General features: G+C 39.4%; 42 protein-coding genes (1 of these 42 running past the window's edge). 15 read left to right on the top strand and 27 right to left on the bottom strand.

The annotated features are described in order from the left end of the window. The 8 genes from HWV58_RS17920 to surE form a co-directional block, all read right to left on the bottom strand. Positions 1 to 2,212: the 5' portion of a GH92 family glycosyl hydrolase gene (locus tag HWV58_RS17920; protein ID WP_175635397.1), read on the bottom strand. Its footprint begins 56 nt before the window's first position; 2,212 of the gene's 2,268 nt are visible here — the first part of the coding sequence; it begins with the start codon at positions 2,210 to 2,212; its stop codon lies off the left edge, out of view. 101 nt (positions 2,213 to 2,313) lie between these two features. Further along, positions 2,314 to 4,758 carry a glutaminase family protein gene (locus tag HWV58_RS17915; RefSeq protein ID WP_175635396.1) on the bottom strand — a complete coding sequence of 815 codons (2,445 nt, stop codon included), beginning with the start codon at positions 4,756 to 4,758 and terminating at the stop codon, positions 2,314 to 2,316. Between the two features lie 314 nt (positions 4,759 to 5,072). Further along, the gene (locus HWV58_RS17910; RefSeq protein ID WP_235972764.1) at positions 5,073 to 6,716 is read right to left on the bottom strand and encodes a RagB/SusD family nutrient uptake outer membrane protein; all 1,644 of its coding nucleotides are present in this window, start codon (positions 6,714 to 6,716) and stop codon (positions 5,073 to 5,075) included. Between the two features lie 10 nt (positions 6,717 to 6,726). Further along, positions 6,727 to 9,759: a SusC/RagA family TonB-linked outer membrane protein gene (locus HWV58_RS17905; RefSeq protein WP_235972763.1), complete on the bottom strand. Its 3,033-nt coding sequence runs from the start codon at positions 9,757 to 9,759 to the stop codon at positions 6,727 to 6,729. Between the two features lie 328 nt (positions 9,760 to 10,087). Next, a complete protein-coding gene (locus HWV58_RS17900) occupies positions 10,088 to 11,092 on the bottom strand; it encodes a LacI family DNA-binding transcriptional regulator (protein ID WP_175635394.1) in 1,005 nt (334 codons plus the stop codon). Between the two features lie 204 nt (positions 11,093 to 11,296). Next, on the bottom strand, positions 11,297 to 12,403 hold the full coding sequence (gene lpxB, locus HWV58_RS17895) for a lipid-A-disaccharide synthase (RefSeq protein WP_175635393.1): 1,107 nt from the start codon (positions 12,401 to 12,403) through the stop codon (positions 11,297 to 11,299). A 168-nt stretch (positions 12,404 to 12,571) separates the two neighbouring features. After that, positions 12,572 to 12,844 (bottom strand): stationary phase survival protein SurE, encoded by a 273-nt coding sequence (locus HWV58_RS17890; RefSeq protein WP_175635392.1) that lies wholly within the window; start codon positions 12,842 to 12,844, stop codon positions 12,572 to 12,574. 9 nt (positions 12,845 to 12,853) lie between these two features. Beyond that, positions 12,854 to 13,699, bottom strand: coding sequence for a 5'/3'-nucleotidase SurE (gene surE / locus HWV58_RS17885; protein WP_175635391.1), 846 nt, complete (start codon positions 13,697 to 13,699; stop codon positions 12,854 to 12,856). A gap of 221 nt (positions 13,700 to 13,920) precedes the next feature. On the opposite strand from surE, the gene HWV58_RS17880 reads away from it, so the two are divergent. Further along, positions 13,921 to 16,854 (top strand): M16 family metallopeptidase, encoded by a 2,934-nt coding sequence (locus HWV58_RS17880; protein WP_175635390.1) that lies wholly within the window; start codon positions 13,921 to 13,923, stop codon positions 16,852 to 16,854. 186 nt (positions 16,855 to 17,040) lie between these two features. Here HWV58_RS17880 and HWV58_RS17875 read toward each other — a convergent pair whose 3' ends face one another. The 3 genes from HWV58_RS17875 to acs form a co-directional block, all read right to left on the bottom strand. Next, positions 17,041 to 18,045 carry an LLM class flavin-dependent oxidoreductase gene (locus tag HWV58_RS17875; protein ID WP_175635389.1) on the bottom strand — a complete coding sequence of 335 codons (1,005 nt, stop codon included), beginning with the start codon at positions 18,043 to 18,045 and terminating at the stop codon, positions 17,041 to 17,043. Positions 18,046 to 18,203: 158 nt separating this feature from the next. Next, positions 18,204 to 18,389, bottom strand: coding sequence for a CsbD family protein (locus HWV58_RS17870; protein WP_025145117.1), 186 nt, complete (start codon positions 18,387 to 18,389; stop codon positions 18,204 to 18,206). A gap of 171 nt (positions 18,390 to 18,560) precedes the next feature. Beyond that, positions 18,561 to 20,459, bottom strand: a complete 1,899-nt coding sequence (gene acs, locus HWV58_RS17865) for an acetate--CoA ligase (protein ID WP_175635388.1) — start codon at positions 20,457 to 20,459, stop codon at positions 18,561 to 18,563. A 358-nt stretch (positions 20,460 to 20,817) separates the two neighbouring features. Between acs and rpmB the strand changes: the two genes are divergently transcribed. From rpmB to rimO, 5 genes are all read left to right on the top strand, one after another. After that, positions 20,818 to 21,051: a 50S ribosomal protein L28 gene (gene rpmB / locus HWV58_RS17860; protein WP_010599806.1), complete on the top strand. Its 234-nt coding sequence runs from the start codon at positions 20,818 to 20,820 to the stop codon at positions 21,049 to 21,051. Between the two features lie 44 nt (positions 21,052 to 21,095). Beyond that, positions 21,096 to 21,278, top strand: coding sequence for a 50S ribosomal protein L33 (rpmG, locus tag HWV58_RS17855; RefSeq protein ID WP_010599807.1), 183 nt, complete (start codon positions 21,096 to 21,098; stop codon positions 21,276 to 21,278). An 85-nt stretch (positions 21,279 to 21,363) separates the two neighbouring features. Beyond that, a complete protein-coding gene (locus HWV58_RS17850; RefSeq protein WP_010599808.1) occupies positions 21,364 to 21,519 on the top strand; it encodes a DUF4295 domain-containing protein in 156 nt (51 codons plus the stop codon). An 83-nt stretch (positions 21,520 to 21,602) separates the two neighbouring features. Beyond that, positions 21,603 to 22,565: a signal recognition particle-docking protein FtsY gene (gene ftsY, locus HWV58_RS17845; protein ID WP_175635387.1), complete on the top strand. Its 963-nt coding sequence runs from the start codon at positions 21,603 to 21,605 to the stop codon at positions 22,563 to 22,565. 126 nt (positions 22,566 to 22,691) lie between these two features. Continuing rightward, positions 22,692 to 24,023, top strand: a complete 1,332-nt coding sequence (gene rimO / locus HWV58_RS17840) for a 30S ribosomal protein S12 methylthiotransferase RimO (protein WP_175635386.1) — start codon at positions 22,692 to 22,694, stop codon at positions 24,021 to 24,023. 291 nt (positions 24,024 to 24,314) lie between these two features. Here the strand turns inward: rimO and HWV58_RS17835 are convergent, their stop codons facing one another. The 4 genes from HWV58_RS17835 to HWV58_RS17820 form a co-directional block, all read right to left on the bottom strand. Then, entirely contained in the window at positions 24,315 to 24,659 is a 345-nt protein-coding gene (locus HWV58_RS17835) for a hypothetical protein (RefSeq protein WP_175635385.1), read from the bottom strand. Positions 24,660 to 25,057: 398 nt separating this feature from the next. Then, complete coding sequence (locus HWV58_RS17830) at positions 25,058 to 26,056, bottom strand: NAD(P)H-dependent glycerol-3-phosphate dehydrogenase (protein ID WP_235972762.1); 999 nt, start codon at positions 26,054 to 26,056, stop codon at positions 25,058 to 25,060. Positions 26,057 to 26,130: 74 nt separating this feature from the next. Beyond that, entirely contained in the window at positions 26,131 to 27,468 is a 1,338-nt protein-coding gene (locus HWV58_RS17825) for an efflux RND transporter periplasmic adaptor subunit (RefSeq protein ID WP_175635384.1), read from the bottom strand. Between the two features lie 76 nt (positions 27,469 to 27,544). Next, on the bottom strand, positions 27,545 to 28,957 hold the full coding sequence (locus tag HWV58_RS17820) for a TolC family protein (RefSeq protein WP_235972761.1): 1,413 nt from the start codon (positions 28,955 to 28,957) through the stop codon (positions 27,545 to 27,547). A gap of 19 nt (positions 28,958 to 28,976) precedes the next feature. On the opposite strand from HWV58_RS17820, the gene HWV58_RS17815 reads away from it, so the two are divergent. The 4 genes from HWV58_RS17815 (at position 28,977) to HWV58_RS17800 (ending at position 35,957) form a co-directional block, all read left to right on the top strand. Further along, positions 28,977 to 29,633, top strand: a complete 657-nt coding sequence (locus HWV58_RS17815; protein WP_175635383.1) for a polysaccharide deacetylase family protein — start codon at positions 28,977 to 28,979, stop codon at positions 29,631 to 29,633. Positions 29,634 to 29,789: 156 nt separating this feature from the next. Beyond that, positions 29,790 to 30,413, top strand: a complete 624-nt coding sequence (locus HWV58_RS17810; RefSeq protein ID WP_175635382.1) for a hypothetical protein — start codon at positions 29,790 to 29,792, stop codon at positions 30,411 to 30,413. Between the two features lie 302 nt (positions 30,414 to 30,715). After that, entirely contained in the window at positions 30,716 to 33,481 is a 2,766-nt protein-coding gene (locus HWV58_RS17805) for a bifunctional aconitate hydratase 2/2-methylisocitrate dehydratase (protein WP_175635381.1), read from the top strand. Between the two features lie 193 nt (positions 33,482 to 33,674). Next, complete coding sequence (locus HWV58_RS17800) at positions 33,675 to 35,957, top strand: aconitate hydratase (RefSeq protein ID WP_175635380.1); 2,283 nt, start codon at positions 33,675 to 33,677, stop codon at positions 35,955 to 35,957. A gap of 107 nt (positions 35,958 to 36,064) precedes the next feature. Here HWV58_RS17800 and HWV58_RS17795 read toward each other — a convergent pair whose 3' ends face one another. The 6 genes from HWV58_RS17795 to HWV58_RS17770 form a co-directional block, all read right to left on the bottom strand. Beyond that, positions 36,065 to 36,535: a putative signal transducing protein gene (locus tag HWV58_RS17795; RefSeq protein ID WP_175635379.1), complete on the bottom strand. Its 471-nt coding sequence runs from the start codon at positions 36,533 to 36,535 to the stop codon at positions 36,065 to 36,067. A gap of 111 nt (positions 36,536 to 36,646) precedes the next feature. Further along, positions 36,647 to 37,984: a GH1 family beta-glucosidase gene (locus HWV58_RS17790; RefSeq protein WP_175635378.1), complete on the bottom strand. Its 1,338-nt coding sequence runs from the start codon at positions 37,982 to 37,984 to the stop codon at positions 36,647 to 36,649. A gap of 103 nt (positions 37,985 to 38,087) precedes the next feature. Beyond that, on the bottom strand, positions 38,088 to 39,482 hold the full coding sequence (locus HWV58_RS17785; RefSeq protein WP_175635377.1) for a c-type cytochrome domain-containing protein: 1,395 nt from the start codon (positions 39,480 to 39,482) through the stop codon (positions 38,088 to 38,090). 7 nt (positions 39,483 to 39,489) lie between these two features. Continuing rightward, the gene (locus tag HWV58_RS17780; protein WP_175635376.1) at positions 39,490 to 40,422 is read right to left on the bottom strand and encodes a sugar phosphate isomerase/epimerase family protein; all 933 of its coding nucleotides are present in this window, start codon (positions 40,420 to 40,422) and stop codon (positions 39,490 to 39,492) included. Between the two features lie 212 nt (positions 40,423 to 40,634). Then, complete coding sequence (locus tag HWV58_RS17775) at positions 40,635 to 42,146, bottom strand: DUF1501 domain-containing protein (protein ID WP_175635375.1); 1,512 nt, start codon at positions 42,144 to 42,146, stop codon at positions 40,635 to 40,637. Between the two features lie 9 nt (positions 42,147 to 42,155). Next, a complete protein-coding gene (locus HWV58_RS17770) occupies positions 42,156 to 44,888 on the bottom strand; it encodes a DUF1553 domain-containing protein (protein ID WP_394354257.1) in 2,733 nt (910 codons plus the stop codon). Between the two features lie 188 nt (positions 44,889 to 45,076). Between HWV58_RS17770 and HWV58_RS17765 the strand changes: the two genes are divergently transcribed. Beyond that, the gene (locus HWV58_RS17765; protein WP_175635373.1) at positions 45,077 to 45,961 is read left to right on the top strand and encodes an AraC family transcriptional regulator; all 885 of its coding nucleotides are present in this window, start codon (positions 45,077 to 45,079) and stop codon (positions 45,959 to 45,961) included. 11 nt (positions 45,962 to 45,972) lie between these two features. Here the strand turns inward: HWV58_RS17765 and HWV58_RS17760 are convergent, their stop codons facing one another. Then, positions 45,973 to 47,787, bottom strand: a complete 1,815-nt coding sequence (locus tag HWV58_RS17760) for a MutS-related protein (RefSeq protein WP_175635372.1) — start codon at positions 47,785 to 47,787, stop codon at positions 45,973 to 45,975. A 42-nt stretch (positions 47,788 to 47,829) separates the two neighbouring features. Here HWV58_RS17760 and rlmH point away from each other — a divergent pair, with 42 nt between their 5' ends. Further along, positions 47,830 to 48,303, top strand: coding sequence for a 23S rRNA (pseudouridine(1915)-N(3))-methyltransferase RlmH (gene rlmH / locus HWV58_RS17755; protein WP_090501206.1), 474 nt, complete (start codon positions 47,830 to 47,832; stop codon positions 48,301 to 48,303). Positions 48,304 to 48,555: 252 nt separating this feature from the next. Here rlmH and HWV58_RS17750 read toward each other — a convergent pair whose 3' ends face one another. Next, positions 48,556 to 49,095 carry a DUF5606 family protein gene (locus tag HWV58_RS17750; protein ID WP_175635371.1) on the bottom strand — a complete coding sequence of 180 codons (540 nt, stop codon included), beginning with the start codon at positions 49,093 to 49,095 and terminating at the stop codon, positions 48,556 to 48,558. A gap of 137 nt (positions 49,096 to 49,232) precedes the next feature. Beyond that, complete coding sequence (locus HWV58_RS17745; protein ID WP_175635370.1) at positions 49,233 to 49,694, bottom strand: peptidylprolyl isomerase; 462 nt, start codon at positions 49,692 to 49,694, stop codon at positions 49,233 to 49,235. A 236-nt stretch (positions 49,695 to 49,930) separates the two neighbouring features. On the opposite strand from HWV58_RS17745, the gene HWV58_RS17740 reads away from it, so the two are divergent. Together HWV58_RS17740 and HWV58_RS17735 are read left to right on the top strand one after the other, a co-directional pair. Continuing rightward, complete coding sequence (locus tag HWV58_RS17740) at positions 49,931 to 51,112, top strand: asparagine synthetase B (RefSeq protein WP_175635500.1); 1,182 nt, start codon at positions 49,931 to 49,933, stop codon at positions 51,110 to 51,112. Between the two features lie 286 nt (positions 51,113 to 51,398). Next, complete coding sequence (locus HWV58_RS17735; protein ID WP_175635369.1) at positions 51,399 to 52,130, top strand: porin family protein; 732 nt, start codon at positions 51,399 to 51,401, stop codon at positions 52,128 to 52,130. Between the two features lie 79 nt (positions 52,131 to 52,209). On the opposite strand, the gene HWV58_RS17730 is transcribed toward HWV58_RS17735, so the two are convergent. From HWV58_RS17730 to lpxK, 3 genes are read right to left on the bottom strand one after another with little or no spacing between them, the layout of a single operon-like run. Next, the gene (locus HWV58_RS17730) at positions 52,210 to 54,219 is read right to left on the bottom strand and encodes a putative porin (protein WP_235972760.1); all 2,010 of its coding nucleotides are present in this window, start codon (positions 54,217 to 54,219) and stop codon (positions 52,210 to 52,212) included. Between the two features lies 1 nt (position 54,220). Then, the gene (locus HWV58_RS17725; RefSeq protein WP_166207296.1) at positions 54,221 to 55,036 is read right to left on the bottom strand and encodes a purine-nucleoside phosphorylase; all 816 of its coding nucleotides are present in this window, start codon (positions 55,034 to 55,036) and stop codon (positions 54,221 to 54,223) included. Then, positions 55,008 to 56,069 (bottom strand): tetraacyldisaccharide 4'-kinase, encoded by a 1,062-nt coding sequence (gene lpxK, locus HWV58_RS17720; protein ID WP_175635368.1) that lies wholly within the window; start codon positions 56,067 to 56,069, stop codon positions 55,008 to 55,010. Before lpxK ends, HWV58_RS17725 begins: the two co-directional genes overlap by 29 nt. A 202-nt stretch (positions 56,070 to 56,271) precedes the next feature. Here lpxK and HWV58_RS17715 point away from each other — a divergent pair, with 202 nt between their 5' ends. Next, on the top strand, positions 56,272 to 57,411 hold the full coding sequence (locus HWV58_RS17715; protein WP_175635367.1) for a sterol desaturase family protein: 1,140 nt from the start codon (positions 56,272 to 56,274) through the stop codon (positions 57,409 to 57,411). The last annotated feature ends 260 nt before the right edge of the window (positions 57,412 to 57,671 follow it).

Here is a 57,671-nt window from a genome sequence, read left to right as displayed (position 1 = left end):
GTTTAACATTCATTTCTAATTTTAGCACCCCTCCCTTTAACAAATCGCTGTGATTGATGAAGTTTTTTGTGAAGTTTTTACCATTAAGTGTCGCCGATTTAATGAAAACATGGCTGGCATCGTTGGCCGGTGCTTCGATCACGAATTTTTTACCGTTTTCTAAATTAATGGTCGTTTTTTTAAATACCGGGCTTCCCAAAACATATTCGCCTGTACCGGGGGTTACACTGTAAAAGCCAAGCGCACTTAATACATACCACGATGAGGTTTGTCCCTGGTCTTCATCTCCCGGGTAACCGTTTTCGGTGGCATCGTACAGTTTACGCATCACCTCACGGGCATAAAACTGCGATTTCCAGGGTTGGTTGGCATAATTATACAGGTAAACCATGTGTTGTATGGGCTGGTTACCATGGGCATATTGCCCCATGTTGGCCATAACCATTTCGGTCATTTCGTGTATTAAGCCACCGTATGAGCCTACATTTACCTTATTGGGCTCGCTAAAAACTGAATCAAGTTTTGCGGTAAAGTTTTGGTATCCGCCCATTAAATCAATCAGGCCTTTGGTATCCTGAAAAACCGACCAGTGATAATGCCAGGCATTGCCTTCGGTAAAAGGTCCACCCCATTCTGTCGGGTCGAAATTACGCGACCATTTTCCACTCGCATCTTTACCACGCATAAAACGGGTAGAGGCATCGTAAACATTTTTATAATTGTACATCGGTTTTTCAAAAACCTCCATGTAGTGCTTATCCCCGATCATTCTGGCCAAATGGTAGGCACAATAATCATCGTAGGCATACTCTAAAGTTTTAGCTGTTGCTTCTCTGTATTTTGGATATGGCACATAACCCAGCTCATTATATTCTTTTACGCCATCCCTGCCATTTGCCGGCCCCCAAGGACCTTTGTTCATGGCTTCGTGGTAATAGGCATCCAAAGCTTTTTTAGGATCAAATGTCCTTATTCCCTTTGCCCAGGCATCGGTTAATAAGGAAATGGCGTGGTTTCCGATCATACTTCCGGCTTCACTCGGGAAAGACCATGATGGCAGCCAGCCGCATTGCTGATAAGCATCAAGCAGGGCCTGTACATAACGGCCATGCATTTCGGGCTGAACCAATGTATTTAATGGAAATTGAGCCCGGAAAGTATCCCAAAAACCAGTATCGGTAAACATGTACCCATCATGTACTTTACCATCGTAAGGACTAAAATAATAGGGTTTGCCTGCTTCGTTCAGTTCATAAAACTTTCTCGAAAATAAACTCGCCCTGAAGAAGCAAGAATAAAAGGTTTCCATATCGGCTTTCGATCCACCTTCTACTTCAATTTTTCCGAGCGATTTATTCCATACCGCAGCAGCATTAGCTTTGGTATCTTCCAGATTTTTATCGTTGCCCAGTTCTCTCTTTAAATTCAGCTCGGCCTGTTTTAAACTGATATACGATGAAGCAGTTTTAATCTGCACTTTTGTTCCGGCTTCGAACTGCACAAAGGCACCTTTGCCCAGCCCCTCTGCTGAAGTAGAATCGGCAGAAACCGAGTTGTTTTTGTTTTCCCAGGTTCCGTACGATTTAATGGGTTGATCGAACTGAATTACAAAATAGCTCTTCCAGCCTCTTTTAAACCCTTCGCCATTATTTACCCAGCCTGTAATTTTATTATCTTTCGGAAAAATCTTTACACCGCTTAACCGGTTGTAACCATCTAAAACCAGAAAACTTCTTTTACCTTTTGGATAGCTGAAACGCAGGTGCGCCCCACGCTCTGAAGGCGAAATTTCGGTGGTTATATCGTTTTCGAACTTTACTTTATAATAGTTTGGTTTAGCTATTTCGTTGTTATGGCTAAATTTTGTTTCGCGCTTGTTTTCATCAACTACCAACTCATCAACAACCGGCATTAAAGAAAATACAGCATAATCTCTCGTCCACGAACTGCATTGGTGTGCCTGCTGAAAACCTCGTATTTTATCTTTAAAATACTGGTATTTCCAGCCGTCGCCGTTTCTACCGGTTTGGGGTGTCCAGGTGTGCATACCAAATGGTAATGCGGTTGTGGGATAAGTGTTGCCGCGGGTCAATTCGTGTTTGGAATTGGTTCCCTGCAAGGTGTTTACGTACTGTACCCAATCTTTTTGCTGTGCCAATAACCCCTTGGCAGAGAGGCAAAAAAGAACGGATGCGATTAATTTAATTTTCATTGTTTGTTTGTGTGTTTATTTTTTGCGCTTTTAAAAGCGGCATATCTTAAAAAACCAGCATGTACAATCAGTTTTATACTGCAGGCCATGCTGGTTATAGCTTATTTAATTTCCCATTTATCGGCCAGCATTTTAATAAAATAGCCGCCGACTACGCTCCTCGCCTGGAAGCCCGTCATTTTGCCATTGGTGGTTTCGTGCCAATCGCTTAAGGGTACTTTACTTTGGGTTTCGGTTGCAAAACGGTATACCGGACTTATAAATTTCCTGAAATCTGTGTCGTTATCAGCCAAAGTAGCCGTCCACATAATCCAATCCGATTTGGTATAGGTCCTGCGGCTGTCGAGCGGCAAGCCAAAATCTTTCTGTTTGGTTAAATAGAAATTGATTTCCTTTTTGTAAACCTCTTTCGGGAACAGGTCCAGTTTTAGCAATTTATCCCATACCAGATTATATTTCTGGCTCCAGGTATTTTTATCGTTAAAGGTTAAGGCATAATGATCGCCATCATCAGCCATTTTCATCCAGTTTTGAGCCATTTGCAAAGCTGCCGTTCTGTATTTAGTGGCCACATCGGTTTTACCCAGTTGTTGTGCCATTTGTGCATAACCGCCGAGTGCTACAATTGCCTTTACTGATAAGTTTGCATTGCGGGCCAAATGACCGGCAAAATCATCGGTACAAAGCTGGTTTGCAGGATCAAATCCCTCTCTTAATAAATAATTGGCCCATACCGACATTACCTCCCAGTGTTTTTCGGCATATTTTGCATTACCTTCGGCTTTGGTAATGGCAGCGGTTAAAATAATCATGTTACCGGCTTCTTCTACAGGCATATCTTCGCCATAAGTTTGTCCGTTGGCCAAAGGATAGGTACCCAAATCGTGTGCTGCGAAAGGCTTTTTCCACTTACCACTTTCGGAGTAGTAGAAAATACCGTTGAGCATACCTTTTAGCAATTCGGGATTGTACACCAAAAATTGTGGTGCTGAAGGATAGGTCACATCTACGGTATTGATAGAGCCGTTACTGAAATTTTCTTTGGATAGGAAAAGGATATCGCCATTTGGGGCATAAACAATTTTGTGCGCAGCAATGGCCTGTCGGTAAGCTAGTTTACACAGATCGGCGTATTCTACCCCTCCGGCTTTTTTGGCATCAGCATATAATTTAGCATCAAATGCCGTGCATTCAGATTTTAAGGCCGGATATTGCGCAGCAGCTTCAGCAAGTTGATCTTCAAAATTCTGACCGCCCGCCTGTCGCCAAACGGGTGATAGTTTTTCGCCAAAGTATTCTACAGATTTTAAATCGTCGTAGCCCAGCATTACATATTTTTCTACCACAGCAGAAGAAACAGTGCCAAAAGGAATCACATTGCTCAGGCTTAAATTTTTGGTATTTAACACCTGGTTTTGTGCAGAATACTTTGCCGCAAGAAAAGCTTTGAGGCTTTCGTTTGGTGTACCGATAAACTGAGTGGCTTTAAATTTTGTAGGAACGGCCACATACAGGTAACCCCAATCGATACGCAGGTCATCGCCACGTTTTTTCAATATGGGTTGTGCTACAGTACCTGTTTTTAATACCGATAAGTTGTTGCTGGTATTTTTCCATGCCGAAACGGGTTGGGTAGGATTATTTACCGCAATGTTAGATGAAGCACTGAAGTAAACATCAACCTGATGTGTTTTGCCATCCGTAGCATTTACGGCATAGCTGATATAACTAATCGGGCGAGCTGTTAGTTTGATATTATTAGCCAATAAAGGCGAGGTAAAATCGACCTTTAAATTTACCGGCCCACAGCTGAAAGTATATTGTGTGCTGGTGGCCTGAATGTTTACATGGGTTTGCGTGGCTACGTCTGTTTTAATATCTGATGCCTCTTCTTCTACAATACCGGCATCTAGATGACGACCACCTGCTGTATTTTTAATGTAGATAGCCAATATATTTTTGCCTTTTTGCAGCGTGCCATGCTCAATTGGAAGGTAGGCATAATCTGAAACCCAGCCATTTTTTCTGTAAATAACCTTACCATTTAGATAAACGATTACATTATCATCGTGGTTAAGCTTTAAATATTTTTTAGTGGCAGAAACATTGGTCAGATCGAAAGTCCGGCGGAAGTAAAGATCGTTAGTTGTCCATTTTGTTTTGGCATGATCGTCATCGCCAAAAGGTGCTTCTGCTTTTTTCCAGTCAGTATCGTTGTAAGTGTTGCTTTCCCAACCCACCTGAGGTTTATCAAAGCTGTAGCTTGCCTGGTATTTCGATTCATCAGCAGCTGGAAGTATGGTTTTGAAAGTTTTGCTTTCCTCGCCCAAAAAGCGGTATAGTTTGCCATCTACTTTTATAATGCCCAATAACGACTGCTCTTTGCCAGTCCAGTGTTTGGTAACGGAGTTGTTAAGACCATCGCCAAAAGACCAAATACTGAAATAAGCATCGTGGGTAATTAAGGGATAAGCGGGGGCCTTATCTTGTGCTTTAACCATTAAATTAAGCAACAAGCAAAGTGTTAGTAAGGAAAGTTTTCTCATAAATTAATATTTGGTTTCATTGCAGTTGATAAAACGTTTTACCAGTTAATTCGTCAAATATCTTATGCCGAGCCTAGTTAAGCTAATGCAGATAATGCTGGTTTAAATGTCGTTTTTACAGTTATAAAAGCCTAAACAAAGTAAAACGTTTTACTAAATCAATATTAGTAAAAAATAATACACTTTTCACCGCTTCAATTCGTAACATATAGGTTACACAATACGAATGTAAATGCGACTGTTACAAGGCAATAAAAAAGAAGCCGCAGCATAATTATCTTATACTGCGGCTTTCTTCTATACTAAGCTATTGATTAATTATAGCCTGGATTTTGGGTTAAATTTCCGTTTAGATCTCTTTGATTCTGCGGAATTGGATAAAGTGCCTTAGTAGCAGTAGATGCTGTATGATCCCACCATGTACCAGTAGCAAATTTACCAAAACGAATTAAATCATCTCTTCTCATGCCTTCAAAAATAAATTCTCTGCCCCTTTCAACAAGTAATTCATCCATAGTTAGGGTTGCTGGCGTATAAGCTCTTGTTGTCCAATCTGCAACCGCATAAGCGCGTTTTTTACAATCGTTAATTAACTGAACTGCTTCAGCCGTGGCAACTCCACCATTTTTACGCATAATCGCTTCTGCTTTGGCAAAATAGATCATGGTTAAACGGTAAATGTTCCAATCCGTATTATTATAGTTAGGATCAATTGCTGGTGCGCCGCCGGGCCCAGGAACCTGGTTGCCCAATTTATATTTATTGAAACGAACGCCCGAATTTTCTTCACCCTCACTCATATTGCTTAGTGTAGAACCAGTTTTGTTTTTACGGATATTATCTACAAATGATAACTGAACATTCGTATATTCTTCAGAACCCGTAATTGGGGTTGTTCCATCAGAAAACTTAACCATTGGCCCTTCCAATAACCACCCTCTTTTTCTTAAATCAGCATCCTCATATGTGGTAAAAACCCCTGGTATTAAAACAATACCGTCGTTACCATTTCTACCACCGCCATAAATATCCTGCTGTTTAAAATGATAGAATTCACCTGCCCATGAAGGTTCGAAACCTGCAACTTTGTAATCATATGCAATTGAAAAAATCACCTCTTTAGATAAATCGTTAGTGGTTTTGAACTGATCGGTAATATTTGGATCTAATTGCATTGCGCCATTCTGACCTCCGCCCTGGTTTGCTATTAATTTATCCGCAGCAGCAATGCAATCATCCCAGCGCGGGGTTCCAGTCCATACTTCAGCATTTAAATAAAGTTCTACTAACATGGCATATGCACCAGCCTGAGTCATACGACCTAACATTGCACGGGATAATTTAGGCGCCTGATCGATATTCGCTTTAATTTCTGATTCAATAAAGTTGAATACTTCTTTGCGTGATTTTGTTTCTGGTTTAGCAGGTATACCCACTTGTGTAACCACTGGAATATTACCGAACAAGTCCATCAACTTTAAATAATGGAAAGCCCTTAATAATTTCAATTCAGCAACGTAGGCATTTTTTTCAACTTGTGTAATACCCATTAATGAAATATCACGTTTCTCGATATTTTCAATTGGATCATTACACAGTCCCATACCCCAGAACATTAAAGACCATGCGCGGTTAATCCCACTTTCGTCTGTAGTCCAGGTGTGGTAATGCAATCTTTTCCATTTACCACCATCTTCACCGTGGCGTCCCTTTGTAGGCCATGCCAGCTGATCGCCGGATAGTTCAGCCAAACGCCACCACCCATCCTGGCCTGATGGCGTAACCCATGCATTGGCGTGAGTATATGGCCTTAAAACAGCTGATAGTACCTCAGTTTTATTATTATAGAAGTTATTTGTTAATAACTCACTGTAAGCGTTCTCATCTAACTTTGTACAGGCATTTGTTAAACATAAAACACCTGCGAGTAAGCTATATATAATTGATTTATTTTTCATTTTTTTATCTTTAAAATCCAACATTTAAACCGAACAAGAATGAACGTGTACTTGGATATGCACCACTATTATCAACACTTGGGCCTAAGCCAGTATCACTGATATAATCCGGGTCGCTACCAGTATAACCAGTAATGGTTGCCAAATTTTGTCCCGTAGCATAAACGCGCATGTTTCTAATTAATTTGGTTTTTAATTTGAAATTATATCCTATGGTTACTTCGTCTAACTTTACGTAGGTTCCTTTTTCCAAATAGTAGTCCGAATACATATAAGTATCATTGATCTGGCTGTATTTATCGAAAGTGCTTTTTAATAAGTTACCAGCCCATGTTTTGTTTGCATATGAAAGTGCATTTCTGTTTAAGATATCATAATCGAATTTACCTCTTAAGAAAACACGTAAATCAAATCCCTTATATCTAAAGTTATTAGCTAGAGATGCATAATATTTGGGGATGGCATTACCTATCATTTGTAAATCTGTTACATTTTTATCTTTCGAGTTGTTGATCTGTGCATTTGGCACAGCCTGACCGTTTCTGTTATAAAATAACCATTTACCGTCGGAAGTAAAACCAGCGAATTTTTTACCCCAAAATTCACCCAATGCGCCACCTTCGTAAGTAATAATCGCATCTCCTAAAGCACCTGCACCACCAATTGCACCAAATGGTTTGTATGCAATTTTGTACTCATCATTTGAATAAGAATCTAATTTATTTCTTAATGTACTAGCCGTTGCATCAATACTCCAGCTGAAATCCTGTGTGTTAAATGCTGCATAACTTAGTGCTAATTCGATACCTTTCGAAGATATCGTACCCACATTAGTATAAATTCTATCTTGAATAAATGGAGGTTGCGGAGAAGTATAGGTATCTAATAAATCTTTGGTTGTACGTTTAAATAAATCGATCTGACCAGATAATTTATTTTTCAGTAAGCTGAAATCTACTCCAATATTTGTTTCTTTTTTAGTTTCCCACCTTAGGTTTGGATTTGGATTCCTTGTTGGTCCATAGGTTTCGGCATATGTTCCATCTGGATAAAGGTATCTTCCTCCACCACCAAGCGTTACCCTTGAAGCGTTGTTTGCGAAACCACTATTACCGGTTTCACCATAACCAGCTCTAAGCTTTAAACTACTAACCCATGAGACGTTTTTCATGAAATCTTCCTGAGCAATATTCCATGCTCCCGAAATTGCAGGGAAATTACCCCATTTGTTGTTATTACCAAAACGTGATGAACCTTCTCGTCTTAAAGTTGCAGTTAATAGGTACTTACCATCATAGTTATAATTAATTCTGCCAAAGAAAGCGATTAAAGTATTATCATTTCTATTAGAAGCCATGCTTGCCTTACCGAGTGCAAGGGCAGTACCTTGTGAAATGTTATCTTCATGAAACAAATCATTAATGAATCCACGGTTAGACATGCTTGAAGATTCTTCCATATAATAACGGTAGCTATAACCCGCCAATGCAGTAAAATTATGCTTTCCGAAGAAAGTTTTATTGTATTGTAAGGTCGGTTCTAATGCCCAGGCTTGCGACAGAAAATCAGCTTTTCCTGCATAGCCACCACCTTTATACGCAACATCTGTTTGCTCCATCGAGTCCTCACTTGCTTTAAGCCTGTAAGCACTGTCATAGCGATTGTCGCGAGTAACAGAACCAAAAACTGATGCTTTTAAACCAGGTAAGATATCCAAATCAGCCTTTGCATCTGCAGAACTGGTTTGCTGTTTACGATAATTGGTTTCCTGGTTAATCCGGGCAAATTCATTTCTGCTGGTCAAATCAAATCGATATGTACCATCAGAGTTATAATTGGATAATGTCGGATTTTTGGTTTGCTCACTCTCCCAACCTTCACCACCTAAAAGATTGGCTTTGTTAAAATTCGTAACTAAATTAACCTGAATTTTTAATCTATCGTCTAATCCTGTTTGATTAATATTAAACCTTAAAGTATACTCTTCCCGAGTGTTTGCTTTGGCAATGCCTTCAAGATCACGATAGTTTAAACTCGCTCTATAACTCGTTTTATCACTACCACCACTAAAGTTTAAATTATGGTTTTGAGAAGTATTATCGTGGTTAATTAACTGATCAACAAAATCTGTTTCATGACCAAAATCTGTAGTCTTTAACTGCCCTGTTGCAATTTTCTCCTTATACTCTGCAGGAGTTAAAAAATCTAGCCACTTATTATAATATTCTTTTCTTACATACGATGAATAATTAAACTGTGGAAGTCCAGGTTTTCCCTTCTTAGTTGTAATTAAAATTACACCAGCATTTGCTGTCGAACCATAAATTGCAGCAGCAGAACCATCCTTTAAAACATCGATTGATTCGATATCATCTTGCTGCAATAAATCAGGGTTACCACCAGGAATACCATCAATTACAAACAATGGACTTGCACTTCCGGTAACACTTACAACTCCACGTAACTGTACATTAACACCACTATTAGGATTTGAGCCGCTAGCCCGCGTTAAGACTAAACCTGCAACCTTGCCTTGAATAAGGTCCAATGCATTTCTAGAACCACTTTGTCTGAAGTCTTCAGCACCAACGTGTGCAACTGCCGAAGTTACTTCCTTTTGTAATTGTGTACCGTATCCAACAGCTACAACAGTTACCTCCTGTAGATCAGTATTTTTTGATACTGCAAATTTTACATTGATTACCGACGACTCGCGAACCGTAATATCCTGTGTTTCGTAACCAATATAGGTAAAACGAAGTACCTGTCCGGCGCTGGCTTCGATCACAAACTTTCCGTTAGCATCGGTAACAGTTGTTTTTCCGGTGCTTTGGTTTTTAATTCCCGCTCCCGGTACTGGCAGACCGCTATCATCAACAACGGTTCCGGTTACATTTTTTTGCGCTTGAATACGCCCGGCGGGCACGTTTCCATTCAAGAACCTCTGTGTACCTTCCCACTCCGGATTCATTGAAAACGCAGGACTATTTAGCAGCACAATGGCAGCAGACAGCCCCGTAATTTTGAGTAAATTAATTTTCATTAACGGTTTTGTTTTAATTATAAATGATTAGTTATTGTTTCTGGTATTGGTTATCTGCGAAAGCGAAGGTCAGGCAATGGTTATGTTGCCTGATACCTATGTTTATTTTGTTAAAGGTTTGATTGGATAAAATCAGAGTCCCATAACAAGACTCATCCCTATGTTTATACAATCCCTTAAAAATCAGTAGGAAACTGGTTTAATGCTCATAAAATTTATTCCGGCTATGCTAAAACGTTTTAGCGCGTCAATAATAGCAATTCTAAATCGTAATAAAACGTTTTAGTAAGTAAAAAAAATATGACAATTACCCGGAAGCAGGTTTTTATTAGTCTCTAAGCACTAAACGGGCTGGGATAATTACCTCTTCTGCAGGTAATTTGCTTTTTGAAGAAAGTCTGCTTAAGATAAGTTTGATAATGGTTTCGGCTATTTCTTCTAAGGGCTGCTGGATAGCAGAAATACGGGGAGTATGCAATTCAAAAGCTTCATGGTCATCGTAAGCGATAACGGCAAGGTCATCTCCTACTTTTTTATTGATCTGCTTTAAGGCTTTTAAACCACTAATTGCCAAATAGTTGGTAGCAAACAGTACAGCATCTATGTCTTTATGCTGAAGTAAGCCCTGAATCTGGGCAATGGTTTCATTTTCTTCCTGGTTAAAATGAATTTTTAAAACCAGGTCTTCGTTGTATTTGATTCCGTTATCTTCCAGCGCTTTTTTATAGCCTTCCAAACGCTCGGTAATCTGTTCTACATTAATATCGATAGTTACCAGAGCAATGTTCTTTTTACCCTGATCGATAAAGTTTTTGATGGATTGGTAAGAGGCATTAAAATGATCAGCACCTACGTAACTGGTACTGATATCGGGTAGGTTCCTATCGAAAAGAATTACAGGGTTGCCATCGTTCATCAACAGCTGTATATCTTCTTCAATTCCCTTAATTGGCGAAATAATATAGGCATCAACCTTACGCGATTTAAACATGTTGATTAGCTCTTTCGCCTTATCTACACTGTTTTCGGTGCTCGAATAGATAATTTTATATCCTTTTTTGTAAGCTTTATCTTCAATTAATCTTGCTATCCTCGAAAAGAAGGAGTTTGAAATATCTTCGATAATCAGGCCAATAATATTCGAATTTCCGGTACGCAGGCTCCTGGCGATCTGATTTGGTTTATAACCGCTTTCTGCAATAATTTTCTCAACTTTCTCTATAACCGCCTCGCTAATCGATTTCTCTTTTGCTTTTCCGTTAATGATAAAAGAAACTGTAGTGATGGATACGTTTGCTTTAACGGCAATGTCTTTGATAGAAAGCGATTTCATGTGCTGGGGAGTTCTATTAGGTTAATATTTCAAAACTAAACAAAAATTATAGTTTTTAAATTTTTGCCAACTTAAAAGCTGCAATTTAACATTTTTTATGTTAATCGTTTTAGAAAGAAAGAAGTGGAGTAATTATTGAATGAATGCGTAAATTTTGAATGAGTGAATAAGTATTGTGCCAGAAAACATTCAATCATTCAATAATTACGCAGATAGATAACCTTTAATCAGTCTTGCTGTTTTTGCCGATGCCCCTGGTTTTCCCATCAATTCTAAAAGTTCATCGTAGCCCGCCAGCATTTCACTTCTGCCTGCACCTCCCAGTATTAAACCTAACGCTTCGTCTATGTTTTGGGTATTACAATCTTCCTGAATCAGTTCAGTCACGATTTTTTTATCTACAATGAGGTTTACGAGCGAAATAAACTTAATTTTTACCAGCAAGCGTGCAATGGCGATAGAAATGGTACCACCTTTATACACCACCACTTGTGGTATTTTAAACAAAGCAGTTTCTAAAGTGGCTGTACCCGAAGCTACAATGGCAGCATGGGCCTGGTGCAGCAGGTTGTAGGTATTATTAAAGATTAAAACGGCTTTTTTACCACCTATAAATTGTTGGTAATATCCGGCACTAAAGGTTGGTGCGGCGGCAATTACGAAAGTATAGTCATTATGATTTTCGATCACACTTAACATTACCGGCAGTAACCGTTCTATTTCCTGCTTCCGGCTTCCGGGCAATAGGGCAATAATTTTTTCATCGCCTAATTCGTGCTTCCCGCGAAAGGCAGGATCGGGTGTGAATTGTGCAATTTCATCTAACAAAGGGTTACCAACATAATCTACCTCCATACCCCAGCTTTTGTAAAAAGTTACCTCGAATGGCAAAATACAAAACATGTGGTCTACAATCCTTTTTATTTTGAGTACACGTTTCTGGTTCCAGGCCCAAACTTTTGGCGAGATATAGTAACAAACCTTTATACCATGCGCTTTGGCAAACTCAGCAATTTTGAGGTTAAAACCCGGAAAATCGATCAGAATCAACACATCTGGTTTCCAGGCTAACAAATCTTGTTTACAGGTGCTGAGGTTTTTAAAAATGGTACGCAGGTTTAAAATAACTTCGGTAAAACCCATAAAAGCCATATCGGCATAATGTTTTACGAGCTCTCCTCCTTCTGCAGCCATTTTATCACCACCAAAATAACGGAATACCGCTTCGCCATCTTCAGCTTTTAGGGCTTTTATTAGGTTTGCACCATGTAAATCGCCTGATGCTTCTCCGGCTACGAGGTAGTATTTCATAAGTTGTTATTGTTATGTAAGATGTGGGATGGATAATGGAAGATGTAGGAACAATTCCTGTCATCTATTTCACCCGTCTTCTGTCCTGTTATTTTTAACATAAGATTTGAGATAGCAGCAATGAAAAAAATCCCCATCTTCCATCTTACCTCTTCCACCTTCCATCCTCTAAAAGACTTTATAGGAAAAAAAAGCAAAGGCACACAAAAATGTAGCGGCCAGTATGCCTCTTCCAATATTTTCTTTATTGTATTTAAAAAAATATTGCATGGTATATGCGTTTACGGCAATGCCTCCAATATATAACAAATCGGCTTTGGCCAAAGAAGCTACATGGTGAATGATATACCACGCAAGGGAACATAAAATTACCGGAACCAGTAAACCAATTGCCAAACCAACCCATACTGAATTATTCAATGCTTTTAATCGATCGTTCATCACCTATGATTAACCTAAATTAATGCCATCGGGTGCCGAAACCTTGGTGGCCATGCCTACCTGTTTCGAAGCATTTCCGCCGGTAAAATTCCAGGTGTTTATCGTTTGGATGGCGTGGTGCGCAGTTAAATCGAACTGTACTGGAACAATAGATACATAGCCGTTTTCTAAAGCCCAGACATCGGTATCTTCTCCCTTATCAAAGTTTTCGAAAACACCTGTAAGCCAGTAATACGGACGTTTGTATGGATCGGTTCTTTCTTCAAACTCTTCCATCCACTTGGCATTGGCCTGGCGACAAACTTTAACCCCTTTCAGGTTATCGCCTTTAGGGAAATTAACATTTAAAAGGGTGCCTTCCGGCAAACCGTTTTCAAGAAGCTGTTCGCAAATATTTTTTATGTAAGGTTTGGTATGACTAAAATCAGCATCAGCAGCAAAATCATCTAAAGAAAATCCAACTGATGGAATCTTTTCGATGGCACCTTCAACCGCTGCCGACATGGTGCCTGAATACAGCACATTAACTGAATTATTTAAACCATGGTTTATTCCGGATACACACAAATCGGGCTTTTTACCCTTAAAAATTTTATTAACAGCAATTTTAACGCAATCAACAGGTGTACCACTGCATTTATACATTTCAACCCCTTCGTAAAGCTCAACCTTATCAAAACGGATTGGTTTGCCAATGGTAATGGCATGTCCCATCCCACTCTGCGGACTATCGGGAGCTACCACAACCACATTGCCCAGCTCTTGCATTACTTCCATTAAATTCTTAATACCAGTAGCTGTAATTCCATCGTCGTTTACAACTAAAATATTTGGTTTTGTGCCCTGCTTTGTCATGCCGGTAAAAATACAGATTATAAATTCAAGGCACAATAAACAAGGCTTTATATGCCAAAATCATTTATTCCTGCCTATTTAGTTCTGAAATGAAAAAGTATTTCATAACGTAACAGAAAGGATATATATTTGAACAAATAACTTATTAAAAATGAATGCTGTATTTATCAGATCGTAAAAAACAAAATACAAGCGCATTATCATAAACCAAAACCATTTCAATGAAATTCAAACTATTTACTTTGGCTTGTTTTCTGATTACGGGTTCTATTGCGAAAGCGCAGACCACCTATCAATGGAAAACAGGGACCTCGGGCGGATTTACGTATAAATATGTAACCAACGACCCGACTAAGACACGTTTTTACACGCTAAAAAACGGTTTGACAGTAATTTTATCGCAGAACAACAAAGAGCCGAACATTACCTATAAAATGGCTGTTAGGGCAGGTAGCAACACCGACCCCCGCACCAACACAGGTTTGGCCCACTATTTAGAGCATCTCTTGTTCAAAGGAACCGATAAGTTTGGAACACTGAACTATGCCAAAGAAAAACCACTTTTAGATAAGATCGAATCGCTTTACGAAGTTTATAACAAAACTACCGATCCGGCTAAGCGTAAAGAAATTTACAAAGAAATTGATAAAACTTCGGGCGAAGCTTCGAACTACTCTATTGCAAATGAGTACGACAAGATGATGAAATCAATCGGTAGCAATTCTACAAACGCACATACTTCTGTAGAAGAAACTGTTTATGAAGAAGATCTTCCATCAAATGCTATCGATAAATTCCTGGCTGTACAGGCCGAACGTTTCCGTGCACCGGTTTTCCGTATTTTCCACACCGAATTAGAGGCGGTATACGAAGAGAAAAACATTGGTATGGACAACGACGGACGTAAAATGTACGAAAAAATGCTTTACGCTTTGTTTCCTACACACAATTACGGTCAGCAAACTACCATTGGTACCATTGAGCATTTAAAAAACCCTTCGTTAATCGAAATCAGAAAATATTACAACAAATATTATGTGCCAAATAACATGGCCCTAATCATGTCGGGTGATATTAATTATGATGAGTTGATTAAAAAAATCGATAAAGATTTTGCCTACATGGTTCCAAAACCATTTACGCTTTATAATCCAGCTCCCGAAAAACCTTTAACTCAGGTACAAACTGTTGACATTTACGGTCCGAGTGCCGAGAATTTGTATGTTGCTTACAGAGGTTTTGCGCAAAACACCCACCAAAGTTTATTGTTAGATTTAATCGGCAGCATTTTATCTAATGGTAAAGCAGGTTTAATGGATATCAACATCAACAAACAACAAAAAATGTTGCGTGCAGGTGCGGGTTATAACTCGATGAAAGATTATGGTATTTTCATTTTATCGGGATCTCCAAAAGCCGGACAAAGTTTAGAAGAGGCTCAAAAATTATTGTTAGAGCAGGTAGAACTGCTTAAAAAAGGTGAGTTTGATGAAAGCCTGATCAAAGCTACTGTTGCCAACATCAAGTTAGCTGAATTGCAAGGTTTTGATAACAACGATGTGCGTGCTGATGCTACGATGAATGCCTTTATCCAGAACAGAGGCGCTGAGTGGGATAAAACCTTAGCTTCTACTGATGCCATGGCCAAGATAACCAAAAAGGAAATTGTAGATTTTGCCAACAAGTTCTTCATCAACAACTATGTTTCTATTTTAAAACATAAGGGCGAAGATAAAAGCATTGTTAAAGTAGAAAAACCAACAATTACAGCTGTTAAAACCAATGTAAACGAGGTTTCTCCATTTACTAAAAACATTATTGCCGCTCCGGTAAAACCAATTGCACCTAAGTTTTTAGATTATACCAAAGACCTTAATTTTGGTAAAGCGGGTATTGCAGATGTAATTGCAGTACAAAATACCGAAAACGGAATTTTCCGCATGAGCTACCGTTTTGATATGGGTTCTTATAACTACAAATTGTTGCCTTATGCTGCACAATACCTGTCGTTCTTAAGTACAGATAAATATTCGGCAGAAGATATTAGTAAAGCTTTTTACAACATTGCCTGCAGCTACAACATCAACGTAGGTACTGATGTAACTACGGTTTCCATCAGTGGTTTACAAGAAAATTTCGAAAAAGCAGTTGCTTTAGTAGAAGATGTTTTGGCTAACTGCAAACCAAACGAAAAAGCTTTAGAAGATTTAAAAGGCCGTTTATTAAAATCAAGAGAAAACGCCAAGCTGAACAAATCATCTATCTTGGGTGGTTTAATGAGTTATGCACAATATGGTGCGGTTAACCCTTTCAACTACGGTTTAACTAATGATGAGATTAAAAACATGAAATCGGCTGATCTGATTTACATCTTGCATAATCTAACCAATTACAAACACACCATTACTTATTACGGTCCTAAAACACTAACTGCATTCTCGGCAGATATTGTGAAAGCACATCCTTTGGCAAAAGAATTTACCGATGCTGCGCCAATTAAGAAATTTACCTACACCAAAACAGATTCGACTAAAGTTTACTTTGCCGATTATGATATGGTTCAGGCAGAAATCCGTTGGGTACGCAATGCTGGTTTATACGATCCGGCTAATTCGGCAAAAATTGCTTTATTCAACAATTATTTTGGTGGTGGCATGGGTTCGGTAGTATTCCAAACCATCCGCGAATCTAAAGCCTTAGCTTATTCTACTTTCGCAGTATATTCTTCGCCAAACAGTAAGGATAAAGAAAATGCAATTATTGCTTACGTAGGTACACAGGCTGATAAAATGAACGATGCAGTAGCAGGAATGAATGATTTGTTAACGACTTTACCTGAGTCTGATAAATCGTTCGCACTTTCTAAAACCAACTCATTAAATGGCTTAGAAACCAGCCGTATTACTAAAGATGGTATCATTTACAGCTATCTTTCTGATAAAAAACTTGGTTTCGACCATGACTCGAGAATCGATGAATATGCGAACTTAAAACCGCTAACCTTTAATGATGTAAAATCGTTCCACCAGAACAATCTTTCGGGCAAACCTTACAGCTATTGTATTGTTGCTTCTGAAAAGAAAATCAATATGGCCGATTTAAATAAATTTGGTCCGGTAACTAAATTAAGCCTTGAGCAGATTTTTGGGTACTAGTTTTAAGGTAAAGCTGAAAGGCTAAGAGCCAATAGACTAAAGCGGGAAGCTTGGATGCCCTAAGATGTCTAAGGTGGTAAGCTAAAAGCTCAAAAGCTGAAAGACTAAAGCTGAAAGCTAAATTATTAATAAAAAAGCGTTCTGATCAACTGTCAGAACGCTTTTTGTTTTAGGTCATGCCTACAATTATCCGAAAACGCTGGCAAACAGCTTATTCGAATGCAATTTTGCCTCGTGATCGTAAATATGCGAAGTACTCATGATTTCGTTCACCCCATGTTTGGAAATGAAGCTATTCAACTCTCCTTTTATAGTTTTGGTACTGCCAATAAAAGAATAGTATAACATTTGTTCTACCGCTTCTTTTTCCAGCTGATCCCAGTAAGCATCTATATTATCGACAGCTGGCTTTAACAGTTCTCTTTTACCAGTAATTACCCCTAAAAACATTCTTTTAACAGAAGTAGCCAAACGGTTGGCTTCAGCATCGGTATCGGCAGCTACCACATTTACACAGGCCATAACATAAGGCGCCGATAAAAACTGAGAAGGTTTAAAGTTATTGCGGTAAATGGCAATGGCCTGTTCAAAGTAAGCAGGTGCAAAGTGACTTGCAAAAGCATAAGGTAAACCTTTTTCTGCTGCAAGTCTGGCACTATCTGTACTCGATCCCAAAACCCAAATCGGAATATCAAGTCCTTCGCCGGGAATAGCGCGTACACTGGCCTTATTGTTTTCGGCCGAGAACAACCTTTGCAATTTATCAATATCGTTCGGAAAACTATGCACAGCATGCATATTTTCGCCCCTGATGGCCATAGCAGTAACCTGATCGGTTCCAGGTGCCCTTCCCAGCCCCAGATCGATACGGTTAGGATAAAGCGAACCCAGCGTACCAAACTGCTCAGCTACAATTAATGGTGCATGGTTAGGCAACATAATACCGCCAGAGCCAACGCGAATTGATTTTGTTCCACCTGCAATAAAACCAATTAACACGGCAGTAGCCGAACTGGCTACCCCAGCCATATTATGGTGCTCGGCAAACCAATAACGCCGGTAACCCAAATCTTCTGATTGTTTAGCCAGCGCTAAACTTGTTTTAAAAGTATCGGCGGCGGTATGACCATCTAAAACAGTGGCCAGATCGAGCACCGAGAAAGGTATATTTTTTAATAAATTCGAATCCATTGTAATCGGGAATTTTAATACCAGCAAAAGTATTCTTAAAACCAGCAAGTGCCTGCAGTTGCCGATACTTATGACCTAAAGCATACATTAAGGAAGGGCAATAAAACAAAGAAGCAGTCAAAAATTTTGACTGCTTCTACCCTCCTATATTACTGCTATTAAAGGGAATTAATCCATTTCACCAATTCTTCCCTACCTTTTCCCGTTTTTTGTTGCAGCTTTCCCAACAACTCATCATCCTGACCTTCCTCATGTTTCAGATCGTCGTCAGTTAAATCGGCATAAGCTTGTTTAACTTTCCCTTTTATTTCATTCCACTTTCCTTTTAATTCTAACTTATCCATGCTCGTATGTTTTTCTAAATGTGATGTTTATACCTAAAAGAACAGTTAAAGCCTCTTATTGTTTTGAAAAAAGCAAAGAAGAATCAGATACCTCACTGCTATTTAAAATTTTAAGCAAAAAAAATGCCTCCGGAGTTTCCGGAGGCAGGTAATATTTATCGTTTCTAAAAACTATTTTAAGGTTTTGGCTGCTTCGATAATTTCTTCTACAACTGCCGGATCTAACAAAGTAGATGTGTCGCCTAAATTGCTGGTATCGCCTTCGGCTATTTTACGCAATATCCTGCGCATTATTTTACCCGAACGGGTTTTTGGTAATCCGGATACAAATAAAATTTTATCGGGCTTAGCAATGGCACCAATTACTCGGGTAACGGTTTGGAGGATATCCTTTTTTGATAAGTCGGCTTCGCCATGCATTTCAGGATAAATTACAAAAGCATAAATACCTTGTCCCTTTACATCATGCGGATAGCCCACAACAGCACTTTCTACCACACCGGCGTGCATATTAATTGCATTTTCTACTTCAGCAGTACCAATCCGGTGTCCTGAAACATTTAATACATCATCCACACGGCCAGTAATGCGGTAATAACCATCTGCATCACGCAAACAACCATCGCCTGTGAAATATAGGTTTTCGTAAGTAGAAAAATAAGTCTGCTTGCAACGTTCGTGGTCGCCATAAGTGGTACGTAACATACCTGGCCAAGGGAACTTAATGCATAGGTTACCCATTACATCGTTTCCTTCTATTTCCTTACCATTCTCATCAACTAAAATAGGCTGAATACCCGGCAAAGGCAAAGTAGCAAAACTTGGCTTGGTTGGGGTTACGGTTGCAATAGGCGAAATCATGATTCCACCGGTTTCTGTTTGCCACCAGGTATCTACTATTGGCGCATTACCTTTACCAATTTTCTCATCGAACCAGTGCCATGCTTCTTCGTTAATGGGCTCTCCAACCGATCCCAATACCCTGATGGTACTCAGGTCTTTTCCATTTAACGGTTCATCGCCATAACTCATTAAAGAGCGGATAGCTGTTGGCGCAGTATATAACGTGTTTACTTTATGTTTTTCTACAATATCCCAAAAACGAGATGGTGATGGATAAGTTGGTATCCCCTCAAACAATACAGAAGTAGCACCTTGCGAAAGCGGCCCGTAAACAATGTAAGAGTGACCGGTAATCCAGCCAATATCGGCCGTACAGAAATAAACTTCGCCCGGCTGATAATTAAATACATTGGAGAAAGTATAACCTGCATACACCATGTAACCGCCACACGTATGTACCACACCTTTCGGTTTACCGGTAGAGCCCGAAGTATAAAGAATGAAAAGCATATCTTCTGCATCCATCTCTTCGGCCTCGCAAATGTCGTTAACGTGCTTTACCTCATCTTCCCACCATACATCCCTACCTTTCAACATTGAAACAGGAGTGCGGATATGCGTTAAAACAATACATTTTTCTACGGTTGGGCAGCCAATTAAAGCATCGTCTATTACATCTTTAAGTGGAATCTGCTTGTTGCCACGATACGAACCATCGGCAGTAATTACCAGTTTACATTTCGAATCGTTAATGCGATCGGCAATAGATTTAGCCGAAAAACCACCGAAAATAACCGAGTGAACAGCACCGATACGCGCACAAGCCAAAACAGCAATGGCCAGCTCGGGCACCATAGGCATGTAAATACAAATGCGGTCGCCTTTTTTTGCACCATTACGTTTTAATACGTTGGCAAAGCGACAAACGCGCTCGTGCAACATTTTATAAGTATAGGTAACCGACTCTTCATCCGGATTATTTGGTTCCCAGATAATGGCTGGTTTATCGCCATTAAGTGCAAGATGACGGTCTAAACAATTTTCAGTGATATTAAGCTTTGCGCCTTCGAACCATTTGATATTCGGTTCGTTAAAATTCCACGATAATACCTTGAACCAGGGTTTGCGCCATTGAAAATTTTGCGCAACCTCACCCCAAAACTGTTCAGGGTTTTCTACGCTTTTCTTATAATCTTCTTCGTATTGCTTAAAAGATGTAATTTGCATTGCTCGTTTTATATTTTGGATTAGTGCCGGCTAATTTAAATAAATAATAACAAGGAGAAATAGTTAAATTGTATCAAAATAAATATCAAACGTTTGATCAAAAATATTTATTTTTGAAATAGTGAGGATTTTATAGGATAAACTGTCTATTGGCTATTCGCTTTCAGGCAAGGGGTGTTTCCCCTTGGTTAATTTAAAAAAATCACTTATTAACCAACATGGTAAATATCTTTGCGGCTATTTAATATAAATTATAAAAATAATTAGCTAGGCTCTTGCCTTTTACAATTATTATTCAGATATTTGCACACTCTTAAAAAAATTAAGCGACGATATTTAACAACTATATTTACAAGTCATGTCAAGAGTTTGTGATTTAACAGGAAAAATGGCAATGAAAGGTAATAACGTATCGCACTCGAACGTTAAAACCAAACGCAAATTTTATCCGAATTTGAAACTTCAGAAATTTTATATCCCTGAAGAAGACCGTTGGATTACGTTGAAAGTTTCTACTTCAGCGATTAAAACCATCAATAAAGTGGGTATTAGCGAAGCAATCAATCGTTTCGTAAAAAAAGGATTTTTGTAAAAAACATTAACTGTTGAGATTAACAGTTTACAATTAATATTAAAATGGCAAAAAAAGGTAACAGAGTTCAGGTTATTTTAGAATGTACTGAGCACAAAGAAAGTGGCATGCCAGGTATGTCTAGATACATTTCTACCAAAAACCGTAAAAACACTACTGAGCGTTTAGAATTGAAAAAATTCAACCCGGTATTGAGAAAAGTAACCGTACATAAAGAAATAAAATAATTGAATGATAGATTGATTAAATGATTGAATTAAAAAATTCTGTCATTCTAACATTCTCCGATTCGATCATTAAAATTATAAGAACATGGCAAAGAAAGTAGTTGCAACCCTTAAAACAGGTACAGGTAAAGAATATTCGAAAGTAATTACAATGGTGAAATCACCTAAAACTGGTGCTTACTCATTCAAAGAGCTTATCGTACACAACGACCACGTAAAAGATGCTATTGCATCTAAATAAGGTTAATATTTTTTAATATTGAAAATATTACAGGCCGTTCCGTTTCAACCGGAAGGGCTTTTTTTGTTATATAAAATTTAGATATGGGTTTATTTGATTTTTTCAAAAAGAAAGAAACTGCACCTGAAGCCCAGGAAGCATTAGATAAGGGCTTAGAGAAAACAAAAGACGGTTTCTTTAATAAAATTACCAAAGCTGTTGCCGGAAAATCATCTGTTGATGATGAGGTACTCGATAACCTGGAAGAAGTTCTGGTAACCTCTGATGTGGGTGTAAGTACAACCTTAAAAATCATTAAACGTATTGAGGACCGTGTTGCACGCGATAAATACCTGAACACTTCTGAACTGAATTTTATTTTACGTGAAGAAATTCAATTGCTGTTGTCAGAAAACAACAGTAACGATTTCCGCCAGTTTGAGTATGGCAACCACAAGCCTTATGTAATTATGGTTGTTGGTGTAAATGGGGTGGGTAAAACGACTACCATTGGTAAGCTTGCCCATAAACTTAAAGAATCGGGACTTAAAGTTGTTTTGGGTGCTGCCGATACTTTTAGGGCTGCTGCAGTTGATCAGATTAAACTCTGGGGCGAACGTGTAGGTGTTAGGGTTGTAGCCCAGGCCATGGGATCAGATCCTGCCTCTGTAGCTTTCGATACCTTACAATCGGCTGTTGCCAACAACGAAGATGTAGTAATTATCGATACCGCCGGTCGTTTACACAACAAAATTGGTTTGATGAACGAGCTGGGCAAAATTAAACAGGTAATGCAAAAGGTGGTACCAGGTGCGCCACACGAAATATTATTGGTACTGGATGCCTCGACCGGCCAAAATGCCTTTGAACAGTGTAAACAGTTTACCGAAGCTACCGATGTAAATGCTTTAGCCATTACTAAATTAGACGGAACAGCCAAAGGTGGTGTGGTAATCGGGATCTCTGACCAGTTTAAAATTCCGGTTAAATATATCGGCGTAGGGGAAAAAATAAACGACCTGCAACTATTCGATAAAAAGGAGTTTGTGAATAGTTTATTTAAATAACCGATCAAAACATCCGTCATGCTGATTTTATATCAGCATCTCTTGTTTAAAAAATTAAAGACCCTGAAATAAATTCGGGGTGACGATCTCCTTACTTATAACAATAGTAAAGATTAAGTGTAAAAGATGAATACTAAAGTAGTACGCAGTAAAATAACAGCTAAACAACCTAAAATCAACGTGATAACTTTAGGTTGCTCTAAAAATATATACGATTCGGAAGTATTGATGGGCCAGTTGCGTGGCAATAACCTAAATGTTACCCACGAATCTGATAAAATGGGCAAGGATGATATCGTGGTGATTAATACCTGCGGTTTTATCGATAATGCCAAGCAAGAATCCATTGATACCATCCTGCAATTCAGCGAACTTAAAGAGGCCGGTAAAATTGGTAAGGTTGTGGTTACAGGCTGCCTTTCTGAACGTTATAAACCCGAACTAGAATCGGAAATTACCAACGTTGATGCCTTCTTCGGTACCAACGATTTACAAAACATATTGCACGAACTGGGAGCCAATTACAAACATGAGCTTATTGGCGAACGTTTACTCACTACCCCAACTCATTTTGCCTATTTTAAAATAGCTGAAGGCTGTAACCGTCCCTGTTCATTCTGTGCTATTCCGCTAATGCGTGGCAAGCACATGAGCAAGCCAATGGAAGAGCTGGTGAACGAAGCCAAAATACTGGCTAAAAACGGTACCAAAGAGTTGATATTAATTGCCCAGGATCTTACCTATTATGGCCTGGACCTGTACGGTGTGCGTAAGTTAGATGAACTGATGCGTCGTTTATCGGATGTACCGGGCATTGAGTGGATCCGCCTGCAGTACGCCTACCCTTCTGGCTTCCCGATGGAAATTTTAGACGCTATGAATGAGCGCGACAACATCTGCAAATATCTGGATATGCCATTACAGCACATTACCGATAACATGCTAAAATCGATGCGCCGCGGCACCACCAAGCAGAAAACCATTGATCTGGTTAATCAGATTCGCGATAAGGTACCAAACATTGCCATGCGTACCACCTTAATATGCGGTTATCCGGGCGAAACTGAACGCGATTTTGAAGAAATGAAGGAATGGGTTGCCGAAACTAAATTTGATCGTTTAGGCTGCTTTACCTACTCGCACGAAGAAAAAACACATGCACATACTTTGGTTGATGATGTACCTGAAGAAGTGAAACAACAGCGGGTTGATGATATCATGGAAATTCAGCAGGGTATTTCATTTGATATCAACCAGGAAAAAGTAGGCAAGACTTTTAAAGTACTGATTGATAAAAAAGAAGGCGATTTCTTTGTGGGCAGAACAGAATTCGATTCGCCTGAGGTAGATAATGAAGTGTTAATTGATGCCGCTACAGGCTACGCGGCCAACGGAAGCTTTGTTAACGTTAAAGTTGATAGAGCCGAGGATTTCGACTTGTACGGAACGATTGTTTAATCAGATATAACTGTTTAAAAATCCCGAAAGCAAGCTTTCGGGATTTTTAGTTTTAGGGCTATTGTGTTAATTCATCCCCTTATAATAAAAAGAGGCTGTATCACTAGTCTTAGTTTCCCTTAGAAGTTTACCATATTGAAGATGGCAACATGCTCTCTCTATGCACCATTGACCAACCCACTAATAATATCATCATTGCGAGAAGGAACGACGAAGCAATCTTTTATATCAGCGATTGCTCATAGAGATTGCTTCGTCGGCTGAAAAAGCCTTCTCGCAATGACGAATAATCTAGTTTTTAGGTGCCGGCCTGTCTTTAATCTGGCTTGCTTTTAACCAAATTTTGGCACCTTTTGCGTTTACATAATATTTTTCATTCTTTCCGTTGATGTAAACATCCGAACCATCGGGTGCCATTTTACCTTTCCAGGTTTTATCGGCTACTTTCGAGCTTCCTTTTACAGCAACTTCGGCAGTTTTATTACCAACAGATTTAGCTCCTTTACTAATGGCTTTACCTGTATGGTCTAATGCTTTACCAACTTCGGTTTTCTTCTTTTCTTGTGCGTTTACGCTAAGGGTTACACCGCCAATTAAGGCCATTGTTAATAAACCCAATACAAATTTCTTTTTCATGACAGCTATATTATTTTTTATCATAACAGCGCCGTATGATTTTTGTTTGCTGCACAGCAACAAATTAAATAAACCTTATTGAAGCGGCTATACTTTTTGTAATGCCGGCAAAGTACTGAAGCTTATTAAGCACTGATATAAAATTATAGCAGCGGCCTAAGCTCAACCGCACAAAAAGATAGTAGCGGAAAGAAGGGCTGCTGTAACCGATAAGTACAAAACCTGCTTTACAAAAATTATGTTCACTAGCCTTTTTATTGCATTAAGATTGCCAGTCAAGCTGGCAATCACGTACAGTGTAGCGGGATTTGCAAAAGCTGGATCTACACGATAGCTGCGCTTAGGGGATGCCGCTTCGCCCGGGGCTAAGTACATGATAAAATGCAGCGAAGCCAGGTTTAATTCAGCTTTTCGGCCAGTAATTTCATTTCTATTTGCGGCGAACGTTTCTCGTAAATGATGCTGTGAACAGCCTTACAAATGGGCATATCAACATTATACTCCTGGTTTTTGATGTGCATGCACTTGGCAGCATAATAGCCTTCGGCTACCATATTCATTTCTAACTGTGCCGATTTTACGGTATAACCCTTGCCCACCATGTTACCAAATGTACGGTTGCGGCTAAACTGCGAGTAGGCTGTCACCAATAAATCGCCCAGATAGGCCGATTCTTTAATATCGCGGTCGATGGGATGCACCACATCGACAAAACGTTTAATTTCGCGGATAGCGTTGCTAATCAGCACGGCCTGAAAATTATCTCCATAACCTATACCATGGCAAATGCCGCTGGCCACCGCATAAATATTTTTCAAAACCGCAGCGTACTCCGTCCCGAAAATATCGTCAGAAACATTGGTTTTAATGTAACGGGTATTTAAAATTGACGCAAATGCTGCTGCCTTCTCGATGTCGGTACAAGCTATGGTGAGATAAGATAGTTTTTCTAATGCTACTTCTTCGGCATGGCAAGGTCCGCTAACTACTAAAATATCGTGGTAAGGAATATTGTATTTTTCGTGCAAAAATTCGCCGATGATGAGATTATCTTCAGGCACAATGCCCTTAATGGCAGATACTATTTTCTTGCCTTTTAAATCGTCAGCCGTTATGGTAGACAGCGTTTCCTTTAAAAAGGCTGCAGGTACGTTTAAAATAACGAAATCAGCCGATTTGATAATCGAACTGATATCAGATGATATGTTTTCCTGACTGAGCTTTAACTCAACAGAACTGAGGTAATGCGGGTTGTGTTTAAATTTTTTAATGTGTTCAATGGCCGTCTCGTTACGCATCCACCAAAAAATCTCTTTCTCAGATAAATTATCTGCAAGCATTTTTACGATGGCAGTAGCCCAGCTCCCGCCCCCTATCATTGCTATTTTAGGTACCATGATTATAAAATAAAAATCCCGGTTTAATGTTTTAAACCGGGACAATTTAATTATTTATTATGGTTAAATATACCTTACTTCTTAGCGTCTTTGCTAAACAATTGGTCTTTAGATGTTTTTTCTACAACCATGCCGTCTTTCAATTTGTTCTGAATAGCAGAATAAGGACCAGTTACAATTTCAGCACCTGTTTTAACACCCGATTTTACAATGATAAACTGATCGTTCTGAATGCCTGTAGTTACTTCGGTCTTTTTAACTTTTTTACTTTTTGCATCGTAAGCATAAACATATTGCTTAACCTTTTTATCGGTAAGTTTAGATTTTTGTTTATCGGTATTTTCCTGATTGCCCTGGTTATTGTTACTACCCGATTTTGCATTATCGGTAAATACCGACTGAATTGGAATGGCTAAACCAGTTAACGATTCGCTTTCGATATCAACGGTTGCTGACATACCCGGACGGAAAATAGATTGTTGCTTACCTTCCATTTCTTCGCTGATTCTGATCTTTACCGAGAAGTTGGTAACCTGATCAACAGAAGTAGATACTGCAGTCCCAACCGCTGTTGAAGAACTTGCAATTTCGGTAACAACCCCTCTGAATTTTTTATCAGAGAAAGCATCCACTTCGATTGAAGCTTTATCGCCAACTTTAACACGGGTAATATCGTTCTCATTTACATCAACATTAACTTCCATTGATGATAAGTTAGAAATACGCATAATTTCTGTACCCGCCATTTGCGAAGTTCCTAAGATACGGTCACCCAATTCGATTGATAACTTAGATACCACGCCATCCACAGGGGCATAAATGGTAGTTTTAGCTAAGTTAGCTCCTGCTTCTTTAACATTTGCACCAGTTTGCTCTAAAGTAAACCTGGCACCGGTTACATTCTCTTTAGCACTGGCTAAATTAGCTTTAGCCGTTAAAAATGCAGCTTTAGCCGAATCGAACTCTGAAGCAGAAATTACCTTTTTATTAAAAAGCTCTACATTACGTTTATAAGTAGCCTCTGCATTTACGAAATTAGCCTGATTTTGGGCAAGCTGTTGTTGCGCTGCCGCTACGCTGGCTTTTTGTGCATTGAAGCTAGCCACTGTTCTTTCGTAACCCGATTGCAATACATCCGGACGTACTTTACAAAGCAACTGACCTGCCTTAACAATATCGCCTTCTTTAACTTTTAGTTCAACCACCTCACCCGATACCTCAGAGCTTAATTTAACCTCGGTTTCTGGCTGGATTTTACCACTTGCCGTAACTGTTTCTACAACAGTTTTATCTGATGCTTTTTCTGTAGTTACTTTTTCGGTTTTATTTCCCCCAATAACTCCAGTTAGAGAGAGTATAACCAGGAGCGCCACGATAGCAACTACGGTAATAATAATATGCTTCAGTTTCATAATTTATGTATTGTATTTCGTTTGTTTTATTAAAGTTGTAATGTTTTAAAGTTACCTTTTACCTTCGGCTTTAATCTTAAAAAGTAATTTGTTTACCTAAGTAGTAATCGATAACCTTAGCCCTGAAAATAAGGTCATACTTTGCTTGTATAAAATCAATTTCAGCCTTGTTTCTATTGGTTTGAGCTGTACTGTAATCTAATGAGTTTACCAAACCTACATTGTAACGTTGCTCAACTACATAAAAAGCATCTTTTTGCGCATTGAAAGCATTTTGGGTAGAGGTATAACGGCTTTCTGCAGCTTTCAAATCGGTTGTGGCCTGAAAAATAACTTTATTCAGGTTATTCTTAGCCAGTTGTTCCTGAACTAAATTATTCTGGTAAGTAATTTTGGCTTTACGTACACTCGAGCGTGCAGAAAACCCATTAAAGATAGGAATTTGAAGGCTCATGCCTATGCTTTGTCCTAATCTTTGATCTATTTGATCTGCAAATGAAGCCTGAGGCGTTAACCCGTTATAGTTAAATTGATAAGAATATGAAGTGTTTAACCCTGCACCAAGGCTTAGCGATGGCGAATATGCGCCTTTTGCAACAGCGATGGCTTGCTTTGATGCTAATGCTCTTAAACTGGCCAACTTAATATCAGGAAAAATATTCAGGGCATTGTTATAAATTTCTTCCGCACTTACCGTTGTTGAGGCTGTTTTGATGTTATCAATCAATGGTGCCTGTACTACAAATTTTTGACTGGGTTGCATTTCCATTAACTGCCCTAATGTTAGGTATGAAATTGAAAGTGCATTTTGTGCATTCGTTAAGTTAAGCTCAGCTGTTGCTGCCTGAGATTTAGCTTGAGAAACATCAGCCAGTGTTTTGTTACCAGCATCAAGCAAGGCATTTTCTCGGGCAAGAGTCTTTCTGGCAATATCCAACTGGTCTTTAGAAGCACGCTCCAGATCTGTGTTATATAATACCTGAAGATAGGCATTAACAACATTTAAAATCAAATCGTTTTTAACCTTCTCTATATTGCTCTTATCGGCATCTAAAAGAATTTTGTTCTGCCTGATCTGGTTTATTTTGGTAAACCCCTGAAATAAATCAACGTTTGTACTCAAATTACCACTTGTATACAACGATGTCTGATTGGTAACCTGGAAAGTTGTTTGATCCAAACCACGTCCGAAGGTTAAATTAGGGTTTACACTCGCATTTAAATTAGGATAAAGCGCATATTTTGATTGTGTTAAGTTTTCCTCAGATATAGCAGCGCTGAATTGAGCTTGTTTAATGGTAAGGTTATTTTTTAACGTATTTTCAACAGCTTGCTGAATGGTGATTACTTGTTGGGCATTGACAATATTGACAAAACCGAGCGCAGCAACAAAAGTAAAACCGGTAACTAACTTCTTCTTGGTAAACATCTTCATAATTTGTTTCAAATCTATATAAACAACTTTAATAATTTCAATCTGTACAGGCATTTACTAACTTTGAGCTTAAATGTACCTGATCAAATCACCGCTTCTGCTAAAATGGTATTATCCATCACTGTTATGGAATAAATCCCGCACCGAAAAAGTTATTTATCTGACCTTTGACGATGGACCCATACCCAATGTTACAGATTTTGTATTAAAAACTTTAAAAGTCTTTAATGCAAAAGCTACATTTTTTTGCATCGGCGATAATATTGTAAAACACCCCGAAGTTTTTGAACGTGTAAAAACCGATGGGCATGCCATTGGCAACCACACTTTCAACCATTTAAAAGGGTGGAAAACCGATGATGAAACCTATCTCCAAAATACATTAAAATGCCAGGAACTCACCCAAACCAATCTTTTCCGACCTCCTTATGGAAGGATTAAGAAAAGCCAGGTTCGGAGTTTGGAGTCGTTAGTTTGGAGTCCGGAGTCCAACTCCCAACTGAAAACTGAAAACTCCCAACTGCAAATTGTAATGTGGGATGTACTCAGCGGCGATTTCGACGTTAATCTTTCGCCCGAAAAATGCTATCAAAATGTGATTAAACATACCGAGAACGGCTCTATTATTGTTTTTCACGATAGTTTAAAAGCATTTGATCGTTTAGCATACACACTTCCCAAAGTTTTGGCCTATTTCTCTGAAAGGGGGTTCACTTTCGCTACGCTTTAGCGATAGTTATGCCAGAACTGCTTATGCCTACCACAATTGACAAAAACAAGCTTCTAGCCTGATCGGCAATTTCCAGCTGTTCAAAAACGGACAAAACTGTACGGAATTGAACGGTTATGGAAACCTACTATTCCTGGCATCTAATGAAAAAGAACTATGAAACCGCTTCAATTAACGCTTTACATTTTAATTTCCTCTTTTTCAATTTGTTTTTTATCGTGCCAAACCAGGCCAGATAAAAGTTATAGTAGAATTCCTGCAAACCTCTCAGATACCAAAGATATAATAAGCGCAATTGAGCCTGATAAAAAATATGATTACTGGGCATGCGTCCTCAGCAATCCTTCATTAACTATTCCAAGAACAGAAATCATAACAGGCAGAGGAGATATTAAAGAGCTATGGAGAATCAAATTCACACCACCAGAAACAGGATTTAAAAGTGAACTGTTCTATGGCTTTTACTATATTATTTATTTAAAAAATAACCATGTTGGTGTGGTAAGGAATGAAGCCGAGCTAATCAATTTTATAGGAAAAGTAAACAGCTTGGATAAGGCATTACTTATTGCAAAAATAAAAGGCTTAGATGTTGATTACAGCCGTCCAATTGGCAGTTCTTTCAAAAAGGTTAAAAATGGTTTCGAACTCTATCTTGTAAAATTTCATAAATGCCCGGTAAAAACCGAACCTTATAAGGTTAATATCGATTCTCTTGGAAAATTAACGTCAAAAAGCTTAGGCTTTTATTACAATATCAGCAACGTTTGTGAAGATTAAACTTTAACTGTAATTTTCTTTAAGAACAAGGTCATTTAAGATACAAAGCACATAGAAACGATAGTAACCTAAAGCATTTTATAACTCGAAATCCTTAGGCAACCACCTAGTTTAGAACAATTCCAAATTACGTAATCAACTGCTTAAATTGCATTTAAAGCTTGCTTTTTGTTATTTTTGTTTTATCCAAAAATTCATTTTTTTGGTCGATAACCACAAATTAATTACAAATAATAGTATTCTTTTGGGAAAGGTGTATTTTATTACGCAAAACTTAGCGAAAAAAGAATAAAATATCTAAGATGAGTATTTATAACGATTATATCCAGGAGATTGAGGAGAGAAAAATCCAGGGTCTTCACCCTAAACCTATTGATGGCGCCGAATTATTGAGCGAAATCATCGATCAGATCAAAAATGTAAATAATTTTAACAGAGCTGATGCTGTTAATTTTTTCATCTACAATACCCTGCCGGGCACTACTGGCGCAGCTGGTGTAAAAGCACAATTTTTAAAAGAAATTATTACCGGTGAAACTGTTGTTGCAGAAATTACACCTGATTTTGCTTTCGAATTGTTATCGCACATGAAGGGTGGCCCTTCTATCAAAGTTTTATTGGATATTGCTTTGGCTGATAATGGTGATAAAGCACACAAAGCAGCTGATGTACTTAAAACACAGGTTTTCTTGTACGATGCTGATACCGATCGTTTAAAAGAAGCTTACAATAACGGCAACGAGATTGCTAAAGAAATATTAGAAAGTTATGCTAAAGCCGAATTCTTTACTGAATTACCGGCTGTTGCTGAAGAAATTAAAGTAGTAACCTTTATTGCTGGTATTGGCGATATTTCTACCGATTTATTATCTCCGGGCAACCAGGCGCACTCGCGTTCTGATCGTGAATTGCACGGTAAATGCATGATTACACCAGAAGCTCAGGAACAAATTCGTGCATTACAGGCACAACACCCCGATAAAAGCGTAATGCTGGTAGCCGAAAAAGGCACCATGGGCGTAGGTTCTTCACGTATGTCGGGTGTAAACAACGTGGCACTTTGGACAGGTAAACAATCGAGCCCTTATGTTCCGTTTGTAAACATTGCACCAATTGTAGGTGGTACCAACGGTATTTCCCCAATTTTCTTAACCACAGTTGATGTAACCGGTGGTATTGGTATCGACCTTAAAAACTGGGTAAAGAAAACGGATGAGAACGGTAATGTTGTCCGTAATGAAAATGACGAGCCTGTTTTAGAGCAAGCGTTTTCTGTTGAAACCGGAACCGTGCTTACCATCAATACAAAAACTAAAAAATTATACAGCGGAGATCAGGAGCTGATTGATATTTCAAAAGCTTTAACTCCTCAAAAAATGGAATTTATCAAAGCAGGTGGTTCTTATGCCATCGTTTTCGGTAAAAAAATCCAAACATTTGCTGCCAAAACTTTAGGTATCGAGGCTCAATTGGTATTTGCACCAGCTAAAGAAGTATCTATCGAAGGTCAGGGTTTAACTGCTGTAGAAAAGATATTCAACAGAAATGCTGTAGGTTTAGCACCAGGCAAGGTGCTACATGCTGGTTCTGACGTTCGCGTAGAAGTAAATATTGTAGGTTCGCAGGATACTACCGGGTTAATGACTGCTCAGGAATTAGAGGCAATGGCTGCTACAGTTATTTCTCCGATTGTTGATGGCGCTTATCAGTCAGGTTGCCACACGGCATCTGTTTGGGATAAAAAAGCACAGGCAAACATCCCTAAACTGATGAAGTTTATGAATGAATTTGGTGTGATTACTGCCCGCGACCCTAAAGGCACTTATCATTCAATGACCGATGTTATTCACAAAGTACTGAACGATATCACCATTGATGAGTGGGCAATTATTATCGGTGGCGACTCGCATACCCGTATGTCAAAAGGGGTAGCTTTCGGTGCCGATTCGGGTACTGTAGCTTTAGCACTGGCAACCGGCGAGGCTTCTATGCCAATTCCGGAATCGGTAAAAGTTACCTTCAAAGGTGAAATGAAACAACACATGGATTTCCGTGATGTGGTTCATGCTACACAATTGCAGATGTTGCAGCAGTTTGATGGCGAAAACGTATTCCAGGGTCGTATCATCGAGGTACACATCGGTACTTTATTAGCCGATCAGGCCTTTACTTTTACTGACTGGACTGCAGAGATGAAAGCAAAAGCTTCTATCTGTATTTCTCAGGACGATACTTTGATCCAGTCTTTAGAAATTGCCAAAAACCGTATTCAGATCATGATAGACAAGGGTATGGACAACCATAACCAGGTTTTACAAGGTTTGATCAATAAAGCCAATAAACGTATTGAAGAGATTAAAACTGGCATCAAACCAGCTTTAACACCAGACGATAATGCCAAATACTATGCCGAAGTAGTAATTGATCTTGATCTGATTCAGGAGCCAATGATTGCCGATCCGGATGTGAATAACGCTGATGTGTCTAAACGTTATACGCACGATACCATCAGAGACTTAACTTACTACGGTGGCGATAAAAAAGTGGACCTTGGTTTCGTTGGCTCATGCATGGTGCATAAAGATGACTTGAAAATCGTTTCTCAAATGTTGAAAAACATAGAAACACAAACTGGTAAAGTAGAATTCAAAGCGCCGTTGGTAGTTGCCGCTCCTACCTATAACATCATCGATGAATTGAAAGCAGAAGGTGATTGGGAATACCTGCAAAGATATTCTGGATTTGAGTTCAGCGATGCCTTACCTAAAAGCACAGCGCGTACCGAGTACGAAAACATCATGTATTTAGAGCGCCCGGGTTGTAACCTTTGCATGGGTAACCAGGAAAAAGCGGCTAAAGGTGATACGGTAATGGCTACTTCAACGCGTTTATTCCAGGGCCGTGTGGTAGAAGACAAAGATGGTAAAAAAGGAGAGTCTTTACTGGCATCTACGCCGGTGGTTGTTCTATCAGCGATCTTAGGTCGTATTCCAAGCATCGAAGAATATAAAGTAGCAGTGGAAGGCATCAACTTAACCAAGTTTACCCCTATTTCTACAAAACAATAAGAAACAAAAAAACATATCATTTGTTAAATACACGAAAAGGCTATCCGAGATATCAGATAGCCTTTTCCTTTGTGCAAATAGTTGCATAGAATGGTTTTAAATAACACATTATGACAAATCTCAAAAATAAGTGTGTTTAAAATTGTTTAATTTAGATAGTACCTTATTGACACTAATTATAAAAAATTAAAGTATGGCTTTTGATATAGACATGATTAAAAAGGTTTATGCAAACTTTGGCAGCCGCGTTGAGGCTGCGCGTAAAGTTGTTGGCAGACCTTTAACCTTATCTGAAAAAATATTGTATGCACACCTTTGGGATGGAGATCCTAAAACGGCGTTTAAACGTGGTACCGACTACGTAGATTTTGCTCCAGACCGCGTAGCGATGCAAGATGCTACCGCACAGATGGCTTTATTGCAGTTTATGCAGGCTGGCCGTCCGCAGGTTGCTGTTCCCTCTACGGTTCACTGTGATCACTTAATTACGGCTAAAGAAGGTGCTGCAATAGATTTACCTCATGCCAAAACGGAGAGTGCAGAAGTTTTTGATTTCTTATCATCTGTTTCCAACAAATATGGCATCGGTTTCTGGAACCCCGGAGCTGGTATTATCCACCAGGTTGTTTTAGAAAATTATGCTTTCCCGGGTGGAATGATGATTGGTACCGACTCGCATACGGTAAACGCAGGTGGTTTAGGTATGGTTGCCATTGGTGTTGGTGGTGCTGATGCCTGCGATGTTATGGCTGGACTACCATGGGAACTAAAATTCCCTAAGTTAATTGGAGTAAAGTTAACCGGTAAATTAAACGGCTGGACTGCTGCCAAAGATGTGATTCTTAAAGTTGCCGGTATTTTAACTGTTAAAGGTGGTACAGGTGCAATTGTTGAATATTTTGGCGATGGTGCTACTTCAATGAGCTGTACCGGCAAGGGCACCATTTGTAACATGGGAGCTGAAATCGGTGCAACCACTTCTACTTTTGGTTACGATGAAAGCATGGAGCGTTATTTACGCGCTACAGGCAGAAATGAAGTAGCCGATGAAGCCAACAAAATCGCGGCTTACCTAACCGGTGATGATGAAGTTTATGCTGATCCTGAAAATTATTTCGATCAGGTTATTGAGATCGATTTAGATACTTTAGAACCTTACTTAAATGGTCCTTTCACACCAGATTTAGCTACTCCCGTTTCGCAAATGAAAACCGAAGCAGAGAAAAACGGCTGGCCATTAAAAGTAGAATGGGGCTTAATTGGTTCTTGTACCAACTCTTCTTACGAAGATTTATCGAGGGCAGCATCTATTGCCAACCAGGCCATTGCAAAAGGTTTGGTAACCAAAGCCGAATTTGGTATTAACCCCGGTTCTGAGCAGGTACGTTACACTGCAGACCGCGACGGCTATTTAAAAACTTTCGAAGATTTAAATGCGACGATCTTTACCAACGCCTGCGGACCATGTATTGGTATGTGGGACCGTACTGGTGCAGAGAAAGCAGAAAAAAATACCATTGTACACTCGTTTAACAGAAACTTTGCTAAACGCGCCGATGGAAACCCAAATACCTATGCTTTTGTAGCTTCGCCAGAAATGGTTGCTGCCATCGCAATCTCGGGTAATTTAGGATTCAATCCTTTAACCGATACTTTAACAAACGATAAAGGCGAGCAGGTTAAATTAGACCCGCCTACCGGTTACGAATTGCCTACTAAAGGTTTCGCGGTAGAGGATGCAGGTTTCCAGGCTCCGGCTGCTGATGGTTCAAAGGTACAGGTTTTGGTTTCTCCTACTTCTCACCGCTTACAATTGTTAGATCCGTTTGCTCCTTGGGAAGGCACTGACCTTAAAGGCCTAAAATTATTAATTAAAGCCAAAGGAAAATGTACAACCGATCACATTTCGATGGCTGGTCCGTGGTTAAAATTCCGTGGTCACCTGGATAATATTTCTAACAACATGTTAATTGGTGCGGTAAACTACTTCAACGATAAAACCGATACCGTTAAAAACGAACTGACCGGAGAGTACGGCCCTGTGCCGGCAACGCAGCGCGATTACAAAGCTGCTGGCTTAGGTTCGATTGTTGTGGGTGACGAAAACTATGGTGAAGGATCATCGCGCGAGCACGCAGCGATGGAGCCACGCCATTTAGGCGTTCGTGCAGTACTGGTTAAATCTTTTGCCCGTATCCACGAAACCAACCTTAAAAAACAAGGTATGCTGGGCTTAACTTTTGCCGATAAAGATGATTACGATAAAATCTTAGAAGATGATACCATCGATATTTTAGGCTTAACTGAGTTTGCTCCTGATAAACCATTAACCCTGGTATTACACCATGCAGATGGTACTACAGAACAGTTTCCTGTTAACCACAGCTATAATGCCCAACAAATAGACTGGTTTAAAGCTGGTGGCGCGTTGAACATTATCAGAGCTGAGGCTGCTGCAAAAGCTGCGCTTCAATAGTCTTAAAGTCCGGAGTCAGTAGTCCGAAGTCTGGATGTATAATATCAATCCCGTTTTGTTAAATCAGAACGGGATTTTATTTTAAAGGCCTTGTTAAATTATTCCTTTTAAGGTTTGTACTCTTCTCCGTTTACCAGCGGCTCTTTAAACTCATAACCACAATCGTAACAGTGGTAACACTTATTGGCTTTAATGGGAGTGGTTAGTGTTAAAAAAGCTAATATGGTGGCCCATACACTATATTTTTTATCTGTTGCCATTCCATAACCTACATTTTTAGACCCACATTGCATACAAGCAATCTCATTTTCTTCTTCATCGCTATCAGCAAAAGTTTCATCATCTGGTTCAAAAAGTGTAGTCTGATCGTCAACAAGCAAATCGTTAATGGCTTCAACATCGTTTTCGAAAACGATTAACTTAACGCCACCAATGGCCTGATTATATAAAGGGTTTAGTGTAGCCACATTCTCATCGGCAAGGAAGCAGGCAAACCCACTATCTTCTAATCTGGCTTTGATAATATTGGCTTCTATGGGGTTATAATAGGTGCTGTAAACTATAGTTCTGTCGTTCATGGATTGAGCTTTCTGGTTAGCAAAAATATAAAATCCTTATTAAGATATAGATTTTCAAAATTTGTTACCGAAAAGCTTAGTAATAATACCTTAGCAGACCCCCGGGGAAATTTAGGCTTTTAAAAACTCCTGCCACCAATAGCCAGAATACTTAATAGTTCGTTTCAAAGTATGAAAATCGGTATAAACCAGGCCAAACCGTGCATTAAAACCTTCAGCCCATTCGAAATTATCCATTAATGTCCAGGCCATATAACCGGTTATATTGATACCCTCGTTCTTAGCCTTTAATAAAGCACCTAAGTATAGCTTAAAATAGTCGATCCGCTCTGCGTCTACAACGTTTCCATTGGTTAGTTTATCATGATAAGCCGCACCGTTTTCGGTGATCATTATATTTTTGATATTGGGATAGCTGGCAAACTGCTTAATAATATTGTAAAAGCTGTGGGGATTTATTTCCCAGCCCATAGCGGTGTGTGGCTTTTTCCTGCCTTTTGCTTTCACTTCCCAGGCTTGTATTACCGGAATAAAGGCATTGTATTTTACGGTTAAAGGAAAATAATTTTGCAGGCCGATAAAATCGAAGTCAAACTTCATCCTGTCCTGCAATCGCCAGGTACCATATTCCATCTGAAATTTCTCGAGTACATCCCAATCGGCCGTTGGGAAACCCATGCCCTGAGTAGGTTCGACAAATAAACGGTTCATTAAACAATCTACGCGTTTAGCAGCCAGTATATCATTATCGCTTTGGGTGTAAGGCAGTATTTCGGAGCAGGAATAGGTAGTGCCAATATTGGCTTTAGCCACCTCGGCACGTAAAATTTTTCCGCCTTCGGCTTGCGCCAGCGCTGTATGCAAAACCGCCGGAAAGAAATTGCTCAAGCCTGTTTTACCGGGAGCATGTACGCCCAGCATGTAGCCCAAAGAGGTATAGCCGAAAGGTTCGTTCAATACAATCCAGTTTTTTACTTTATCGCCATATTCCAGCGCACAAATGCTCACAAAAGCGTTAAAGGCTGCATTAATGCTAAAACTCGTCCAGCCTCCTTCATCTTCAAGTGCCTGAGGCAAGTCCCAGTGATAAAGGGTAACATAAGGTGTAATGCCCTGGGTATGGCACTCATCGATCAGGTTATGGTAAAAGCGGATTCCTTCCTGATTTACCTCTCCCCTTCCCTGCGGCAAAATCCTCGACCAGGCAATAGAGAACCTGAACACTTTAAAGCCAAGCAGCTTTACCAGTGCAATATCTTCTTCATACCGATGGTAAAAATCGCAGGCAGGATCTAATTTATGGTTCCTTTTAATTTTGCCGTTTTTTGCAGCGAAAGTATCCCATATGGAAGGGCCTTTGCCATACTGGCTTGTTGCGCCTTCGATTTGCGCGGCAGCTGCAGCCACACCCCAGGTAAATTTCGGACCAAAATCACTTGCCTTAATCATTGTTATCCATTAATTGCCATAAGTTGCAAGTTTAATATTAACAAATCATTAATTGTCAGGCTAATAGTTATTTTAACCTATTTCTTACCAAAACAGTACATCCTTATGGCGCTTTTACAACCGCAGTGTCTTGCGCCAGCATTGGCAGTTTGTAATTACCGGTATCTAAACTTACTTTGGGTAATAGTTTCTTTATTTTCAATAAATCGGCCTTCTTTACATTGGTTTGGTACAAATATAAAAACTTCAGATTTTTAAGTTTTTTAAGCTGATCAATACCATTGGCTGTAACCTTTGTACCTACCAGACTAAGCGATTGCAACTGATCTAAATCTTTAAGCTTCGCCAATCCGGCATCGGTAATTGCCGTATAGTTTAAACTCAGCCGGGTTAAGTTTTTACAATCTTTAATTACCTCGAGTGTTTGATCGGTAACCTTTCCGTTTTCCAGCTTAAGCCAGGTTAGCTGTTTTTTTATCGATTTGATTAAATCCTGAACCTCTTTACCCATCGAAACTGCGTTGACAAAGTTAGCCGATAAATAATTGGTATTTTGCGCAACCGGAAAAACCGAGATACCCAAACTGGTAAACTGCCGTAATACCTTCTCATCAACTGCGCTCACTTCTTCCGATGGAATTTCACTGGCTTTAGCTTCTCCGCTTACCGTTTCACCTTTTTGTAAAGCAGCCAAAACAGGTTTGATGATTTCGGGCTGTGGCAATTCTTTAAATTTCTTCTTAAAATCAGCACCATTATCAATCCACCATTTTAATAGAGCAACTTCGTTTGGTGTTAGTTGAGGTTTCTCTTTTGGTGCCATGTGATCTTCATGCGTGATAGGAAGCAACAACCTTTTAATCAATTCACTTTCATCGGCAATGCCTTTTATCAATGTATGCCCGTCTTCGCCACCTTTTAGAATAAATACTTCCTGATCGAGACGTAATTTCCCTTTTTGTTTTTCGCTTCCATGACAACTGTAACAACGGCTTTTTAAAAGCGGCTGAACGGCATTCTGATAAACAAAAGCCTCCTGAACATTGGCAATCGGTGGAATTGCTGCACCACCCTTCGCACCGTCTGATTTTAATGGTGCGGTTAAATAATCGGCACCATGGGTTAACGAGCCTCCCAAATGCCCGGTAATAGAAATCAGGATAATTAAAATGCCACTAAAGCTCCCTAATATCACATTAGATTTTACTTTTTGATAGATCACTAGCAGGATGAGCGATAAAACTGCCACACTGATCCCCATCCATTGGTGGTTACTCACCAGTTTGCCGTCATAATCTCCGCCATTGGCTAAAGAATATCCGGTAAGACAGGAAACAATTGCACTAAGCATGCCCAGTAAAAGCATGATGGGGAGTGCAGATTTTAAGCTGGTAAATCTTGTCCAAAACGACAAAATGATACAAATACAGGCAAGCAGTAATATACCGATTGGAAGATGTACAAAAACAGGGTGAAAGCGGCCGAAAAACTCTAACATCTTTTAATTATTGGTATCTCTTTCTTAATAAATTCATCATGTGCACATTTATTGCCCATTGATCGGCAACAGGCTGGCGGGTATAAGGCAAGGTAGGCATGTAATCTGCAGGACCAAATTCGGTTAGTATCGTCATGCGCTCTCCATTTTGCTTTTTGCGCGCAATTACCTTGTCCCACCAGGCCAGGTGGGCTTCCAATACTTTAGTCCACTCGGGTGCCCGCGGATCGTTAACTTGCGGCCCTTCGGGATGCCCTACCCTGGAATGGATATGATCTGTTTTTTCTAAAATGAAATCGATGGTTTGTTTTTGATCTGACAATAAACTTTCGTGCACATTACACCAGTGCGAAATATCTAAGGTAAACCTAACCTCCGGATTTTTATCGGCGAAATTCTTAGCAATAGGTGCCGCAAACATCATTCTGCCACGGTGTGTTTCGTGGTAAATGGGAATCCCCGAAGACTTCCTTTTGGCGGTTACATAATCAATAATCTGCTTATTTTCTTCGTAGCTAAAATAATCTTTACCCGAGTGGCAATTGATATACACCGGCTTTTGATCGGTATTGGCACATATTGCATCTAAACTACTTTTAAAAGAAGCAAAATGCTCTTTAATATTCGATTGCGATCCGGCACATAAGAATCCAACTTCTAATTTATGTTTTTTTACCGCATCGAAAAGTTCTTTAACTGCGTTGGCTTCACCCGGCCACCACACCTCAATGCCATCGTAACCTTCTTTTTTCGCCGCTGCACAAAACTCATCTCTTGTACCTTCAAAGCCCCAATCGGTTTGCATAAACAATAACTGGTAGCCTGCTTTTGCTTTTACATGTGTAATGTCACTTGCATTGATATTATTAATTGGTGCCAAAAATGAGGCTGCCGTTACAACGGCTGTGTTTTGTAAAAATTTTCTTCTGGTTTGAGACATATTTTATTGGTTCATTATCGTTGGTTCATTCGTTCAATCGTCAATGGTTCATTGGTTCAATAGTTCATTAGTCATTGGTTTATACCCAATCCCTAAGTTCGAACTGGAGAGCTACTGTAAGAATGAGCAGTCTATCTATTGATTCATGGGTTATTGATAATTGCTAACTGCAAATTGTTAACTGTTAACTGGTTTTGATTATTGATTACACTTTAAGCTACAATCTCCGAGATTACCTTACCACCCACATCAGTTAGCCTGAACGGACGCCCCTGGAATGGGTAAGTAAATTGTTCGTGGTTAAAGCCTAGTTGATTTAAAATGGTAGCCTGAATATCAAAAGCATCAACTTTTCCACTAATGGCGCTATAGCCAATTTCGTCGGTTTCGCCGTGTGTAAATCCTTTTTTTACACCGCCACCGGCCATCCAGATGGTAAAGGCTTCGGTGTGGTGATCTCTTCCTTTAAACGGATTTTGTATACCATTCCGGTTTTCCATCATTGGTGTACGGCCGAATTCGCCACCCCAAACCACGAGGGTTTCTTCTAAAAGACCACGCTGTTTTAAATCGAGTAATAAAGCGGTAATTGGCCTGTCAATGCTTCTGCACTTGTTTTTGAGCCCAATATTGAGCGAGTTATTCGGATTATCGCCATGCGCATCCCAACCCCAATCGAACAGCTGAATGTAGCGAACCCCTTTTTCTACCAGTTTACGTGCCAGCAACACGTTATTGGCAAAGCACGATTTGCCAGGCTGTGTACCATACATTTCGTGAATATAGGCAGGCTCATCGTTGATATTCATCACATCAGGTGCCGAAATCTGCATGCGGTAAGCCATTTCGTATTGGGCTATCCGCGATAAAATTTCGGGGTCGTTATATTCCTGATATTGTTGTTCGTTGGCTTTGTTAATGGCATCGATAGAGGCTTTGCGCAAATCGCGGTTCATGCCGTCCGGATCTTTGATAAAAAGCACGGGATCGCCCTCGCTCCGGCATTGTACACCCTGGTAAACGGAAGGTAAAAAACCACTGCCCCAAACACTTTTTCCGGCATCGGGGAAACTTCCTCCGCTGGTAAGCACTACGTAACCAGGTAAATTCTGATTTTCGGAACCTAATCCATAAGTTACCCAACTGCCCATACTCGGCCGGCCTAAACGTGGCGATCCGGTATGCACCAATAGTTGTGCTGGTGCGTGATTAAACTGATCGGTTTTTACCGCTTTTAAAAAGCTCACATCATCTACCATCGTAGAAAAATGTGGCAGGTTATCGCTCACCAATGCGCCTGATTGCCCGTGTTTGGCAAAATTGGCCTGTGGCCCCAGCATTTTGGGCACACCGGTAATAAAGGCAAATTTCTTACCAGCCAGTAACGAAGGCGGACAATCCTGACCATCCATTTTCATTAATTCGGGTTTAAAATCGAATAACTCCAACTGTGATGGCGCACCTGCCATGTGCAGGTAAATTACGCTCTTTGCCTTACCTACCAATGGCGGCGATTTTGGCAATAGCGGATGTGCCGGATCGTAAGCAATTTTGGTTTGCGGACTTGAAAAAAGATTGCCACAACTACCTAACAACGAGCCCATCGCAAGGGCACCTAAGCCCATGGCACTTTCTTTTAAAAAATGTCGTCGCGAATGCAGGCGGGCATTGGCCTCATGTGCTTCCTTAATTAATCTGTGTGCATTTAGCTCATCTCTTGTCATAACCGTCGCTTAATTTTTGGTAACTACCTCGTCCAGGTTTAACATGGCATTCGCCACTAAAACCATTGCTGCCTCTTCTGGTTTAAATTTCTTTTGTTTATCGCCCATAAATGCTGATGCATTTGAAGCATTGTTTTTAAAGGCTACAAGAGCTTTTGCATATAATTCTTCAAATACTTTCAACCTGTTTTGAGGAATAGATTTATACAGCATTAACTCATATGCCTTCGAAATTTTAGCTGCATTAGAATTCCCTCCTACTTTTTCCATACGCAAGGCCAATTTTCTGGCTAAATCAATATAAACGCTGTCGTTTAGGGTAACCAATGCCTGCAAAGGTGTATTGGTGCGAATACGCCTTGGACTGCAGACTACTCTGGATGCGCCATCGAAAGCAATAGATGAAGGATATGGCGCAGTACGCTTCCAATAAGTGTAGATTCCTCGTCGGTATTGATCTTCGCCTCCACTAGTTTGCCATTTTGCCCCATTGTATGGCGAAAACCATATGCCTTCGGGTTGCCACGGCATTACCGGCGGACCATACATTTTATTACTTAGAACCCCGCAAACGGCTAAACTTTGGTCTCTGATCTGCTCGGCACTCAGCCTCACCCTCGAACCACGGGCATAAAACTTATTAAACAGGTCTTTTTCCTTTACTTCTTCGGTTACTTTACTATCCTGACGGTAAGTAGCCATCATCACCATTTCTTTAAGCATCTTTTTAACGCTCCAATGGTGTTGGTGCATAAACTGATAGGCCATAAAATCAAGCAGCTCCTGGTGGGTTGGTGTCATACCCTGCGTGCCCATATCTTCTAAGGTTTCTACCAAACCTGCACCATATAGCTGTTCCCATAAGCGGTTTACCATGGTTCTCGATACCAGCGGATTTCGCTTATCGGTAAGCCACATGGCAAGCCCCATTCTATTATCGGGTGCATTTTTGGGCATCGCAAAAGCTAAAGAATTGGGTACGCCAACTTTTACTTCTTTACCTTTAGATGTCCAGGCACCACGCTCAAACACATAGTTTTTACGCTGCATGCTTAGTGGGTTTTCTACCATAACAGGCGTTGTTGATACCTGAGCATTCATCAAATCGGTAAAGGTCTTTTTCTTAGCTAAATAATCTGGATTACCTTTTCCGGGAAACTGTTTGGTAAAGTAAAACCAGTCGAAATACACCATAAACTCATCCGGATTTTTTACCGATGGATTGCTATATTTTAGATACACATCTTTTACCCCACTTTGCTTAGGGAAATCGACCGTTATATTTTCATAACCTTTGGTCTGCGCTACTTTCCACGATTTTATAGCCGGCCCGTTAGGCGAACCTAAATGCAGGCTCATGGTGCCATTTGGTTTGCTGCAATTGTAACGCAATATCAGTTGATCAACATTTTGAAGATTAACCGATTTTAACCTCGCAGATGAACTGTTTTTAAAGAACAGTGCAATGTTGTGATTACCAATTACCGAATTCACCAACTCATCGGCTGTTGTAGAGTTTATGGTCGGCTGACCAGTTTTTAAAAATAATGCTACCTCATCGGCCCGTTCTTTACCAGCTACATTTTTAACCCAGCTGGTTAAATGATTAAGTTCATTTGTAAGACTGTCGTTAAAATTCTTAAGTAATGGATATTCTGCCGACACATCTTCATCCCGCGTATTGTTAAAATACGACATGAATTTATAATATTCATCGTGCTTAAAAGGATCGTACGGATGGCTATGACACTGCACACAAGAAAAAGTAGTACTCATTAATCCTTCCCAGGTGGCATTTACCCGATCCAGCACTGCTGCTGTTCTAAATTCTTCATTATTTGTTCCCCCTTCATCGTTTGTAGGGGTATTACGGCTAAATGCTGTAGCGATGTACTGGGCGTCTGTTGGATTTGGAAATAAATCGCCTGCAATCTGATCGGTAATAAACTTATCGTAAGGCATATCGGCATTATAAGCCTTAATTACCCAATCACGGTAGCTCCAGATATTGCGGTTAGGATCGCTCTCATAGCCTTTTGTATCGGCGTACCGGGCAATATCCAGCCACATAGAAGCCCAGCGTTCGCCAAATTTGGGCGATGCCAGTAAACTATCTACTAAAACATTGTAGGCTTTTTGTTCATCTTTACTATTCAGGTAAAATTTCGCCAGTTTATCTGATGGATAGGTACCAATTAAATCTAAACTCACCCTTCTGAGCAAAGTAGCCTTATCAGCAGTTTTAGCCGGCTTCAGCTTATTTTCTTCCAGTTTGGCAAAAATAAATTTATCTAAATCGTTGCGCACCCAATCGTTATCTACATCTGGTACTTCGGTTGGTTTTACACTAACATAGGCCCAATGATTCCCCCATTTTGCTCCTTGTTTAACCCAGCTGCTAAGAATATCTATTTCCTCATTATTTAAAGCGGGATGCTTATACGGCATTCTTTCTTCGGGATCGTTAGATTTAAGGCGCTTTATAAACTCACTATCATCTGGATTGCCTGGAATGATGGCCGGTTTGCCACTTTTGGTATTGGCCAAAGCTTCGTCTCTGAACAACACACTAAAACCACCCTGCTGTTTAACACCGCCATGGCACGAAATACATTTTTTATTCAGGATGGGCTTAACTTGCGTATTAAAATCGATTTCCTTTTCCGAAGAAAAAAGTGAAAAAGCAACCAGCGCTACAGCAACTACTGCAAAGCCGGAGGCAAATAATATTTTCCTTTTCAATAACATTTGGTTAGTATAAATTAAAGCAGCTTTTAGCAGATATCATTTATTCAATCCGGTTTACCTGGCTAAACTCTTAATTCTAAATCATTGTGTAAACCAAAGGTCAATAAAAATACAGGAGACTAAAATGCATTTTTTTGCGTAAAAGATGGATTATATTACTTTTGTTTTATGCAAAACCAAATATGACAACACAGCCGCTTAAAAAAAAAGATGGTTTTGAATCACAAAAAGCCATTATTATTCCGAGAAATGTGATTTTAAAGCAATGCATAGGGAATGAAATAGTTAGCAACCTATACATTACCCACATTGGTTATTACCCAAAAGCATCTTATCATTACAGAAAAAGGGCGAATGGAGCCGAGCAGCACATTTTATTGTATTGTTTTGATGGGAAAGGCAATATCGAGATTAACAACATCAACTACAGGATTGAAGCTGGTAACTACATCCTCATTCCCAAAAAAACTGCCCATGTGTACCAGGCAGATGGCATTATGCCATGGACAATATATTGGGTTCACTTTTTTGGTACCGGCGCAGATCAATTGATAGCCCAGCTGGATAATTACAAAGGTTATGCAGGTTTTGGCGAAGAACGAAATGTACTGTTCAACACCATTTACAACCGGTTAGAAAGAGGATTTAGCCGTGAAAATATAATTTATGCCAATTTGTGCTTTCACCAGTACATTGCCGAATTTATTTATGCAGATAAACATATAGCCAGCGATAAAACAGTAGAAACCGACAAAGTTGAGGAGGTTATTGATTTTATGCGAAACAATATTGAAAAAACACTTAGTTTAAAAGAAATAGCCTTAGCAGTTTACCTTTCTCCTTCTTACTTATCAGCTATATTTAAAAAGAAAACGGGAACTTCTCCAATCGATTATTTTAACCAGCTTAAAATCCAGAAAACCACTCAATACCTGCTTTTCACTAACCTCAGAATTAATGAAATTGCACAGAAAATCGGTATAAACGATCCTTATTATTTTAGCCGGCTTTTTTCGAATATCATGGGGATTTCGCCAAAGCAATACCGTGATAATAGGTTTAATTGATCTTCCATAAATTAATCCAAAGTCAGTCCAATCTGCTTCAGTAAAATAGCGGCATTAAAAGTTTTGCAGGGGCCATGTTTCAGCAGGTAATCAAATTTCATTTCTCCGTTGGTGATCTGGATATCGAAATGAAAGTTGCGTACGGTAGCCGGGTAATCGTTAATCAAATCTGCCAGCTGCAAATCGTGCGTAGCAAACAATGCAGGCGTTTTTTCAGCAATCAGTTTCTCAACAAAAACTTTCGACCCCAGATATTTATCGCGGCTGTTGGTTCCCCGCAACATTTCATCAATCAGCACCAAAGTATCTTTATCGCGAACCACATTTTCTAAAATCATTTTCAGGCGGTTTAGCTCAGCTTTAAAAGTCGAAGTACTTTCATTCAGCGAATCTTTAATCCGCATATAGGTATTAATCGAAAAAACAGATAATTCGAGGCTTTTGGCACAAACCGGCGCACCCGAATAGGCTAAAACCATATTTATGCCCAGGGTACGTAAAAAAGTACTTTTGCCGGCCATGTTCGAACCGGTTACAATATCAACAGTTGGGTTTTCGCTTACATGAAAATCATTATCCACCCTAAGTTCGCGGCGGATGAGCGGATGCCCAATTTGTTCGGTTTTTAAAGTAAACTGTTCAGTTAATGCCGGAAAAACCCAATCTGACTGGTTATAAGCAACCGTAGCCAGCGAAATTAATTCCTCAAAATCGCCTAAGTGGTTTAGCGCAGCAATTACATCTTTTGAGGAAGATTTGTACCAGATATCGAGATTTATGCAACATTTTAAATCCCACAGTAAAAGTGCATTTAGAATGCCTCCCACGAGAATATTCAACCGGGCATCAAAGTTCTGGATAATTTTAGACAGGCTTTTAATTTCCTGACTTACCGGAATGCGCGAATCGAATAAATTTAAAATATAAGGGCTCTTCCAGTTTTGTTTTTCCGTCCACAAGATAGCGCTGGCATAACCATTTAATAAGCCAGAACTACCACCAAAACTATAAAATACCTTATTAATTTTTGCGCTAAGCAATACATTCCAACCCGTATGGATTACAAAAACCAGTGCCAGCACTTTCCAAAAGGCAGCACTGACTAAAATAGCAGCCAAAATTAAACCAACAGTAACAAAGGGCACCAGCTTAACGTACAAACGCAAAAATTTGCCTTTTACAAATTCCAGTTGGGCACCCAGCTGTAGCTTTAGCTGCATTTTAATTTGCTCTATTTTACCTGGATCGTAACCATGCAAATTGGCTCTGAAACTGTAGGTCTCATCAATTTTAGCTGTAATTTCTTTTACGGCTTCCTGTCGGCTTAAGATGATATCACGTGCCGATTTCTCTGCCAGTCTTTTCGCCAGCACATCGTTACCATTTTTAGTGCTGCAACGGTTTAACAATGCAAATAAAGATGCTTTTCCAAAAATATCGAGATCAGAAGTATGAGGGTGAATTTCAGATTCGAATGCTGTACCATGGTCGTAACCATTTTCTATGTTATTTAAAATATTCCATTCGTTCTGGTAAACCCATAAAAGCTGTTTTTTGTAATCGATTTCGAGATCCAGTTTACTTTGTTTGCGCACTACGTAAGCAAAAGCAAATACCGGCAACAGTAAGGTAATTTGTATCAATGTACGAAAGCCGTCATCGGCAGAGCGTACCAGCAAAACAAAAAACAAGATCTCGGCCAGGAACAAAGCAACCCGAACCAGAGAAAGCTTATCGATTAATTTTTTGGTCTGATTTATACCCTCAGTAACCTGTTTAATTTTTTCACTATAACCCGATATGATCTGTGCTTGTAATTTTAACATTATATTTGAATCTCGAAATTCTAAAGATAGGGAAAATATTAAATGAAGATTACACTGATCGCCATTGGCAAAACCGAAGATAAATATTTAATAGAGGGGATTGATAAATACATTAATCGCTTAAAACACTATATTAACTTCAGTTTTCTGGCTATACCTGATGTAAAAAATGTAAAGAACCTAAGCGAGGCGCAGCAAAAAGCCAAAGAAGCCGAGCTATTGCACAAACAAATCAACAATGGCGACATGGTGATTTTACTGGATGAGAAGGGAAAGAAATATTCGTCGGTTGAGTTTTCCAATTATTTAAACAAACAGATGATTGGTAGTGTTCAACATTTAATTTTTATTATTGGCGGTCCTTACGGGTTCGACGAAAGTATTTACAAAAGGGCTAATGGTTTAATCTCCTTATCGGATATGACTTTTTCGCACCAGATGATCAGGTTATTTTTTGTAGAGCAACTTTACCGTGGATTTAGTATTTTGAAAGGGGAACCCTATCATCATGCTTAAAATGGAAATATGGATAATGTGAACTATGGAAAAAGGAAATAAAAATCATCATTAAATAAAAGAAACGATGTTACTAGACAAATATAAAAGGGAATACAGGTACAAAAGCAACCAGAGCGGCAGCAATAAATATTTATGGATCAGCATTCTCATTTCGCTGCTTATTGGCGGCTTGATTTGGTATTTCGGTTAAGCGTATAAAAAAACACCAGACAAAATGCCTGGTGTTTCCGATACCTTTGCAATAAAAGCTTAAACGCCTTTTTTGCTGGTCATATTTGCTTTTTTAGCCGGAGCCGAAGTTTTCGTAGTTGCTTTTGCACTGGCTGCTGCCTTGGTGCCTGTAGCTTTTACTTTTTTATCAGCTGTTTTTTCTTCAGCTAATTTAACTTCTGCAGGGGTTCCTGGTGTTTCAGGAGCTTCTTCTGTAAACAAAGGAAGATCTTTAAGCAAGTTATACCAGGTAATAATTTTCTTCATATCAGAAGCATATACTTTCTCCTGATCGTGGCCTGGGGCTACTTCAAGAAAGTAAGCACGTAGATCGCCTTTTAAATCAGGTGTGCTTCCTTTAGCCGCAATTTTCGCAAAAATATCGGCCAGTTTAATTTCTTCATCTTCACCATATACAGTAATATCTTCTAATGAAGCTAATTTTGTATTAGTGATGTTGGCTACAATTTTAGTTTTTTGTGCATCTAAGCTCTCCAAAATGTAACCTACTTTATTTTGTCCAACCAGTTTAAATAAACCAGGTCTGCCAGATACGGCAACAATTCCTCTTAAGTTCATATATGTATGTGTTAGGCGGCTAGCGGTTAGCGTGAAGCGTTACAAAACGCCTGTTCGCCGTACGCCTATCGCGTTATCATTTGCCTGGTGCGAAGTGCAAAGAGCGCTATGCTCAAAGCCCTTAGCACTTTGCTTTCTTAATCTTCTAAAACTTCAATGTTCAAAATCTTATCTCCTTGACGGATATCATCAACAAGATCTACGTTTTCTACAACTTTACCAAAACAAGTATGGTTACGGTCTAAGTGTGCAGTGTTTGTTCTGCTGTGGCAGATAAAAAACTGCGAACCACCAGTGTTACGGCCAGCATGTGCCATTGATAAAACACCACGATCGTGATATTGGTTATCGCCATCTAATTCGCAATCAATTTTGTAACCCGGACCACCAGTACCAGCTAAATGTGCAGTAGCGGGATCTTTTGAATTCGGACATCCACCCTGAACCACAAAGTTCGGAATTACACGGTGAAAAGTTACTCCATCATAAAAGCCTTCTTTAGCTAATTTTTTAAAGTTTGCAACGGCTTTTGGCGCATCGTTATCGTAGAATTCTACGGTCATATCGCCTTTTTCTGTTTTTATTATTGCTTTACTCATCTTAATATCGGTACTAATTTTTTAAATCTCTCTACTTAAAAAGAACGAAGTATCTTTTAAGTAGAGGGCAAAAATAACAAAATTGTATAACTTATAACACCATTAAATTTTTCTATCCAGTATAAATGAGGTATTTTAGTATTTTAAGTAAATCAGTTTTGACAAAGAAATATTATATCCTCCTCATCTGTCTGCTCTGTTCTTTGGGGCTTAAGGCTTCATCGTTGTTAATTTATATGGATGAAGACCAGAAGAACCACCTTAAAGCCTATGGTATAGCGTATTGGACCATCAGTAAACAAGTTGAGGTAGATTGGCTTCTAAATTACCGTGGAGGTAGTTTTCTAATCAAATATAATAAAGCCGTAGAAGACGAACTGAAAATAAGAGGCGTATCGTACGAAGTAATGGCCGATGGAAAAGTGGTTAGTTTGTTAAACGAAATCAGCGATCCTTCGGTAAACATGGAAATGGTAAAGCTGGAGAAAACGCCAAAAATTGCTGTTTACTCACCTAAAAGCAAATTGCCATGGGATGATGCCGTTACCTTGGTTTTAACCTATGCCGAAATTCCGTACGATGTAATATACGATGATGATATTTTGCAGGATAAGCTAAGCAAGTACGATTGGCTACACCTGCACCACGAAGATTTTACAGGTCAATATGGTCGTTTCTGGGCTAATTTCAGGTATGCTACCTGGTACCAGGAGGATGTAAAAAACCAGGAGACTTTGGCCAAACGCATGGGTTTTAAAAAGGTATCGGAAATGAAACTTGCGGTAGCCAAACACATAAAAGAGTACTGTGCAGGTGGCGGTTTCCTGTTTGCCATGTGCTCGGGTACCGATAGTTTTGATATCGCGCTGGCCGCCGAAGGCGTGGATATTTGTGCCCAGATGTTTGATGGCGATGCTGCTGACCCAAATGCACAATCTAAACTTGATTTCAATAAAACACTTGCCTTTCAGAATTTCAGGCTCGATAACAACCCCATGAATTATGAATTTTCGGATATTGATGTTACCCAAACACGCACTTTGAACCAAACCAACGATTACTTCACACTTTTCGATTTTTCGGCCAAGTGGGATTTGGTACCAACCATGCTTACACAAGACCACGACAAAGTAATTAAAGGTTTTATGGGTCAAACCACTGCTTTTAAAAAGAGCCTGGTTAAAACGAGTGTAACAGTGTTGGGTGAAAATAAAGGTGCTGCCGAGGTACGTTACCTCCATGGCGAAATTGGTAAAGGCCAGTTTACCTTTTATGGTGGCCACGATCCGGAAGATTACCAGCATGCGGTAGGCGATCCGCCAACAGATTTAAACCTGCATCCAAATTCACCTGGCTATCGCCTTATTTTAAACAACGTACTTTTTCCTGCAGCTAAAAAGAAACCACAAAAAACTTAATTTCTGCTAAAATCATTTCTGGCATTATTCATTTTAGGCTTAAAACTACCTGGCTTTAACCCTATATTCCTGTTATGTATACAATAAGGAACAAAAATCTCTTGCGCAAAGCTATACCGTAATAATACCAATTCGGCACAAATACACTACTGTAAACCAACACATTACAATCCGATTTGTAACACGCTTGATACTTTGGCACAGCTTTTGGAAATGAGGCTTGTAATTAACAACAGGTTTAAAGCCTGAAATTTTTTAAACAAGATCTTTCTAAAAGAAAAATATTATGAAAAAGTTATTATTAAGTGCATCGGTTATTTTATTAGCAACAGGTGCTTTCGCACAATCAACTACAGGTACTACTTCAAGATTTGGTATTAAGGCAGGAGTTAACTTAGCTAAAATTCATTCAAGTGGAGATAATGAATCTATCTACAATGACAATGCTAAAAACAATCTTGGCTATAATGTTACCGCTTTCGGAGATTTTGGTGTGGCTAACAACTTTTTTATCCAGCCCGGAATTTCATTGCAAAATAAAGGTGTAAAATTTGAAGGCACCAGTTCTGCAACTGTAGGCGCTACTACTACAACTACTACTTCATCAGTAAAAACAAATGTAATGGCTATTGAAGTACCGGTTAATGCGGTATTTAATATTCCAACAGGCGATGCTGGTGCAGTGCAAATTAGTGCCGGTCCGTATATTGGATTTAACATTTCTGGTAAAAACAAAGGAAATACCACAACTACTACTGTAAATAACAACACCAATTCGAGTGTAACCAGTACCAGCAGTAACGACAGGGATTTAAGCTTTGGTAGCGCAAACGATAAAGATCAGAGCTCTATTGATTTTGGTGCAAACTTTGGCTTAACTTATCGTACTTCAGCAGGTTTCTTGGTAGGTGCTAACTATGGTTTAGGTTTATCTGATTTAACTCCAAAAGACAGACAAGCGAACAGCAATAAATTTACCAATCGTGTGTTAGGATTTACAGTAGGTTATTCTTTCTAAGCAATAACATACCTATGAAAAACAAAAACCTTCCCGGTGTAAAATCGGGAAGGTTTTTTTATGCTTTTTGATTGAATGCCTAATCGTAAAAATTCCAGCTCACCCCAAATTTAAGCAAGGCATCCTGCATCGGATAGCGGTTAACAGTAAAGTATCCCTTCTGGAAAAGCCCCTGGTTTACGAAATCATATTTAACAAAGATATTTGCTCTTCTTAAATTTGCTTTAAAAAACACATCAACAATTGGTTTCGACTGTAAATTAACCGGATTATCCTCATCAATATAAAACTGTGCAGTAGCCGGCGAGTACAAATAGTTTGCATACTCCGAATTGTAGCGAACATCGAATCCGATATTTGCCTTCAACACTTTAAAGAAGGTATTATTGAAATAAATACTGTTGTAGGTATAAATCTCCGGTGTTCTTAAAACAGCATTTTTATCGGTTTTTTGGTAGGCCACATAGTTTTCTAACGCAAACTTACCAAAGCGCCATTTCTTTAATACATCGATTCTGATTAAGCTGATATCTGCTGTAGCCTGTTTAGGCAGGATAGCCGTTGTACCGTTACTGTGGTCGGCAGCAAAATACAGGTAATTACTGGTTAAGAAGTATTTTGCCCCTGCGGTAAGGTCGTACTTATCGTTAATGTAATTGAAAGAGAGATTCAGGATTTTGGTATTCTTAAAATCGTTATTGGTCCATTTGTAGTGGTTACCGTGGTAATAATCGTAAATTGCTGATGGACTCTGGTTTTGTGCATAAGCTCCAAGTTCTATCCGGCCAATGGTTTTACCCAAAAGGATTTTACTTTTGGCCTCATACAGATAATCGCCGGCATTTTCGCCTTGCAGGATTTGCTGTAAGTCTAAATTAAAATCGACATTGGTAGAAAATCGGTAACCCGCAGCACCCAAAACCGTAATATTCTGGTAATAAGCCCGGCTTTGCTCATAGCTGGTACCATCTAATTTAAGCCCCAGAAATTCATGTTTATAATAATCGTGCCTGATCCCCGCATCTACCTTTAGCTCATTCTTAATTACCGACGAATTTTTAGGTCGCAGGAAGAAACTGTAAATAAACTCATTTTTAACATGCAGCACACGGGTCGAATCGTTTGTAAAGGTAGTACTGGCAATTCCCGGAGGCAGCACATTATTTACATCAGTTTCATTCTTTAAAAAATCGTAGGTATTGGTATTGTATTCAAAAGTATGGGTAAGCTTATTGGTTGGTAAAACTGCATTATTCGCATTGGCAGAGGTATCGATACGGCCCACATAATAAGTCTGCTTTAAAAACAGGGTATTTTTCTTATAAATATTCCGGGCTGATGACAGATTTACTGGTTCGGCCTCCCTGCTAATGGTAGAATAATCGGGATTAAATATCTGTTTGGCAGAAGTTACCGATCCATTCTCGTAACCACGCATGGTATTAAAAATTGCCGAAGCCCACATGTTATAACGTTTGCTAGGCGATTGATACCACGAAAACACCGCTACATTTAAGTTATCGCCACGCTGCCTCGCATAAAAACCCTTGGAGTCGCCACGGTTAAAATTTACCCCAACATTCCAGTTTCGTTTAATATTTTGGGTGTGAATAGCCCTAAAAAGTTGCTCCTTTTGACCCGCGCTTACAAAATATAAGCTTGTAAAAGGCGTTCGAGCCTGATAGTAAATAATATCTTCGGGCGTTAAGGCATAATAATCGAGCGAATGGAAACCCACATCGAAACCAATGCGCTTGCTCGGTTCGAACAATAAAGGCCTGGCCGAAAGTCCCATATTACCATTGCTAATGGTGGGGTGTGTAGGTTGTAAAAGCGGACTATAATTCTGGATATTGGTGGTAGAGGTATCGAGTGGCAACAGCACAATACTATCTTTGGTTAAAGATAGCTTAGTAAAACGAATGTATTTTGCCGTAAAAACTACCGAATCCTTACCCCCATCCAGCTTTTTTCTAACCGAATCGAGTTCTTTATTGGTACCAACACTTGTTTTTAAATCTTGTGCAAAGGCTTTGTTGATGCCCATGAGCACGATAATCAAAAAACAGATCTGAACAATATTACGCATCTTACAGTTCGGCAATTAAGCGGGTTAAAATTTCGGTCATTTTAGGCTCGGCCTTAGCTGCAGCCTCTAAAATTTCGTCAAGGTTAAAAGGTTGTAAATCTTCCGGAAATCCCTCATCCGTTAATACGGAAATGGCAAAAACAGGCAAACCGGCATGGTTGGCTACAATAACTTCGGGTACAGTGCTCATGCCCACAGCATCGGCACCAATTAAACGCAGGTATTTATATTCAGCCTTGGTTTCTAAATTAGGACCAGAAACAGCTACGTAAACACCTTTGTGGCATTTTACATCAACATTTTTGGCTATTTCTAAAGCTTTGGCAATAATAGAACGTTTATATGGCTGGCTCATATCCGGAAAACGCGGTCCCAGTTCGCTTTCAATCAAGCCTCTTAGCGGATTATCGGGTTGCAGGTTAATATGATCTTCTATAATCATTAAATCACCTTTCTTAAACTCAGGGTTTAATGAACCGGCAGCGTTAGAAACAATCAGGTTTTCGATGCCTAAGCCTTTCATTACTCGCACCGGAAAAGTAATTTGCTGCATACTATAACCTTCGTAATAGTGCAAACGACCTTGCATAGCCACAATTTTCTTTCCGTTTAAAGTTCCGAAAATAAGCTTTCCGCTGTGAAATTCAAGCGTAGAAATCGGGAAATTCGGGATATTAGAATACATAAGCTGATGCTCGACTTCGATATCTTTAACCAGCCCGCCGAGCCCTGTACCTAAAACAATGCCTATCTCCGGTTTAAAATTCTCTGTTTTACGTTTTATATATTCAACGGTTTCTTCTATTGCTCTTAACATAATTTAAAATGAGTTCGTCAAAGGTAATCTTATCTTCTTCAAATAATTCAACCTCAATGGGTAAATAATATACGGGTAAATTTACCAGTAAATCTTCAAATCCGGTAGCTCTTAAACGTTTGCTATCCTTTTCTGTTGTGATGATGATTTTTTCTTTTTTTATTTCTGCTTCAAAAGCTGTTTTTAACTTACTGATATCGGTATGCTTAAAGGCGTAATGATCCCTGAATGCTTCGTGTTTAATGCTTTGGGTATATTTCTGGAGCTCTTCTATTAAGGGTTCTGGATTGGCGATACCTGTTAGCAGGAAAACCTCAAAATCCTTAATCGAATCGAGCGGCCTGCTTTCTTCCCGGTACAGGTGTTGCAGCTGGCCATACTTTAAATAAGCATGCAAGACCGGCTGGTTGTTATCAGGTTGTAATTCGTTTATAGATGCCTGCTGCGCCACATGCAGGAGCGGTACCGGGGACTTGGTAACCAAAAGCACATCAGCCCTTTTGCGCGAAGCAAAAACATCCCTTAGATTTCCGGCCGGCAATAAAAACTGCAAAGTGCCCAGTTTCCTGAATTCGAAAAGCAGAATATTAAAACCTGCTCTTATTGCCCGGTGTTGAAAAGCATCATCCAGAATAATTACATCGTGATCGTTTTGCAATTGCTTTACCCCTGCCACCCGGTCTTCGCAAACGGCTACTGTAACTTCTTTAAATTTCTGATAGTATTGCAAAGGCTCGTCGCCTATTGTTTCGGCTGTAGCACTAGCATCGGCCAGGATAAAGCCTTTGGTTTTACGACCATATCCCCGGCTTAAAATAGCAACTTTATAACCTGACAGCAACCTCAGAAGGTATTCTGTTGTCGGTGTTTTTCCAGAGCCACCAACAGCCAGGTTACCAACACAAATTACAGGCAGATCGAACGATACACTGCGCATGATTCCCCAATCGTACAGCTTTTTCCGGAGAACAACAGCCATTCCATAAATAAATGAAAAAGGAAGGAGCAGAAGGCGTAAATAATTAACTAGCATAGTGTCGTGGATTCAAAAATACTGATTATTTAAAAAAGAAAGGCATTACTCAATAAAGCAACCGTTAAGCAACTGAAATGGTTTGAACGAATATCTTAGAAAGAAGATGTAAAATGGTTGATGGAAGCGCTTGACTTCTTCGGGTCTTGACTATTAATTTATGTTTTTTTACTATAATTGTTCCCTATCAAAACATAAACGCATGTCTCCAAATAAACGCTTAGTAGTTGGTCAAGGTCAGATTAGTGGCTATATTTCTATATTTTTAGCTGTTCTGGCATTACTGGGTATTCTCTGCTTTCATTATCCGGAGAAACTTACCACACCCGAATTCCGTGAAATTTACACGAAAGACAGTATGGAGGTTTTAATGCTTGGCGGGGTAATTGCATCTTTCTTCTTTTCGGCATTAAGCATTATTTTAAGCAAAAAATTAAGGTGGGGCTGGCCGGGTTTTCTATTGGCTGCCTTCGCTGTGTTATTGGGCGCTGTAACCGTTGAGGGCAGAGATGTTGCCAAATCGAGCTGGCATTTTGGTTTAGACTGGATGATTTTGGATTTACTCTTAATGGTAGCCATTTTTGTACCGCTGGAGTTGTTTTTTCCCAAAAACACCAATCAGACCAAGTTTCACGAAGAGTGGCGTACCGATTTAACCTATTTTGTAATCAGCCATTTATTTATTCAGTTTTTTGGCATTGTAACTCAAAAACCCGCAGTGCTCTTTTTCGGCTGGATGGGTTTAGATAAAATCCATACCTGGGTTCAAAGTTTGCCTTTTGCCCTGGCCCTTTTTCTGGCGTTCTTCAGTACCGATTTATTTCAATATTGGGCACATCGCTTTTTCCATACCAGGGTTGCTTTGTGGCGTTTTCATTCCATCCACCATTCTACCCAAAACATGGATTGGCTGGCCGGAAGCCGAACACATTTTATCGATATCTTTTTTACCCGCGCCATGACTTTTATCCCGTTGTATATCCTGGGTTTTTCGTCAACAGTATTTAATGTGTACATCATTTTTATTGCCATTCATGCGGTTTTGATTCACGCCAACACTCGAATTAACTTCGGGCCACTCAAATACATCTTCACCACCCCTCAATATCACCATTGGCACCATTGCGAAGATCCTAAATATTACGGACATAATTTCGCATCGATATTTCCATTTATTGATATGCTGTTTGGCACCTATTATTTACCTGGAAAGGAATGGCCTGCCGGAACCGGCGTGCACGAAGCTGCTTACCCAAAAGGATTTGTGAAACAAACCATTTACCCATTTACCAAAAGCCCTTTCGATACTGATCTGAATATGGAAGAGCGTAGCGATAGGTAAACTTATTGGATGATTAAAGTGGTTGGTGGAGACACCAACCACCAGAGACCTGCTAGCGGTTGGTGTCCTCACCAATGCTATTAACTTATCGTCATAAATATTTGATATTCAAATATTTATGACGATATTTAGTTATTAAACAATAAGATTGAAATGAGTATAATTTCTTTGAACCAAATTGGGGAGCAACATAAAGTGGCTCCTAAAAAAAACATTTGACTTCATTCAGGATAAAAATAGCTTTTCTCAATACATTAAAG

This window comes from Pedobacter ghigonis, assembly GCF_903166585.1.
Taxonomy (GTDB): Bacteria; Bacteroidota; Bacteroidia; order Sphingobacteriales; family Sphingobacteriaceae; genus Pedobacter; species Pedobacter ghigonis.
Note: the sequence above shows the minus strand (reverse complement) of the source record. Positions and strands in the feature narration are given on the sequence as shown.

What these genes read in the sequence shown, in the direction of transcription:
- HWV58_RS17815 (WP_175635383.1), top strand. Translation starts at nt 28,977, where the DNA reads ATGTACCTGATCAAATCACCGCTTCTGCTAAAATGGTATTATCCATCA.
- HWV58_RS17750 (WP_175635371.1), bottom strand. Translation starts at nt 49,095, where the DNA reads ATGAACTTAAGAGGAATTGTTGCCGTATCTGGCAGACCTGGTTTATTT.
- HWV58_RS17740 (WP_175635500.1), top strand. Translation starts at nt 49,931, where the DNA reads ATGGATGAAGACCAGAAGAACCACCTTAAAGCCTATGGTATAGCGTAT.
- lpxB (WP_175635393.1), bottom strand. Translation starts at nt 12,403, where the DNA reads ATGAAATACTACCTCGTAGCCGGAGAAGCATCAGGCGATTTACATGGT.
- HWV58_RS17900 (WP_175635394.1), bottom strand. Translation starts at nt 11,092, where the DNA reads ATGAAATCGCTTTCTATCAAAGACATTGCCGTTAAAGCAAACGTATCC.
- rpmB (WP_010599806.1), top strand. Translation starts at nt 20,818, where the DNA reads ATGTCAAGAGTTTGTGATTTAACAGGAAAAATGGCAATGAAAGGTAAT.
- rlmH (WP_090501206.1), top strand. Translation starts at nt 47,830, where the DNA reads ATGAAGATTACACTGATCGCCATTGGCAAAACCGAAGATAAATATTTA.
- HWV58_RS17730 (WP_235972760.1), bottom strand. Translation starts at nt 54,219, where the DNA reads ATGCGTAATATTGTTCAGATCTGTTTTTTGATTATCGTGCTCATGGGC.
- HWV58_RS17805 (WP_175635381.1), top strand. Translation starts at nt 30,716, where the DNA reads ATGAGTATTTATAACGATTATATCCAGGAGATTGAGGAGAGAAAAATC.
- HWV58_RS17820 (WP_235972761.1), bottom strand. Translation starts at nt 28,957, where the DNA reads ATGCCTGTACAGATTGAAATTATTAAAGTTGTTTATATAGATTTGAAA.
- HWV58_RS17870 (WP_025145117.1), bottom strand. Translation starts at nt 18,389, where the DNA reads ATGGATAAGTTAGAATTAAAAGGAAAGTGGAATGAAATAAAAGGGAAA.
- HWV58_RS17765 (WP_175635373.1), top strand. Translation starts at nt 45,077, where the DNA reads ATGACAACACAGCCGCTTAAAAAAAAAGATGGTTTTGAATCACAAAAA.
- HWV58_RS17785 (WP_175635377.1), bottom strand. Translation starts at nt 39,482, where the DNA reads ATGTTAGAGTTTTTCGGCCGCTTTCACCCTGTTTTTGTACATCTTCCA.
- HWV58_RS17825 (WP_175635384.1), bottom strand. Translation starts at nt 27,468, where the DNA reads ATGAAACTGAAGCATATTATTATTACCGTAGTTGCTATCGTGGCGCTC.
- HWV58_RS17790 (WP_175635378.1), bottom strand. Translation starts at nt 37,984, where the DNA reads ATGATTAAGGCAAGTGATTTTGGTCCGAAATTTACCTGGGGTGTGGCT.
- HWV58_RS17890 (WP_175635392.1), bottom strand. Translation starts at nt 12,844, where the DNA reads ATGAACGATCGATTAAAAGCATTGAATAATTCAGTATGGGTTGGTTTG.
- HWV58_RS17775 (WP_175635375.1), bottom strand. Translation starts at nt 42,146, where the DNA reads ATGACAAGAGATGAGCTAAATGCACACAGATTAATTAAGGAAGCACAT.
- HWV58_RS17915 (WP_175635396.1), bottom strand. Translation starts at nt 4,758, where the DNA reads ATGAGAAAACTTTCCTTACTAACACTTTGCTTGTTGCTTAATTTAATG.
- HWV58_RS17735 (WP_175635369.1), top strand. Translation starts at nt 51,399, where the DNA reads ATGAAAAAGTTATTATTAAGTGCATCGGTTATTTTATTAGCAACAGGT.
- HWV58_RS17745 (WP_175635370.1), bottom strand. Translation starts at nt 49,694, where the DNA reads ATGAGTAAAGCAATAATAAAAACAGAAAAAGGCGATATGACCGTAGAA.
- HWV58_RS17760 (WP_175635372.1), bottom strand. Translation starts at nt 47,787, where the DNA reads ATGTTAAAATTACAAGCACAGATCATATCGGGTTATAGTGAAAAAATT.
- HWV58_RS17850 (WP_010599808.1), top strand. Translation starts at nt 21,364, where the DNA reads ATGGCAAAGAAAGTAGTTGCAACCCTTAAAACAGGTACAGGTAAAGAA.
- rpmG (WP_010599807.1), top strand. Translation starts at nt 21,096, where the DNA reads ATGGCAAAAAAAGGTAACAGAGTTCAGGTTATTTTAGAATGTACTGAG.
- surE (WP_175635391.1), bottom strand. Translation starts at nt 13,699, where the DNA reads ATGACAAAGCAGGGCACAAAACCAAATATTTTAGTTGTAAACGACGAT.
- acs (WP_175635388.1), bottom strand. Translation starts at nt 20,459, where the DNA reads ATGCAAATTACATCTTTTAAGCAATACGAAGAAGATTATAAGAAAAGC.
- HWV58_RS17830 (WP_235972762.1), bottom strand. Translation starts at nt 26,056, where the DNA reads ATGGTACCTAAAATAGCAATGATAGGGGGCGGGAGCTGGGCTACTGCC.
- ftsY (WP_175635387.1), top strand. Translation starts at nt 21,603, where the DNA reads ATGGGTTTATTTGATTTTTTCAAAAAGAAAGAAACTGCACCTGAAGCC.
- rimO (WP_175635386.1), top strand. Translation starts at nt 22,692, where the DNA reads ATGAATACTAAAGTAGTACGCAGTAAAATAACAGCTAAACAACCTAAA.
- lpxK (WP_175635368.1), bottom strand. Translation starts at nt 56,069, where the DNA reads ATGCTAGTTAATTATTTACGCCTTCTGCTCCTTCCTTTTTCATTTATT.
- HWV58_RS17715 (WP_175635367.1), top strand. Translation starts at nt 56,272, where the DNA reads ATGTCTCCAAATAAACGCTTAGTAGTTGGTCAAGGTCAGATTAGTGGC.
- HWV58_RS17810 (WP_175635382.1), top strand. Translation starts at nt 29,790, where the DNA reads ATGAAACCGCTTCAATTAACGCTTTACATTTTAATTTCCTCTTTTTCA.
- HWV58_RS17880 (WP_175635390.1), top strand. Translation starts at nt 13,921, where the DNA reads ATGAAATTCAAACTATTTACTTTGGCTTGTTTTCTGATTACGGGTTCT.
- HWV58_RS17780 (WP_175635376.1), bottom strand. Translation starts at nt 40,422, where the DNA reads ATGTCTCAAACCAGAAGAAAATTTTTACAAAACACAGCCGTTGTAACG.
- HWV58_RS17875 (WP_175635389.1), bottom strand. Translation starts at nt 18,045, where the DNA reads ATGGATTCGAATTTATTAAAAAATATACCTTTCTCGGTGCTCGATCTG.
- HWV58_RS17835 (WP_175635385.1), bottom strand. Translation starts at nt 24,659, where the DNA reads ATGAAAAAGAAATTTGTATTGGGTTTATTAACAATGGCCTTAATTGGC.
- HWV58_RS17795 (WP_175635379.1), bottom strand. Translation starts at nt 36,535, where the DNA reads ATGAACGACAGAACTATAGTTTACAGCACCTATTATAACCCCATAGAA.
- HWV58_RS17725 (WP_166207296.1), bottom strand. Translation starts at nt 55,036, where the DNA reads ATGTTAAGAGCAATAGAAGAAACCGTTGAATATATAAAACGTAAAACA.
- HWV58_RS17800 (WP_175635380.1), top strand. Translation starts at nt 33,675, where the DNA reads ATGGCTTTTGATATAGACATGATTAAAAAGGTTTATGCAAACTTTGGC.
- HWV58_RS17905 (WP_235972763.1), bottom strand. Translation starts at nt 9,759, where the DNA reads ATGAAAATTAATTTACTCAAAATTACGGGGCTGTCTGCTGCCATTGTG.
- HWV58_RS17910 (WP_235972764.1), bottom strand. Translation starts at nt 6,716, where the DNA reads ATGAAAAATAAATCAATTATATATAGCTTACTCGCAGGTGTTTTATGT.